Source organism: Heminiphilus faecis, from assembly GCF_008728965.1.
GTDB lineage: Bacteria > Bacteroidota > Bacteroidia > Bacteroidales > Muribaculaceae > Muribaculum > Muribaculum faecis.
The window spans coordinates 1-57671 of sequence record NZ_VSMC01000009.1 but is presented as its reverse complement, the minus strand read 5'-3'; the positions used below and the strand labels follow the sequence as shown (position 1 = coordinate 57671).

At 44.5% G+C, this 57671-nt stretch carries 49 protein-coding genes (1 of these 49 running past the window's edge); 30 read left to right on the top strand and 19 right to left on the bottom strand.

What is annotated here, in order from left to right:
• From purL to FW767_RS05415, 5 genes are all read left to right on the top strand, one after another.
• Nucleotides 1-3574, top strand: partial view of a phosphoribosylformylglycinamidine synthase gene (purL, locus tag FW767_RS05435; RefSeq protein WP_262714005.1) — the 3' portion only. Its footprint begins 149 nt before the window's first position; 3574 of the gene's 3723 nt are visible here — the last part of the coding sequence; its start codon lies off the left edge, out of view; the stop codon is at nucleotides 3572-3574.
• 18 nt (nucleotides 3575-3592) lie between these two features.
• A complete protein-coding gene (locus FW767_RS05430; protein ID WP_121698972.1) occupies nucleotides 3593-4996 on the top strand; it encodes an amidophosphoribosyltransferase in 1404 nt (467 codons plus the stop codon).
• Nucleotides 4997-5086: 90 nt separating this feature from the next.
• Nucleotides 5087-5959, top strand: coding sequence for an electron transfer flavoprotein subunit beta/FixA family protein (locus FW767_RS05425; RefSeq protein WP_121698973.1), 873 nt, complete (start codon nucleotides 5087-5089; stop codon nucleotides 5957-5959).
• Between the two features lie 22 nt (nucleotides 5960-5981).
• Complete coding sequence (locus FW767_RS05420) at nucleotides 5982-7010, top strand: electron transfer flavoprotein subunit alpha/FixB family protein (protein WP_121698974.1); 1029 nt, start codon at nucleotides 5982-5984, stop codon at nucleotides 7008-7010.
• Nucleotides 7011-7013: 3 nt separating this feature from the next.
• Complete coding sequence (locus tag FW767_RS05415) at nucleotides 7014-8720, top strand: acyl-CoA dehydrogenase family protein (RefSeq protein WP_121698975.1); 1707 nt, start codon at nucleotides 7014-7016, stop codon at nucleotides 8718-8720.
• Nucleotides 8721-8799: 79 nt separating this feature from the next.
• On the opposite strand, the gene FW767_RS05410 is transcribed toward FW767_RS05415, so the two are convergent.
• Nucleotides 8800-9396, bottom strand: coding sequence for a response regulator transcription factor (locus tag FW767_RS05410; protein WP_121698976.1), 597 nt, complete (start codon nucleotides 9394-9396; stop codon nucleotides 8800-8802).
• 9 nt (nucleotides 9397-9405) lie between these two features.
• Nucleotides 9406-10095, bottom strand: a complete 690-nt coding sequence (locus FW767_RS05405; RefSeq protein WP_121698977.1) for a hemerythrin domain-containing protein — start codon at nucleotides 10093-10095, stop codon at nucleotides 9406-9408.
• A gap of 465 nt (nucleotides 10096-10560) precedes the next feature.
• Here FW767_RS05405 and FW767_RS05400 point away from each other — a divergent pair, with 465 nt between their 5' ends.
• Nucleotides 10561-10974: a hypothetical protein gene (locus FW767_RS05400; RefSeq protein WP_121698978.1), complete on the top strand. Its 414-nt coding sequence runs from the start codon at nucleotides 10561-10563 to the stop codon at nucleotides 10972-10974.
• Between the two features lie 284 nt (nucleotides 10975-11258).
• Here FW767_RS05400 and FW767_RS05395 read toward each other — a convergent pair whose 3' ends face one another.
• Together FW767_RS05395 and clpB are read right to left on the bottom strand one after the other, a co-directional pair.
• Entirely contained in the window at nucleotides 11259-11744 is a 486-nt protein-coding gene (locus FW767_RS05395) for a hypothetical protein (protein ID WP_121698979.1), read from the bottom strand.
• Between the two features lie 56 nt (nucleotides 11745-11800).
• A complete protein-coding gene (gene clpB / locus FW767_RS05390) occupies nucleotides 11801-14389 on the bottom strand; it encodes an ATP-dependent chaperone ClpB (protein ID WP_121698980.1) in 2589 nt (862 codons plus the stop codon).
• 127 nt (nucleotides 14390-14516) lie between these two features.
• Between clpB and FW767_RS05385 the strand changes: the two genes are divergently transcribed.
• The 7 genes from FW767_RS05385 to kdsA are packed head-to-tail and all read left to right on the top strand — an operon-like array spanning nucleotide 14517 to nucleotide 20558.
• On the top strand, nucleotides 14517-15419 hold the full coding sequence (locus tag FW767_RS05385) for a DUF5106 domain-containing protein (protein ID WP_121698981.1): 903 nt from the start codon (nucleotides 14517-14519) through the stop codon (nucleotides 15417-15419).
• A gap of 14 nt (nucleotides 15420-15433) precedes the next feature.
• Nucleotides 15434-15934: a DoxX family protein gene (locus tag FW767_RS05380; protein ID WP_121698982.1), complete on the top strand. Its 501-nt coding sequence runs from the start codon at nucleotides 15434-15436 to the stop codon at nucleotides 15932-15934.
• Nucleotides 15935-15962: 28 nt separating this feature from the next.
• A complete protein-coding gene (gene mnmA, locus FW767_RS05375) occupies nucleotides 15963-17042 on the top strand; it encodes a tRNA 2-thiouridine(34) synthase MnmA (RefSeq protein ID WP_121698983.1) in 1080 nt (359 codons plus the stop codon).
• The gene (locus FW767_RS05370; protein ID WP_121698984.1) at nucleotides 17039-17641 is read left to right on the top strand and encodes a bifunctional nuclease family protein; all 603 of its coding nucleotides are present in this window, start codon (nucleotides 17039-17041) and stop codon (nucleotides 17639-17641) included. The genes mnmA and FW767_RS05370 overlap by 4 nt, the downstream gene beginning before the upstream one ends.
• Before the next feature lie 31 nt (nucleotides 17642-17672).
• Complete coding sequence (locus tag FW767_RS05365; RefSeq protein ID WP_121698985.1) at nucleotides 17673-19010, top strand: MFS transporter; 1338 nt, start codon at nucleotides 17673-17675, stop codon at nucleotides 19008-19010.
• 13 nt (nucleotides 19011-19023) lie between these two features.
• A complete protein-coding gene (locus FW767_RS05360; protein WP_121698986.1) occupies nucleotides 19024-19737 on the top strand; it encodes a 16S rRNA (uracil(1498)-N(3))-methyltransferase in 714 nt (237 codons plus the stop codon).
• Between the two features lie 11 nt (nucleotides 19738-19748).
• Nucleotides 19749-20558, top strand: coding sequence for a 3-deoxy-8-phosphooctulonate synthase (gene kdsA / locus FW767_RS05355; protein WP_121698987.1), 810 nt, complete (start codon nucleotides 19749-19751; stop codon nucleotides 20556-20558).
• Here the strand turns inward: kdsA and FW767_RS05350 are convergent.
• From FW767_RS05350 to FW767_RS05325, 6 genes are all read right to left on the bottom strand, one after another.
• Entirely contained in the window at nucleotides 20555-21457 is a 903-nt protein-coding gene (locus FW767_RS05350) for a LysR family transcriptional regulator (protein ID WP_121698988.1), read from the bottom strand. The two genes, kdsA and FW767_RS05350, sit on opposite strands and share 4 nt — an antisense overlap.
• 3 nt (nucleotides 21458-21460) lie before the next feature.
• Nucleotides 21461-22420, bottom strand: a complete 960-nt coding sequence (locus tag FW767_RS05345; protein ID WP_147438743.1) for an immunoglobulin-like domain-containing protein — start codon at nucleotides 22418-22420, stop codon at nucleotides 21461-21463.
• 129 nt (nucleotides 22421-22549) lie between these two features.
• Nucleotides 22550-23035: a threonine/serine exporter family protein gene (locus tag FW767_RS05340; RefSeq protein ID WP_121698990.1), complete on the bottom strand. Its 486-nt coding sequence runs from the start codon at nucleotides 23033-23035 to the stop codon at nucleotides 22550-22552.
• 2 nt (nucleotides 23036-23037) lie between these two features.
• A complete protein-coding gene (locus FW767_RS05335) occupies nucleotides 23038-23832 on the bottom strand; it encodes a threonine/serine exporter family protein (RefSeq protein ID WP_121698991.1) in 795 nt (264 codons plus the stop codon).
• A 233-nt stretch (nucleotides 23833-24065) separates the two neighbouring features.
• Complete coding sequence (locus FW767_RS05330) at nucleotides 24066-25490, bottom strand: tetratricopeptide repeat protein (RefSeq protein ID WP_121698992.1); 1425 nt, start codon at nucleotides 25488-25490, stop codon at nucleotides 24066-24068.
• 4 nt (nucleotides 25491-25494) lie between these two features.
• Nucleotides 25495-27198, bottom strand: coding sequence for a glutamine--tRNA ligase/YqeY domain fusion protein (locus FW767_RS05325; protein WP_121698993.1), 1704 nt, complete (start codon nucleotides 27196-27198; stop codon nucleotides 25495-25497).
• A 259-nt stretch (nucleotides 27199-27457) separates the two neighbouring features.
• Between FW767_RS05325 and FW767_RS05320 the strand changes: the two genes are divergently transcribed.
• From FW767_RS05320 to FW767_RS05270, 11 genes are all read left to right on the top strand, one after another.
• On the top strand, nucleotides 27458-27910 hold the full coding sequence (locus FW767_RS05320; protein WP_121698994.1) for a T9SS type A sorting domain-containing protein: 453 nt from the start codon (nucleotides 27458-27460) through the stop codon (nucleotides 27908-27910).
• Nucleotides 27911-28330: 420 nt separating this feature from the next.
• A complete protein-coding gene (locus FW767_RS05315) occupies nucleotides 28331-34597 on the top strand; it encodes a polymorphic toxin type 23 domain-containing protein (RefSeq protein WP_205523824.1) in 6267 nt (2088 codons plus the stop codon).
• Nucleotides 34598-34611: 14 nt separating this feature from the next.
• A complete protein-coding gene (locus FW767_RS05310) occupies nucleotides 34612-35316 on the top strand; it encodes a hypothetical protein (RefSeq protein ID WP_147438744.1) in 705 nt (234 codons plus the stop codon).
• Nucleotides 35313-36413 carry a polymorphic toxin type 23 domain-containing protein gene (locus FW767_RS05305; protein ID WP_121698997.1) on the top strand — a complete coding sequence of 367 codons (1101 nt, stop codon included), beginning with the start codon at nucleotides 35313-35315 and terminating at the stop codon, nucleotides 36411-36413. Before FW767_RS05310 ends, FW767_RS05305 begins: the two co-directional genes overlap by 4 nt.
• 39 nt (nucleotides 36414-36452) lie before the next feature.
• Nucleotides 36453-37118 (top strand): hypothetical protein, encoded by a 666-nt coding sequence (locus FW767_RS05300; protein WP_121698998.1) that lies wholly within the window; start codon nucleotides 36453-36455, stop codon nucleotides 37116-37118.
• A gap of 43 nt (nucleotides 37119-37161) precedes the next feature.
• Nucleotides 37162-37839: a hypothetical protein gene (locus FW767_RS05295; RefSeq protein WP_147438745.1), complete on the top strand. Its 678-nt coding sequence runs from the start codon at nucleotides 37162-37164 to the stop codon at nucleotides 37837-37839.
• Nucleotides 37836-38534, top strand: a complete 699-nt coding sequence (locus FW767_RS05290) for a hypothetical protein (protein WP_147438746.1) — start codon at nucleotides 37836-37838, stop codon at nucleotides 38532-38534. The genes FW767_RS05295 and FW767_RS05290 overlap by 4 nt, the downstream gene beginning before the upstream one ends.
• Complete coding sequence (locus FW767_RS05285) at nucleotides 38531-39226, top strand: hypothetical protein (protein WP_121699001.1); 696 nt, start codon at nucleotides 38531-38533, stop codon at nucleotides 39224-39226. Before FW767_RS05290 ends, FW767_RS05285 begins: the two co-directional genes overlap by 4 nt.
• 32 nt (nucleotides 39227-39258) lie before the next feature.
• A complete protein-coding gene (locus tag FW767_RS05280) occupies nucleotides 39259-40101 on the top strand; it encodes a hypothetical protein (RefSeq protein WP_147438747.1) in 843 nt (280 codons plus the stop codon).
• A gap of 45 nt (nucleotides 40102-40146) precedes the next feature.
• On the top strand, nucleotides 40147-42012 hold the full coding sequence (locus tag FW767_RS05275; protein ID WP_121699003.1) for a TrkH family potassium uptake protein: 1866 nt from the start codon (nucleotides 40147-40149) through the stop codon (nucleotides 42010-42012).
• Nucleotides 42013-42027: 15 nt separating this feature from the next.
• The gene (locus FW767_RS05270) at nucleotides 42028-42717 is read left to right on the top strand and encodes a potassium channel family protein (RefSeq protein WP_121699004.1); all 690 of its coding nucleotides are present in this window, start codon (nucleotides 42028-42030) and stop codon (nucleotides 42715-42717) included.
• Between the two features lie 2 nt (nucleotides 42718-42719).
• Here the strand turns inward: FW767_RS05270 and FW767_RS05265 are convergent, their stop codons facing one another.
• Both FW767_RS05265 and FW767_RS05260 read right to left on the bottom strand, forming a co-directional pair.
• Nucleotides 42720-43013, bottom strand: a complete 294-nt coding sequence (locus tag FW767_RS05265; protein WP_148464021.1) for a Dabb family protein — start codon at nucleotides 43011-43013, stop codon at nucleotides 42720-42722.
• Between the two features lie 13 nt (nucleotides 43014-43026).
• A complete protein-coding gene (locus FW767_RS05260) occupies nucleotides 43027-44646 on the bottom strand; it encodes an ABC-F family ATP-binding cassette domain-containing protein (RefSeq protein ID WP_121699005.1) in 1620 nt (539 codons plus the stop codon).
• 115 nt (nucleotides 44647-44761) lie between these two features.
• On the opposite strand from FW767_RS05260, the gene FW767_RS05255 reads away from it, so the two are divergent.
• The 5 genes from FW767_RS05255 to gdhA all read left to right on the top strand — a co-directional run bounded on the left by FW767_RS05255 (nucleotide 44762) and on the right by gdhA (nucleotide 48724).
• Nucleotides 44762-45178: a DUF4293 domain-containing protein gene (locus FW767_RS05255; protein ID WP_121699006.1), complete on the top strand. Its 417-nt coding sequence runs from the start codon at nucleotides 44762-44764 to the stop codon at nucleotides 45176-45178.
• A 130-nt stretch (nucleotides 45179-45308) separates the two neighbouring features.
• On the top strand, nucleotides 45309-45827 hold the full coding sequence (locus tag FW767_RS05250; RefSeq protein WP_147438748.1) for a hypothetical protein: 519 nt from the start codon (nucleotides 45309-45311) through the stop codon (nucleotides 45825-45827).
• A gap of 164 nt (nucleotides 45828-45991) precedes the next feature.
• Nucleotides 45992-46543 (top strand): SecDF P1 head subdomain-containing protein, encoded by a 552-nt coding sequence (locus FW767_RS05245; RefSeq protein WP_147438749.1) that lies wholly within the window; start codon nucleotides 45992-45994, stop codon nucleotides 46541-46543.
• 92 nt (nucleotides 46544-46635) lie between these two features.
• Nucleotides 46636-47109: a hypothetical protein gene (locus FW767_RS05240; protein WP_121699009.1), complete on the top strand. Its 474-nt coding sequence runs from the start codon at nucleotides 46636-46638 to the stop codon at nucleotides 47107-47109.
• 277 nt (nucleotides 47110-47386) lie between these two features.
• A complete protein-coding gene (gene gdhA, locus FW767_RS05235) occupies nucleotides 47387-48724 on the top strand; it encodes an NADP-specific glutamate dehydrogenase (protein WP_121699010.1) in 1338 nt (445 codons plus the stop codon).
• A gap of 86 nt (nucleotides 48725-48810) precedes the next feature.
• Here gdhA and FW767_RS05230 read toward each other — a convergent pair whose 3' ends face one another.
• From FW767_RS05230 to FW767_RS05215, 4 genes are all read right to left on the bottom strand, one after another.
• On the bottom strand, nucleotides 48811-49905 hold the full coding sequence (locus FW767_RS05230; RefSeq protein ID WP_121699011.1) for a trypsin-like peptidase domain-containing protein: 1095 nt from the start codon (nucleotides 49903-49905) through the stop codon (nucleotides 48811-48813).
• A 7-nt stretch (nucleotides 49906-49912) separates the two neighbouring features.
• Nucleotides 49913-51244 carry a YbjN domain-containing protein gene (locus FW767_RS05225; RefSeq protein WP_121699012.1) on the bottom strand — a complete coding sequence of 444 codons (1332 nt, stop codon included), beginning with the start codon at nucleotides 51242-51244 and terminating at the stop codon, nucleotides 49913-49915.
• A 139-nt stretch (nucleotides 51245-51383) separates the two neighbouring features.
• A complete protein-coding gene (locus FW767_RS05220) occupies nucleotides 51384-51887 on the bottom strand; it encodes a flavodoxin (RefSeq protein ID WP_121699013.1) in 504 nt (167 codons plus the stop codon).
• 47 nt (nucleotides 51888-51934) lie between these two features.
• A complete protein-coding gene (locus FW767_RS05215; RefSeq protein WP_394349336.1) occupies nucleotides 51935-54439 on the bottom strand; it encodes a DUF5686 and carboxypeptidase-like regulatory domain-containing protein in 2505 nt (834 codons plus the stop codon).
• 127 nt (nucleotides 54440-54566) lie between these two features.
• Here FW767_RS05215 and FW767_RS05210 point away from each other — a divergent pair, with 127 nt between their 5' ends.
• The gene (locus FW767_RS05210; protein WP_121699015.1) at nucleotides 54567-55097 is read left to right on the top strand and encodes a CYTH domain-containing protein; all 531 of its coding nucleotides are present in this window, start codon (nucleotides 54567-54569) and stop codon (nucleotides 55095-55097) included.
• Here FW767_RS05210 and FW767_RS05205 read toward each other — a convergent pair.
• Genes FW767_RS05205 through rlmD form a run of 3 tightly spaced genes read right to left on the bottom strand, consistent with a single transcriptional unit; the run spans nucleotide 55012 to nucleotide 57376 of the window.
• Complete coding sequence (locus FW767_RS05205) at nucleotides 55012-55593, bottom strand: 7-carboxy-7-deazaguanine synthase QueE (RefSeq protein ID WP_121699016.1); 582 nt, start codon at nucleotides 55591-55593, stop codon at nucleotides 55012-55014. The two genes, FW767_RS05210 and FW767_RS05205, sit on opposite strands and share 86 nt — an antisense overlap.
• Nucleotides 55581-55946, bottom strand: coding sequence for a 6-pyruvoyl trahydropterin synthase family protein (locus tag FW767_RS05200; RefSeq protein ID WP_121699017.1), 366 nt, complete (start codon nucleotides 55944-55946; stop codon nucleotides 55581-55583). Before FW767_RS05200 ends, FW767_RS05205 begins: the two co-directional genes overlap by 13 nt.
• A gap of 17 nt (nucleotides 55947-55963) precedes the next feature.
• Complete coding sequence (gene rlmD, locus FW767_RS05195; protein WP_121699018.1) at nucleotides 55964-57376, bottom strand: 23S rRNA (uracil(1939)-C(5))-methyltransferase RlmD; 1413 nt, start codon at nucleotides 57374-57376, stop codon at nucleotides 55964-55966.
• Between the last annotated feature and the right edge of the window lie 295 nt (nucleotides 57377-57671).

Here is a 57671-nt window from a genome sequence, read left to right as displayed (position 1 = left end):
GTTAAAAGGACGGTTTGTAGGTCCGCGTCGCGAAATGATTACCCCTTGGAGTACAAATGCCGTAGAGATAACCCAGAACATGGGTCTCGAAGGCATAACGCGTATTGAGGAATTTTATCGTACGACGGCAGAGCATCCCGAGTTTGACAAAATGCTCCAGCGCGTTTATGACGGCCTTAACAGCAAGATTTTCACTGTGGCCAAGACTCCTGATAAAATTGTGTACATCGACGACATATCGGAGTACAACAAGGCCGAGGGTCTCGCATTGAGCCCCGACGAAGAACAATACCTGCGCGACCTTGGCAAGAAGCTCGGACGTAAACTGACCGATAGTGAAGTATTCGGTTTTTCACAGGTAAATTCGGAGCATTGCCGCCACAAGATATTCAACGGTACATTCATCATAGACGGAGAGGAAAAACCGTCGTCGCTTTTCAAACTTATAAAGAAAACATCACAGGTCAACCCCAATAAGCTCGTCTCGGCCTACAAAGACAATGTAGCGTTTATCGACGGCCCGAAGGTTGACCAATTTTATCCTGTAAATCCTGATAAGCCTGACTATTTTGAGGTAAAAGACCTTGACACTGTCATATCGCTCAAAGCCGAGACCCACAACTTTCCTACGACGGTAGAGCCGTTCAACGGCGCTGCCACAGGTACCGGCGGCGAAATCCGTGACCGCCTCGGCGGAGGCAAGGCCAGTCTGCCCATTGCAGGAACAGCCGTATATATGACATCCTATCCTCGTATGTCGCCCGAGCATCGCTGGGAACTTATGATGGACCCGCGCGCATGGCTGTATCAGACTCCCTGCGATATCCTTATCAAAGCTTCAAACGGAGCTTCTGATTTCGGCAACAAATTCGGCCAGCCGCTCATATGCGGTTCGCTGCTTACATTCGAGCACGATGAAAACGGTAAGAAGTATGCTTACGACAAGGTTATAATGCTTGCCGGTGGTGTAGGATTCGCCGCAAAGAAAGATGCCATCAAGGGCATACCCGAAGCCGGAGAGAAAGTTGTTGTCATGGGTGGTGATAATTACAGAATCGGCATGGGCGGAGGTGCAGTATCTTCTGTTGAGACCGGACAGTACGCCAATGCTATCGAACTGAATGCCGTACAGCGTGCCAACCCTGAAATGCAGAAGCGTGTAAGCAATGTAATACGGGCTCTTGCCGAAAGCGATGACAATCCCATCGTATCGATACATGACCACGGTGCCGGCGGACATCTTAACGCGCTTTCGGAACTCGTGGAGACTACAGGCGGAAAGATTGAGATAGGCTCGCTACCTGTAGGCGACAAGACTCTCTCGGCCAAGGAAATTGTAGGAAACGAGAGTCAGGAGCGTATGGGTCTTGTAATGAAAGAAGATGATATAGAATACGTAAAACGCATCGCCGACCGTGAGCGCGCTCCATTCTATGTGGTTGGAGAGACAACCGGCGATGACCGCTTTGTATTTGAACAACCCGACGGCATCAAGCCCATAGACTTGGCAATGGCTGATATGTTTGGCAATTCACCCAAGACAATAATGACAGACAGCACCGTCATCGACACATACAAAGATATTGAGCCCGATACTACAAAAATAGAGGAATATCTGCGCGACGTATTGAGTCTTGAAGGTGTTGCCTGCAAGGACTGGCTCACCAATAAGGTTGACCGATCGGTGACAGGTAAAATAGCTCGTCAGCAATGTCAAGGTGAAATACAGCTCCCATTAAGTGATTGCGGCGTCGTATCGCTTGACTACACAGGTAAAGCCGGTATTGCCACATCTATAGGCCATGCTCCTCAAGTGGCTCTTGTTGACCCGGCAAAAGGTTCTGTAATGGCTGTGGCCGAAGCATTGACCAACATCGTTGCCGCACCGTTGGCCGACGGACTAAAGAGTGTATCGCTTAGTGCCAACTGGATGTGGCCTTGCAAAAATCCCGGCGAAGACGCGGCTCTTTACAGAGCGGTTGAAGCATGTAGCGACTTTGCATGTGCACTCGGTATAAACATACCGACAGGCAAGGACAGTCTGTCAATGACGCAGAAATACGGTGATGATAAGGTTTATGCTCCCGGTACGGTAATAATTTCGGCTGCCGGAGAGACAGGCAATGTCAGAAAGACCGTATCGCCGGTACTTCAGCAGAAAAAATCCACATTATATTATATAGACTTCTCCGGCGACACGCTTAAACTCGGAGGATCGGCCCTCGCACAGACTCTTAACCGTCTTGGAAAAGAAGTGCCTTCAGTTACCGATGCCGAAAAATTCAAAGCGACATTCAATGCAGTCCAGAAATTGGTTAAGGACAACGCTCTTATCGCAGCTCACGACGTATCGGCCGGAGGTCTTGTCACCGCTTTGCTTGAGATGACGTTTGCCAATGTCAACGGAGGTATTGATTTCGATGCGGATGCATTTGAAAAATTCGGAGAAACCGATCTCGTGAAGATTTTGTTTGCCGAAAATCCGGCACTTGTAATACAGGTTGCTGACGCTAAATGTGAGAAAGTCGAAAGCCTTCTTGATAAAGCCGGCGTGCGTTATTGTGCCATAGGTGCTCCTTCGAAAGAGCGCACTCTCGTTGTAAACCACGACGGCGCGCGTCATATGTTCTTTATCGACTATATGCGCGATGTATGGTTCAGGTCTTCGTACCTTATGGACGCCGTACAGAGCGGAGAGAAATGCGCCGCCATGCGTTTCGACAATTATAAGAAACAACCTATACGTTTCCGTTTCCCGAAAGATTTTGACGGAAAACTCGCTTCCCGCGGTCTGAAACTGCGCCGCGACGGTAAAACCGGCATCCGTGCGGCTATAATCAGGGAAAAGGGCGTCAATGGCGACCGAGAGATGGCTTATTCGCTTTATCTCGCTGGATTCGATGTGAAAGATGTCCATATGACCGACCTTATGTCAGGACGAGAGACCCTCGATGACGTGAACATGATTGTATTCTGCGGCGGCTTTTCCAATTCCGACGTGCTCGGATCGGCAAAAGGCTGGGCTGGAGGTTTCCTTTGGAACGAAAAGGCCAAAGCTGCTCTCGAGCGTTTCTATAAACGTAACGATACGCTGAGCCTCGGCATATGCAACGGCTGTCAGCTCATGATCGAATTGAACCTGATAGCTCCCGAACATTCGCGCAAAGCCCGCATGGAGCACAATATATCACATAAATTTGAATCGCAGTTCCTAGGATTGTCCATACCCGAAAACAATTCGGTCATGCTCGGCTCCTTGTCAGGCTCCAAGCTCGGTATCTGGGTAGCTCACGGTGAAGGCAAGTTCAATCTGCCCGAACCGCTTGAAAAATATAATATCGTGGCCAAGTACAATTATGCCGCCTATCCGGGAAATCCCAACGGTTCACGTGCATCGGTAGCAGGTATAGCATCAGCTGACGGACGTCATCTTGCCATGATGCCCCATCTCGAACGCGCTATCTTCCCGTGGCAGTGCGGATACTATCCGGAGACTCGCCGTAAGGATGACATAACTCCGTGGATAGATGCGTTTGTAAATGCCCGCAAATGGATTGAAAAAGTAACCAAATAAGATTAAGTACACTTACCTATGGGTGGTTTTTTTGGTGTTGCAAAACACGACGAGTGCATCAACGAACTTTTTTATGGCGTTGATTACAACTCTCATATGGGGACAAAACGGGCCGGAATAGCTACTTGCAGCGACGGCGTGTTTACACGCTCCATACATAATATTGAAAATGCTTATTTCAGGTCCAAATTTGAAGGTGACTTGAAAGACTTCAGCGGTTTGGTCGGCATCGGTGTCATAAGTGACACCGATGCTCAACCGATTATCGTCAACTGTCATCTCGGCAAGTTTGCCATAGTGACCGTAGGCCGCATCAACAATATAGTGCAGCTTGAAAAGGAGTTGCTTGCGAAAGGACATCACTTTTGCGAACACAGCTACGACATTATCAATCCTACGGAAATGATAGCTGCGCTCATAAGCGAGGGCACTGATTACGTATCGGGCATAGAGAATGTGTATAGACGCGTAAAAGGCTCATGCTCGATGTTGTTGCTCACTGAGGACAGCATTATAGCCGCTCGTGACCGATATGGCCGTACTCCCGTTATAATAGGTGAAAAAGACGGTGCGCATGCGGTTACAAGCGAGACATGTGCCTTCCCCAATTTGGGCTATAATGTATGTTACAATCTCGGTCCGGCGGAAATAGTCGAAATTAAAGCCGACTCGTTCACGCAGTTGAAAAAACCGGAGGAGCCGATGCAGATATGTGCGTTTTTGTGGACCTACTACGGATATCCCGTATGTGAATATGAAGGCAAGAATGTCGATCAGATGCGTTATGACTCCGGACTCGCCATGGGCCATAAGGATGACACTGAGGTCGACTTTGTAAGTGCGGTTCCTGACTCGGGTATAGGTATGGCCTTAGGCTATTCGCAAGGTAAGGGAGTGCCTTATCAGCGAGGTATCGTGAAGTATACTCCGACATGGCCCCGCAGTTTTACTCCGAGCACTCAGGAGCGACGTGAGCTTGTTGCCAAAATGAAGCTTATTGCCAATAAAGCGTTGTTGAAAGACAAAAGAGTCATATTTTGTGACGATTCAATCGTGCGCGGTACTCAGTTGCGCGACAACGTCAAGGATCTTTTTGACTGCGGAGCAAAAGAAGTACACATACGCATAAGCTGTCCGCCGCTTATATATCCGTGTAAATATCTTAATTTCACGGCATCAAAAAGTGACATGGAGCTTATAACACGTCGGGTTATAAAAGATCTTGAAGGCGATCCTGACAAAGATCTTGACCAATACGCCACTACCGACTCGCCGAAATACAATGCAATGGTCGAAGCCATAAGAAAGCAATTGGGCCTCACTTCGTTAAAATTCAATTCAATCGAAACGATAATAAAAGCCATCGGATTACCGAAATGCAAAGTATGTACCCATTGTTTTGACGGGTCAAGTTTTGATTAGGTATGCGAAATTTGGCGAAAATCGACGAAAACGTTATCTTTGTGATAATTTAATAGAGTATAGTAATTTAATTATCTAATATCTTTAATCATGAGTTTAAACATCATTGTGCTTGCAAAACAGGTGCCCGACACCCGTAATGTAGGCAAGGATGCGATGAAGGAAGACGGCACCATCAACCGTGCGGCGCTTCCCGCGATCTTCAACCCTGAGGACCTTAACGCCCTCGAACAAGCTCTTCGCTTAAAGGACGCCAATCCCGGCTCGACTATAACTTTGCTGACAATGGGATTGCCGCGTGCATCCGAAATAATACGCGAGGCCATCTATCGCGGTGCCGATACCGGTATCGTGCTTACCGACCGTACACTTGGTGGAGCCGACACATTGGCTACGTCCTATTCGCTCGCTCAGGCAGTGAAAAAATTTGGCAACTATGACATCATCCTTGGCGGTCGTCAGGCTATTGACGGTGACACTGCTCAGGTTGGCCCGCAGATTGCCGAAAAACTCGGACTGCCGCAGGTGACTTATGCTGAAGAAATACTTGACTTGAAAGACGGCAAGGTTACTGTTAAGCGTCGTCTCGAATCAGGAGTCGAAACTGTTGTGGCTCCCCTGCCCTGTGTCGTTACCGTAAACGGATCTGCCGCCGAATGCCGGCCGCGCAATGCCCGCCGTATACAGAAGTACAAATACGCGGTGTCGCCCAGTGAAAAAGAGAAATTGAGCGACGATCTGAAAGCAGTTGTTGAAAAACGTCCCTACCTGAACCTGCAGGAATGGAGTGCCGCTTATGTAGATGCTGATCCGCAGCAGATCGGTCTTGCCGGATCTCCGACCAAGGTTAAAGCTATCGAAAATGTCGTGTTTACCGCCAAAGAGAGCCGCACCATTGAAAACAATGACACAGAACTCGAAGATCTCGTAAAAGAGTTAATAGCAAACCATACAATCGGCTAACCGTCTAAATATTTTGACAATTATGACTGATAACAATAATTTAATCGTATATTGCGAGTACGAAGACGGCAAAGTTGCCGATGTAAGCCTTGAACTTCTCACAAAAGGCCGTGTACTTGCCGACCGTCTCGGCGTAAAACTCGAAGCGGTAGTAATAGGCGACAAACTTGACAACATAGAGGAGCAGATTTTCCCCTATGGTACGGATGTAGTATATAAGGTTGAAGACAAACGTCTTTATCCCTATACTTCCAATCCTCATGCTGCAGTGCTTATCAATCTGTTCAAGGAGATAAAACCGCAGATATGCCTCATGGGTGCTACATGCATAGGCCGTGACCTCGGTCCGCGTGTGTCTTCATGTCTGCATAGCGGTCTGACAGCCGACTGTACCGCATTGGAGATAGGCGACCATAAAGACCCCAAGACCGGCAAGGAATACACCGATCTGCTGTATCAGATACGTCCTGCATTTGGCGGTAACATCGTTGCTACCATCGTGAATCCCGACTGTCGTCCGCAGATGGCTACAGTACGAGAAGGCGTTATGAAGAAAGAGATCAAAGACCCCGCATACAAAGGTGAGGTTGTGGCTCTGGATGCCGGCAAATATGTAAAACCGGAGGATTTTGTCGTTGAGATTATAGACCGTCATATCGAAAAATCCAAAGTAAATATCAAGAACTCTCCTATTATCGTTGCCGGCGGTTATGGTATGGGCAGCAAGGAGGGTTTCGATTTGCTCTTTGACCTTGCCAATACTTTGGGCGGTGAAGTCGGAGCATCCCGTGCGGCGGTTGATGCCGGTTTTGTCGAGCACGACCGTCAGATTGGTCAGACAGGTGTGACAGTACGTCCTAAACTTTATATAGCATGCGGTATTTCCGGTCAGATCCAGCACATAGCCGGTATGCAGGAAAGCTCGATCATAATTTCAATTAATAATGATCCTAACGCGCCTATAAATACAATTGCCGATTATGTAATCACAGGTAATGTCGAGGACGTTGTACCTAAACTAATCAAGTATTACAAGAAAAATTCCAAGTAAGCCATGGCTAATTTTTATAACGATAATCCAAGTCTTAAGCATCATCTGACTCACCCTTTGATGCGTAAGATCATTGAACTGAAAGAGCGTAACTATACCGATGCAGAGAAGTATGACTATGCTCCGTTCAACTATGATGATGCGATGGACTCATACGAAAAGGTCCTTGAAATCGCAGGCGAAATCAGTGGCGACATCGTAGCGCCCAATGCCGAAAGTGTAGACCATGAAGGTCCACACGTTGTAGATGGCCGTGTGATATATGCCGAAGGAACCCAAAAAAACCTTGACGCTCTTGTAAAGGCAGGACTTATGGGTATATCTCTCCCCCGTCGTTACAACGGTCTTAACTTCTCACTTGTTCCTTACATAATGGCAGCCGATATGGTAAGCCGCGCCGACGCGGGCTTTGTTAACATATGGGGCCTTCAGGACTGTGCAGAGACTATATATGAGTTTGCCGACGAAGATCAGCGTCAGCGCTATCTTCCCCGTGTTTGTGCCGGTGAGACTATGGCTATGGATCTAACCGAGCCCGATGCCGGAAGCGACCTTCAGGCTGTAATGCTCAAGGCTACTCCCGACGAAGAAAACGGCTGCTGGCGTCTTAATGGCGTAAAACGTTTTATCACCAACGGTGACGGAAACATTGCACTTGTTCTTGCCCGCAGTGAGGATGGCACAAAAGACGGCCGCGGCTTGTCAATGTTTATTTATGACAAGAACGACGGAGGTGTAACTGTACGCCGTATCGAGAATAAAATGGGTATCAAGGGTTCTCCCACCTGCGAACTCGTATTCAAGAATGCAAAGGCCGAATTGTGCGGTTCACGCAAACTTGGACTTATAAAGTATGTCATGGCGCTTATGAACGGCGCCCGTCTCGGTATCGCTGCGCAGTCGGTAGGTGTTTCTGAAGCTGCCTATCGCGAGGCTCTTGACTATGCACGCGATCGTCGTCAGTTCGGTAAAGCCATCATTGAATTCCCGGCTGTATATGAGATGCTGTCGGTAATGAAAGCAAAGCTTGATGCTTCACGCTCATTGCTTTATGAGACCACACGCTTCGTTGACATGTACAAGACATACGAAGATATAGCACGTGAACGCTCGTTGACACCTGACGAACGCGCCGAAATGAAGAAGTATTCACGTCTTGCCGACGCTTTCACTCCGCTTGTCAAGGGCTTGGGTAGCGAATATTGTAATCAGAACGCATACGACAGCGTACAGATACACGGTGGTTCCGGCTTCATGAAGGATTATGCTTGTGAACGTATATATCGCGATGCACGCATCACTTCCATCTACGAGGGCACAACCCAGCTTCAAGTCGTTGCAGCCATCCGCCATGTCACTACAGGCACTTATCTTAACCAGATAAAAGCTTATGAGCAAGAGGCTATTGCCGACGAGTATGCACCTGTACGCGAACAGCTTGTGGCACTTACAGAGAAGTATGCCGCCGCAGTAGAGAAGGTAACATCAACCAAAGACTCCGAATATCTTGACTTTATGGCTCGCCGCCTTGTCGAAATGGCCGGAAATATAATAATGAGTTACTTGCTTCTGCTTGACGCTACGCGCAACAACGAGTTTGACGCATCGGCTCGAGTATATTTCAATATGGCTAAGGCAGAAGTTGCCAAACATGCTGAATTCATCGATAGCTTTGATCCGTCAACCATTTACCTTTACAGAAAGGCATAAAAGCAACTGACCTTACAAAAGTGAAGAGCCCGGAAAGTTATTGTTAACATCCGGGCTCTTATGATTCATGAAATATATGTTACGGCTGGCTGTACGAAGATATATCTTCTATACTCACAAGTTTGCTTACTATAGCATATATTGTAAGGCCTGCTGTAGAATGTATCTGTAGTTTTGAAGCTATGTTCCTACGGTGGGTCATGACAGTGTTGACCGACACATTCATGTTTGCGGCAATCTCTTTGTTTGACAAGCCTTTTACAATACACTTGACCACCTCTTTCTCTCGTTTGCTTATGGCTTTTGTTTCATCGTCCACCCTTTCTGACTGCAAAAGTTGCATTACCGTGTTTCTTATCGTGTCGATACTGTCATAGATAGATACGGAAGCATCATACATCTCCGTTATGCATCCCGGAATTGCCGAATAACAAATAGCGACCAAACGACATCGTCCGTCTGTCAGGTCTTTTATTTCCGATATATATTCATGCGACATAAGCATAGGTTCTACAATAAGAACCGACGGTTTTATATCACACTTTTTCTGAAATTCACAATATGAATCAAAATCGGTTACGGTAACTGAAAATTCTTTTATATTGCTAAACAAACTGCTTATCCCCGATATAAGCAATTGCGATTGCGTTATCACGCCTATATTTACATGTTTCATCGTACCGATCTATTGATGGTCATTTTTCATTTCAATCATCGTTACAAGAGGTATCAGTATCTGATTCTCTATGTCATTATGACAATCAAGATCCTCTTCGGCATTGTATAGATCCACCAATACGTCATACATACGATTGGGCTTTGACGTTGTATAAAAACGGAGTATTATGTTTTTAAGTTCGGTCAGTTTCTCCCCTATTTCATCATGATTGCGTTTAAACTCTGCTATGCTATAATCACATGATTTCTCTGACATGAGAGTGCGTATATAAGGAAATACGGTTTTCTCTTCGTAACTGAAGTGTTTTTTTACCTCTTCAATATAGCTGTCAAAAAATGATATTATAGCAGGATTTATGTCATTATGGCAGTCATCGAGTGCTGCAAGAAGATTACGCCGTATATGGGGAAATTTATATCTCAGAAAATAATCGTGACTATTATGTAGAAAGTCCACAATAGCAAGCGGAGATACAGAAGCCAACTTATCAGCATCAAGTTTGCCGCTAAGAATGAAGTTTACTATAAAAAGAAATACATCGGCATCAATATTGTTTTCACGACACACTTCATCGATGCGCTTGTTTTGGAAGCCTAAAGGCACATTAAAGCGACTCAACACCGGCAGCAGATTATAATTTTCCTCTATGAGGTCGACTAAATTGTCTTTACCCGAAAAAGCTCGAACATGTTTCATAATAGCACGAAGTTAATGAATTGTGTAAAAAAAGCCAAAAACTATCTTCAATTTTAGTTTAGGACATATTTACGCAGGCTATCAATTATTGGACCAAACTTATTTCAATAATCCTATTGATGTGTACCGCTATTTTTTGTAATTTTGCGTCGTAAAATAGAGCCGAAGAGTTGGCTCATTACATCTGAAAAGGTGTTATTTGAATTATCTTCTTTTAGTAAATTCTCGCAAAATTCGCTAATAGACAGTAAGATAAGCACAGATAATGCCTGCATCGGTAGCATATACCTACCCTCTTTAGTGGGGTATATATAGCTTCTCGGTGTGGGTTTGCTGTCTATCCACTGTCTAAGGCAATGCGAGAAGCCTACTAAAAGGGATATGCAGAGTACAATCCCACACCTTTTCTATATCTATTCGTAACCGCTTTATAGGGATTGTGAAGCACCTAAACATTGTTTTACAATGAAACACAAACTTAAACATCTACAGTCGCTGGTTGCTGTAGCTCTATGTGTCATTATGGCAATGGCTTTCACTAGCTGTAGCGATGATGACGATGAACCCTCGTCTGACAATTTGGCTGGTTCAAAATGGGAAGTCATTTCTGCTACCGATGAAGATGTCAAGGCAGGCTTGACAATTGAGTTCAAAAATGACGGCAATTGTGTACTCACTCCTAGAGATTGGTCTTACTCCAAGTGGTCTGTCTCCAACGGCAAACTGAAAATTGTATTAGGTGAGGGCGAGCCTGATGACTACATGGAAGGTCAGTTCTCCATCTCTGACAAAACTGCGACGTATACCTATTCTTGGTATGACTGTGGCGGCAAATGGGGTGGCGAAAAAACCTATTCCATGACCCTTAGAAAGAAATGAACAAGTTGTCTCCTATAAGTAATACAACGCCACTACATAGCAGACATCACAGTCACAAACCTTAAGCGACGTTCTATTTTCTTATTACGGTATCGGATTCCAAGGGTTGATCTTTGGCTCATTCGGGATATTTTCAGCGTATCGGAACAATATGCGGCTCGGAAAATTCCCTAATGAGCTAAGGAATTTCCGGATGGCGTATAAGGATTACATGTAATACATCGTTAAAAAGACGGGGAACGGTATGTAAAACCGTTCCCCGTTCATTAGATGCTAAATTATGTTCATTCGTTGGCTTTCATTTGTGGAGTTACCGTTACTATCTCTGGAGTATCGGGCTCATCAGGATTGTCAGGAGTTTCTTCTGGCTCTACAATACTTACTTTATAAGCGATATAAGCCGTTGCGGGGCTATATCCTACAGCAAGTACAGGTATCTCTATCTGAAGCAGATGATTCCCTATTGGAGCACTTGAAGTATCGAGCTCAATGCCGAATGGCTGAACAATATTGGTGCCGAGAAGCGCATAATCCCAAAAGTATGTGGCACCTCCGAGAGCTACGTCCTTCTTAACAACAGATGACTCGGCTATCGATATACCTTCGATGATAAACTTAGTGCCTTGCGGTACTACGACTACTCCATCCTCGGTGATTTCGGTCTGTCCGCTCATCTTTACGTCAAGCGACACATCGGGCAACTTGTTGTCGTCATGACATGAAGCCAGAAACAACGGTAAAGCAAACAACAAATAAATGATTTTTTTCATAATTACAGGTTTTGAAATATCTATTATATAAACAATGTTAAGGGCAATTAGTTGTGTTAGTTGCTAAATATCAGTTCTTCGCCCTCTACATCTATTATTATCGGACGTTCACGATCTACCTTCTGTGCGAGAATGTCTTTTGACAACCTGTTAAGTACCATTCTTTGGAGTACACGTTTCACCGGTCGCGCACCGAATTCAGGATTGTATCCTTCTTTGGCGAGATACTTAAGAGCTTTAGGTGTCACTTCAAGTTCAACCCCGTTTTTGGCAAGCATACGCTTGATGGCGTTTACCTGTATACCGACTATATCCTCGATTTCATTTTCGTTAAGCGGAGTAAACATTATAATCTCGTCAATACGGTTGAGAAACTCCGGACGTATTGTCTGCTTAAGCATATCAAGAACCTGCACTTTTGTCTTTTCTACAACTTCAGCATGATTATCTTCATTTATTTCGGCAAAATTCTCACGTATAACCTGCGACCCCATATTGGATGTCATTATAATTATCGTATTCTTGAAATTCACAAGACGACCTTTATTATCAGTAAGTCGTCCGTCATCAAGTACTTGCAGCAATATATTAAATACATCCGGATGAGCTTTCTCTATTTCATCGAAGAGCACTACTGAATATGGCTTGCGGCGCACTGCTTCTGTAAGCTGACCGCCTTCGTCGTAACCTACATATCCCGGAGGCGCACCTACAAGACGGCTTACGGTGTGCTTCTCCTGATACTCGCTCATATCTATACGAGTCATCATATTCTCATCATCAAAAAGGTATTCAGCCAATGCCTTTGCAAGTTCCGTCTTGCCGACACCGGTAGTACCAAGAAATATAAATGAACCTATAGGACGACGAGGGTCATTAAGTCCTGCACGGCTGCGACGTACGGCATCGGCTATAGCTGCGATAGCCTCCTCCTGACCGACTACACGTTTATGCAGTTCCGCCTCAAGATGAAGAAGTTTATCCTTTTCGCTCTGAACCATCTTGCTTACAGGTATTCCGGTCCATCTCGATACAACGTCGGCTATGTCATCGGCATCCACTTCCTCCTTGATCAGCGACTTGTCACCCTGCATCGACTTAAGTTGCTCCTGAATAGTCGTATTTTCTTTCTCTTTCTGCTGGATTCGAGAATAACGTATTTCGGCCACTTTTGCATAATCGCCTTCCCGTTCAGCTTTGTCTGCCTCAAATTTAAGTTGCTCTATATCAATTTTATTCTGCTGAATACGGTTAATCAGTTCTTTTTGCGATTCCCACTTGGCCTTGAAGTCTTTTTCTGTATCACGCAGATCGGCGAGTTCGCGTTCCAGATCTTTGATCTTTTCTTTGTCACCCTCACGTTTTATAGCTTCGCGTTCTATCTCAAGCTGTGCTATTTTTCGTGTTATCTCGTCAAGAGCCTGCGGCACACTGTCGCGTTCAAGTCTTAGCTTGGAAGCGGCTTCGTCAATAAGGTCAATAGCCTTGTCGGGAAGAAAACGGTCCGTTATATAACGTTCTGACAACTGGACTGCTGCAATGATGGCTTCGTCACGTATGCGCACCTGATGGTGGTTCTCATAACGTTCTTTAAGGCCTCTAAGTATGGATATGGCACTCATCTCATCCGGTTCGTTGACCATAACCTTCTGGAAACGACGTTCGAGAGCTTTATCTTTTTCAAAATACTTCTGATACTCGTCAAGAGTAGTGGCACCGATACTACGTAACTCACCTCGGGCAAGAGCCGGTTTTAGTATATTGGCGGCATCCATGGCTCCTTCGCCTTTTCCTGCACCTACAAGCGTGTGTATCTCGTCAATAAACAATATTATGTCACCGTCGGCTTGAGTGACTTCGTTGACTATCGCTTTGAGGCGCTCCTCAAACTCGCCTTTATATTTTGCTCCGGCAACCAGCGCCCCCATGTCAAGCGAATATATCTGTTTGTTTTTAAGGTTCTCAGGCACATCGCCGCGTACAATACGGTGTGCGAGCCCCTCAGCGATAGCTGTCTTTCCCGTACCCGGCTCTCCGATGAGCATGGGATTGTTCTTAGTACGGCGGCTAAGTATCTGTAACACTCGGCGTATCTCGTCGTCACGACCGATTACAGGATCTAATTTTCCCGAGCGCGCACGTTCATTAAGGTTTATAGCATATTTGCTCAAAGCGTTGTATGTGTCTTCGGCGCTTTGGTCGGTAGCTTTCTTGCCTTTACGCAATTCCTCGATGGCTGCGCTAAGTTCATGTTCGGTAAGACCGGCATCTTTCAGAATTTGCGATGCCGGACTTTTGACTGTATATATGGCAAGGAGTATTGCTTCCAGTGTCACATATTGGTCACCCTGTTTTTTCGCAATGTCAAGCGCTTTTTGCAGCACGTCATTGGACGTACGGCTCAGATATGGCTCGCCCCCCGATACTTTCGGCTCCGACGAAATCGCACGGTCCACTGCAGCAGTCACCATTCCGGGGCTGGCTCCGACCTTCTGAAATATGAATTGCATCAGCGAGTCTCCCTCTGTCAAGAGTCCCTTCAGCAAATGCACCGGCTCAATCGCTTGATTACCTGAACCTTTGGTGATTTCAACGGCTTTTTGTATGGCCTCCTGCGATTTAATCGTAAAATTGTTGAAATTCATAATATGATATAAATTAGGATTTACTTTATTTTTCTAACACTTTTGGGTATAATAATGTTGATTATTTATTTTGTGTTACCACTGCCATTTCTTAACTTTGTTTGTCAAAAATTATGCCAATTTCTAAATGAAGAAGACATTTATTATTGCTGTCACGGTATTGGCTAACGCTCTTTCGTTGACGGCACAAGTAAAGACCACCCCGTTTGAATACCCTGTCGTTCCTGACAGTCTACAGACATTGCAGCAGCGTACAAGTTTTCTCGTATCGCGGTTTTGGGACAATGCCGACATGAAAAAAGTGATGGGTGATACCGCACTGTTCAACAAAGCATTTGAGGACTATGTGTCATTTATACCATATGCTCATGCCGATACGGTAAAGCATGCCATAAACAAACTCACACTCCGCTTCAAAGAGGACCCCAAGAATCTGCTTAAATTGGCTTATGCGGCAGAAAAGGAGATGTTTGGGCCTGAGGCACAGTTTTGGGCCGATGAACAGTATATGCTGTTCACTCGTCCGGTATTTGCCAATAAGAAAATCAGCGCCGATGACAAAAAGCATTTTTTTGACAATGTGAAGATGCTTAACGGTTCTCAGGTAGGCTCGACAGTATCTCCCATATCATACACAACACAATACGGAGCTCAGCACAGTCTGCATGATCAAAAGGCCGAATACTATCTGTTGTATTTTTACGGTCCTGATTGTAGCGACTGCGACATGACCCATCTGCGTATGGAGACTGATGTAGCTCTTGAAAACATAACAAAATCAGGACAACTTAAAATAATAGATATATATGTCGGAGAACCCACTGAAGCATGGAAGAAGTCGATAGCGTCATTTCCGTATGAATGGGAAGCCGGATACTCCACAAATGCAGGTACGACAATCGACCTCAGAGATCTTCCGCGCATATATCTGCTGGACAAAGAATACAAAATTGTAGCTCGTGATATAAATATAAATCAGGTGCTGTCATTGGCATCGGCACTGAACCGACGCAATGATCAACAGCAATAAAAGAGTGCGTGTTTATGAAGATATTTTTTGAAAACCTGTTTTTACGCAGTACGGGATATGCCTACAGCAACCTTGCCCGCTTATTTCTGCGCCTGTTTGCCGGAGTCATGTTTATACAGTTCGGCATACGTCATTTGATTAACTTTTCCTCGCTTCGCTATACATTTCCCTCTATACTTAGTATGGATAGCGAAACTTCATTGATACTGATGATATGTATTGAGGTCATCTGTTCGCTTTTTATCATGGTCGGTTTTCTAACACGCCTTGCGGTACTGCCCCCTATTGTAGCTATGTCCATAGCGGAGTACCATATATTGCATGACATGTTGTCAGATACCGTCACATATTCGCTGTCAAGCACACAACCCGGATATCTGCCCTTGATGTTCATAGGCGTTTTTATATTTTTCATCATAGCCGGTCCGGGAAAAATATCATTGGATTATTTTATCTCTCTCTTCATAATATCGCGCCGCGGCAAGGACGAGCGCGACGAACTCGAAGAAGTATAAAGTATATAATTTAAAACAAGTCTATTCAGTGAAGATAGCCGTACTTATCTCCGGAGGCGTGGACAGCGCTGTTGTCGTACACCGATTAAAGGAAGAGGGCCACGACCTTCATTTATTTTACATACGCATCGGTCTTGACAATGGCGAAGGCGATTGTTCGGCCGAAGAGGACATTGAGATGTGTCGTTTCATAGCCAAGAAATATGGATGTCCGTTTGATGTGGTTTCACTTCATGAAGAATATTGGGATAATGTCATGGAGTATGCATTGCGCACGGTGCGTCAGGGACTGACCCCGAACCCGGATATCATGTGCAATAAAATGATAAAATTCGGATATTTCGAACAGCGATGGGGACATGAATTTGACAAGACCGCTACCGGTCATTATGCCACTACTGATACAGTAGGCAACCGCGTATATCTTGCTACAGCTGTTGACCCGGTAAAAGACCAGACTGACTTTCTGGCTCGCATAAGTTACGAACAGCTTTCACATCTCATATTTCCCATAGGCGACATGCCGAAGGCCAAAGTCCGTGAAACGGCAATTGCCGTAAAGATGCCCAATGCTTTTAGAAAAGACAGTCAAGGCATATGTTTCCTCGGAAAGATAAATTACAACGATTTTATAAAACGTCATCTCGGAATAAAGAAAGGACCGGTTATTCAGCTCGAGACCGGGCGTAAGCTCGGTGAACACAATGGCTTCTGGTTCCATACCATAGGACAGCGCAAAGGTCTTGGCCTTAGCGGTGGACCGTGGTATGTGGTAAAGAAAAACATACATGACAACGTAGTGTATGTAAGTCAGGGCTATGATACGGAAAAACAATATGGCAAGACACTTCATCTTGCTGAAATGCATTTTATATCGGGCAATCCGTGGGCCGATGGCTGTGACCGTGTCAATATAACATTTAAAAACCGCCATATGCCTGAATTTCTGCCTGCTACACTTTCACATGTGTCTGATGACGAATATGTCATTGAATCACAGAATCGTGTACAGGGAATCGCTCCGGGGCAGTTTGCCGTTATCTACGATGCGGCATCTCATCTATGTTACGGAAGCGGCATAATTACCGGACAAAATATAATATTATGAGCGACAACCAACGTATAAGATTAAAGGTACTGGGCATTTCATACAGTCAGATACAATCAGGCGCGTATGCCCTTATTCTCGCACAAGTAGACGGACCTTATCGTATTCCGGTTGTCATCGGAGCGTCGGAAGCACAGTCGATTGCCATCAGACTTGAAAGCATAATCCCCCCAAGGCCTATGACTCATGACCTATTTGTCAGCTTTGCCCATGCATTTGGAGTAAAACTGAAGGAAGTGTTCATATATAAGTTTGAAGACGGCATATTCTCATCTGAGCTTACTTTTACCGACGGTGACCGCACTATAGTGCTTGATTCACGTACATCAGACGCTATCGGCATTGCACTTCGTACCAAGTCACCGATATATACGACAAAGGATATTCTTGATGAAACCGGATTTATTCTGGAAGAAACTGAAACAGACGACAGCCATAATCCGGAAGATGAAGAGAACATGACAGAAAATCCGAAACTTGAGAATTATGCCGTAGAAGAACTTGAACGTACGTTGGAGAAGCTTATCGCACAGGAGAATTATGAAGAAGCGGCGAAAGTAAGTGAAATTCTTAACCGTAAACGCAACGACCGGCATTAAACCGTCAGGCCAAACTATATCATAAAAACATATGAAGACGATAAAAATCAAATTAGCGCTTCTGACATTTATCGAGTTCGCCGTATGGGGCGCCTATCTTACTTCGCTCGGAAGCTATCTTTTTAACGTAGGACTAAAAAGCGATATCGGCATTTTTTATGCGGTGCAAGGCATTGTGTCCATATTCATGCCCGCATTGACAGGTATAATAGCCGACCGTTGGATACAGGCACAGAAAACATTGTCATTAAGCCATCTGTTGGCCGGCATATTCATGCTTGCGGCAGGCTTTTACGGCATGACGGCAGGCGATGCTCCGGAATTCGGCATACTTTTCACTCTATATTCGCTCTCGGTGGCATTTTTCATGCCTACTATCGGCCTTCATAATTCGGTGGCATACACGGCCCTTGAAAAAGCCGGGCTTGATGCCATCAAACACTTTCCCCCGATAAGGGTATTCGGCACAGTGGGATTCATTGTTGCCATGCTGTTTGTCAACTTTACCGGCTATCAGAATACTTATGCACAGCTTATCACCTCCGGTGTCCTTAGTTTTGTCATGGTATTTTATGCATTGCTTATGCCTGCGTGTCCAGTCAACCGAGCAAAAAGAGGCGGTGGTTTTGTTGAAGCATTCGGGCTGAAGGCTTTCTCGCTTTTCCGTCAGAAACAAATGGCCATATTCTTCGTCTTCTCGATGCTTCTCGGTGTCGCCCTTCAGATAACCAACGGGTTTGCCAATCCATTCATACAGGCTTTCGGCTCCATACCGGAGTATGCCGATGACTGGGGAGTGCACAACGCCAACGCGCTGATATCCCTATCGCAGATGAGCGAGACTCTGTGTATACTGCTCATACCGTTTTTCCTGCGGCGCTTCGGTATTAAAATCGTCATGCTGATGTCAATGGTGGCATGGGCCTTGCGTTTTGGTTTTTTCGGCATCGGTAACCCCGGGTCAGGCGTGTGGTTGTTCATACTGTCAATGATTGTCTACGGTATAGCATTTGATTTTTTCAATATATCGGGGTCGTTGTATGTCAACAGCAAGACACATGCGTCTTTACGCTCAAGCGCACAAGGTCTGTTCATGCTTATGACCAACGGCGTTGGTGCCACGATAGGTACATTGTGTGCTCAGGCCGTAATTGACCATTATGTATACTCACAGACCGAGAATGAAGCCATAATATCGGGATGGCATACGTCATGGCTCATATTCGCCGCATACGCGCTTGTCATTGCCGTACTGTTCATGCTCATTTTCCGTGACAATGACAAACATCCGTCCATATCCGGTGACGAAGCGGCTGACATTGACGGCAATGAACCTGACGGCATGACCTCGATAACTGACAAAAACTAATCTCTTGCTATACATGATACAGTTTTATGCTCCTGATATAGAATCCGAATTGACGCTTCCGGAAGAAGAGGCACGACATTGCATCAAGGTATTGCGAACACGATCCGGTGACGTAATCGAGGTAATTGACGGGAAAGGATATCGTTTTTCATGTCGTCTTACAGATGACAATCCTCGCCACGCCACTGTTGAAATAGAGACTAAAACAGCGGTACCACTGTCATGGTCAACAAAGATAACCGTTGCTGTGGCTCCGACAAAAAATATGGACCGCATGGAGTGGATGGTAGAAAAACTGACCGAAATCGGCATAAACCGCATAATACCGCTGCATTGCCGCTACTCCGAGCGTAAGGAAATCAAGATTGACCGTCTGCAACGCATTGCTGTATCGGCAATGAAACAGTCGTTAAAGACCGTTTTGCCGGAAATAACTCCCATGCGCTCTTTTAACGAAGTTATACAATCATCCGATGCTGAACAAAAGTTTATTGCATACTGTGATCCGTCCATACCACGTAAGCTTCTTTCCTGCGAATACCGTCCTGTAGCTGACAGCGTGCTCATACTCATCGGCCCTGAAGGTGATTTTTCAAAAGAGGAAATATCTTCAGCCATTACTGCAGGATATATGCCTATATCGCTCGGCGAAAACAGGCTCAGGACCGAGACCGCCGCGTTTAACGCATGCGACACAATACATATAATAAACCAACTGAAACAATAAAAACAACCGATATGCTACGTTATCTTAATTCATCATCGACCTGTAACTTTTTTCTACTCGCAGGCCCTTGCGTAATAGAAGGAGAAGAAATGGCTCTTGACATAGCCGAATATATATGCAATGTCACCTCCAAGCTCAATATTCCTTACGTGTTCAAAGGTTCTTACCGCAAGGCCAATCGCTCGCGCATAGACTCTTTTACCGGTATAGGAGACGAGAAAGCGTTAAAGATACTCCGCAAGGTGCGTGAGACCTTCAATATTCCTGTCGTTACAGATATTCATACCGAAGAAGAAGCTGCAATCGCGGCCGAATATGTCGACATACTACAGATACCCGCCTTCCTTTGTCGCCAGACAGAACTGCTTATTGCTGCCGCCCGTACTGGAAAAATGGTCAACATAAAGAAAGGACAATTTCTGTCACCGGAGGCTATGGAGCATGCAGTGCGTAAAGTGATGGATGCCGGCAACACTCAAGTAGCCATAACCGAACGCGGCACAACTTTCGGTTATCAGGATCTTATCGTGGATTATCGCGGTATTCCAACCATGCAGAAGTTCGGTGTTCCGGTTATCCTTGATGCCACGCACTCGCTTCAGCAACCCAATCAGCTTGCCGGAGTGACAGGCGGACGTCCCGACCTTATCGAGACGATTGCCCGTGCAGGTATAGCCACAGGAGTCGACGGACTGTTTATCGAGACTCACCGTGAGCCGTCAAAAGCTAAAAGCGACGGAGCCAATATGCTGCCGCTGGAGCAACTTCCCGAACTGTTGAAACATCTTTCGGCGATACGCATGACCATAAACAACTTTTAAAGCCATTCACTGACTCGCTGACGCACGGCATTGGATTCGCTGAGAAGTTTAAGAAATTCGCTTGCCGAATGTTTTCGGTAACTATTTTTCAATACATGTACACATCCCGCCATATCACTGCCGGTGATATTGAGCGGGATGGCTTTTATCCCTGTATGTCCATGAAGTGTGGCTTCTGTAAGTATCGTGACAATATCGGTCGAACGTACAAGATGCAGAAGTATGTTCACTTCATTCAGTTCGGCTTTCACTCTGAGGTTTGCAATACGCTCCCCTATTATTGCCGACAGTTTATTGCGGGCTTGCATACCTCGCATAGGCAGTGCGAAATCACAATCCTTTATATCGTCAAGACCGAGCTCCTTACGGGAACTTAATGCATGCCCTTCCCTGACTATTACAGACAGACGGCTGTCAAAGAGTGTATGAAACGTCACGTCTGCACCGACTTCCATTGGCTTGAAGGCAAGAACGAAATCAACCTGACGTTTACGCAACATATCCATCAGTTCGTCAACAGTCTTGTAGTATATATTGAGTTTCACATGAGGATAAAGTTTCATAAATGAGATAAGCGGATCGGTTATCATAGGGCTGAATGAATAGGTGACCCCGATATTAAGTGTACCGGTGAGCAGACGTCGCAGGTCAAGTATCTTTTCCATGCATGTATCGGCTTCGTCTATTGTGGTTATAGCCTGCGGTAAAAGATGCTCGCCCGCTTCGGTCAAAGCTACGGCATGGCTGTTCCGCTCAAAAAGAGCGACACCCATTTCTGTTTCAAGCTGCCTTATCTGTTGCGATAGAGTGCTCTGGGTTATACACAGCACCTTTGCCGCTTCTGAAAAATTAAGTGTCTCGGCCACTTTTGCAAAATACCTAAGTTGTCTCAGTTCCATTACTTATTTTATTGTAAAACGTGCTGAAATATTCCATGCATTGTCTTTGTCTCCGTCAAAATACACATTCTTATAAATGATATACTCGCCCGGAGTTATATCATTAATCAACCGATGCAGATTCGCTTTCATAAACTCGCTGCTTGCTCCGGCATTAAGTCCGTATAACGGCATATTCCAGACTCCGCCCTGATACAACTCCTCCCAACGTCCGTCAGTTTTACGGGCAACGGTATAAGGAGTACCGTAACAAAGAGTCATTTCGCTCTTATTATGAATAAAGAACGTAACTTCCGATACTGTGTCCGGATATACTTTAGCGTCGGTAGTCATACTTACACCCAAAGTATCGGTAATTATCGGCCCGCTATAAATATTAGGTCTGGACCGACCGTTAAATCTCAATGCAGAGTAACTCAATACTTTTTTATAGAAACGCTCATGAAACTCGGGTGTGTCATGTCGTAAATAAACGTCAATAGTATCTTTGGCTGCTACGCCCCAAGAATATATATTGGCGCATATCGTATCATCCTTTTCCACATTGTCGGCACTAAAATAATCCATTATAATACCGTTACTCAAGCGTTTGACGACATCCTTGCCACTCAACACCTCAAAAAGGACGGCTGCCGTATCTGACTTTTCTCCTATACGTATTGCTCTATAAACGCCGGGAATTAACGGTTCCGAAGACCTAAGCATGACATTTTGTATCTGACAATTAACGTCATCGGTTACAATCTTATCATACGACACACCTGTCAGCGAGTCAAGGGCAACATTAATCCATAAAGAATCACGAAAAATCTCCAATCGATAAGTTTCAGAGGTATTAAAACCGTTTTGACCGACCGCATTGACAGAAATAACTTCGGTAAATGCCGGATAATAATCCCATACCGACTCTATGGCAATAGGCTTGGCAACGGTTACCGTCATAGTGTCGCTAACTTCAGTCATGTCAATGGCAGTCGTAACATTTTTCCGACACCCTGTACAGGATATAATAAATAAAAACGCACTCAATATAATATAGCTCTTCATAACCGGTGATGATGTATATATACAAAAATAGTTATTACAAACATATTAACCGCGTGTTGCCATAAAAGATTTGCGTTTAAACAGGAAGATAGGTATCATCTGGCCAAGCACCATTGCGAAAACTACAAACGCACATGTCACTGCATTAAATTCAAGCAGATAGGCATAATGTGTGAAGTCAGTCTCACTTGTCTGCCCGAGCATCATCAGAAATGCCTGTAGCGCCTTGTAGGCGTATATACCCGGTATCATAGGTAAAAGCGAAGGATATGCAAATGTCTCCGGAGGGCATTTTACTCTTGGTGCAAACCATATGGCAAGACATCCGATAACGAATGCGCTTATAAAACTACCCCATACGAGATGTATCCCCCACAACGATACCAAGCAATATCGCAACGCATGTCCTACAGCAGCTATAAGAGCACAATACTTAAAGGCCACTTTGGGCGGATTGCTTATTGCGGCAAAACCGATAGCGGCTATCGCGGCAAACACGGCATCTTCAATTATTGCAATCAGAATATCCATTATCAGAAAACATCCATGTTCATTGTAAGAAAACCTAAAGTAAGCCCGGCTGCTATGCATCCGGTAAGTATAACGGCCTGCATAATACGACTGAAAAAGCACAGATAATGCCCGTCAAGCATGTCGCTTACAGAATTTATGTAAGGTATGCCCGGAATAAGATACAACACACTTGTACCGATGGCTATGTCAGGGGTGCCGGTGCAGTCAAATAGATATCCGGCCGTGCCTATGACTGCGGAAAGATATGACGCTATTATAACGGTTATACGCAAGTCGACACCATTGGTAAGGCAGATATTTTTGACTGTGTAGCCCAACAATGTGGCAAAAGCCACTATACCCATAGCCATAATGTCGCCGCCAAACAGACGACAGAATGAGGCATTGGCAAGCACTACGAGCAACATAACCGTCCAAATGCTCATTTTTGGCATATGTTTTATTTTATCCATCGCTGACATGGCATCATGCAATGACAACTTTCCGTCGGCCACTTTCCAGCTAAGTCTGCTCATCAGCGAATTAGCGTTGTAGCTTACCGATACAGAATCTATGGCCGAGGTATACAACGCATAATCGTCATTGTCCAATCCGGTAACAGCCACCGACACATGTTTGGGAAATATTGTCATGTCAACCTTATAGCCGAAATGCAGAGCCATGCGGCTGACATTTTTAGTGATCCTTATACATGTAGCGCCGTAGCTCCACAGGCAAGAAGAATAATCTGCCAGAAAACGGCTCGTTTCCTCGGCTTCAGTCCTCGCAGTCATCATCGTCGCAGTAGATATCATAATGATCAATATCTATATAATGGAAATGCCTGCCCCGATGTTTATCGGCATTATAAATAAAGTAACCTGCTATAGCTATAATAGCTATGCCGACGATAATAAACCAGAATAACATTTGAGTTGACATAATCTTTATTTTTTATAATCGGCAAAATAACAGATAAGTCAACTTACATAAAGGCTACCGGCAGAGGATTTTTTCGATAATTCCGTTCGGTTATTTCGATAGCCGGCTAACTAAACGGATCCGATGACGCCATATCGAAGTCGGTCCCGTAGGCCGACAGATTTTCGGCTATTCTTGCCGTCACATGTTTAATGCCTTCGTATCGCATGCGCTTATCATAGTTATGTATATGTGTTATGTCGGTGTCAAGAATAGAACGTGCCATAAGTGATGCCGGCTCGGTCTTTCCGCATCTTATATGGGCCAACATCAACAAAAGCCGGTCCATCATTGTAATCAAGACATTGTTATCAGACACCATATATATGTCATGCAACCTGCATATTAAACGATAGTCACCAAGTCTGTATAATGCCTCAAGCAAAGCCGTCCATTCGGGTAAAGAACCGGAATTTGTCAGATACGACATCAGTATATCACGACATACCTCATATGACCCGAGTTCGAGATATTCCTTGGCCCATTCCATCCACACGCTCTCTGATGCATCATATCTGAAGTATTGGTCAAGAGCCCTGCGGTTAAGGTCTTCAAACCCTATTTCAAGCAAATGATCTATCAGATCTTTATTGTCAGGAAACCGGTGAATATACTCCGACATCAATTCAGCCGCATCACGTTTATGCTCACTAATCGATGAGAGCATGAATACATACTGATACAACAGGTCGAAATCAAAAGTGACATCTTTAATAATATCGGCACCTATGCGTATAGCCTCGTCGACACCGCCTTTCATATTGAAAAGCACAATCATCTTTTGTGTAAGGGCACTTGTCGATTTGGCATCTATGGCAAGTGCGTAATCGACAGCTGACAAAGCATTAACCTTATCATCCAGATCAAAATAGCATTGTGACAGCAATACCCAATATGAGGCATTGAACGGCACCATACGTGTCAACTCCTCAAGCAGTTCCACGGCATAGCTGTTGTCGCCCCGTATATGAGCCTCCTCGCTTAGCTCATAGAGAAATGTATCAGGATACAGACAGCGTTTCTGTATATCGTTTTTCCGTTTTTTGAGCCAACCGTAAAGGTTAGTATAACAGCATGCGCCTACAAGCTGTATTATGGTCTCGTCATCATAGTCGGAATATCGGTTTAAAATAGCATCAAACGCCTCCTCCGGGTCATATTGACGTTGTGGCATTTGCACAAGCTCCCATAATATGGCCCACAATGCGGAATCCGTTTTATGCACCGCAGCCATATCTAAAGCTCCCTGACCGAGCGAAACACGGTCATAGAAGTAATAACCGCGACGTTGCGAAAGTTCCTCACTTTCAGGATATATGCGAGCAGCGCTCAGAAGGACCGACAACTGGATATATTCATCGCCGTTATCAGAGGCGAAGTCATAAATCTCGATTAAATCGTTTTCGTCATAATCGGAGGGTATCTCCCCTTTTGTCAGGTCCCGTCTGAACTGTTGGTATAATTTTTTTACACGGCGCTGTTCGCTATCCATTCATTTACTTTTTTTGCAGTTTCTCCCAAGTATCTTTCAATTGCATAGTGCGATTGAATATGATATTGTCCTGTGTCGAGTCTGGGTCAAGTGTGAAATATCCGATACGCTGAAACTGGAAGTGTCCTCCCACCTTGGCATTCTCGGCCAAGAACGGCTCGATTTTTATACCGGTTACGACTTTCAGCGACTCTGGATTAAGCATCTCACGGAAGTCTTTGTCTTTCTCTTCCGCGGGATTCTCCACCGAGAACAGACGGTCATATAACCGTGCGGTAGCATCGGTGGCGTGAGCAGCCGATACCCAATGGAGCGTGCCTTTGACTTTGCGCATGCTTCCGGGAAGACCGCTACGTGTATCGGGGTCGTATGTACAGTAAATCTCTTCAATATTGCCGTCGGCATCTTTCTTACATCCTGTACATTTTATTATGTAGCCGCCTTTCAGCCTTACTTCACCGTCAGGAGCAAGACGGAAGAATTTCTTCGGCGGGTTCTCCATAAAGTCATCACGCTCTATATATATTTCACGAGAGAAAGTCATCTTGTGAGTACCTGCCGCAGGATCCTCAGGATTATTTTCCATTTCAAGAATCTCCTCCTGTCCTTCGGGATAGTTCGTTATTATGACCTTAACCGGATTTATGACCGCCATCACACGTGTGGCTACCTTGTTAAGGTCCTCTCTTACCGCATGTTCAAGCAATGATATGCTGTTAAGAGCTTCAACCTTGGTATAACCGATCATGTTTATGAAGTTCTTGATGGAAGCGGGAGTGAAACCGCGACGACGCATTCCCGATATGGTAGGCATACGCGGGTCATCCCACCCGGCCACAAGACCTTCTTTAACGAGCTGAAGCAACTTACGCTTGCTCATTACTGTATATGTGAGGTTCAATCGGTTAAACTCTATCTGTCGCGGGCAATAGCTCTCATCGGCAAGTTCTTTTACAAAGTATTCATACAACGGACGGTGAGGAACAAACTCCAATGTGCATATGGAGTGAGTGACCCCCTCGAAGTAATCGCTTTGGCCATGTGCAAAGTCATACATGGGATATACCTTCCACGTAGTTCCGGTGCGATGATGCGGGTATTTTATGATACGGTACATTATTGGGTCACGGAAGTGCATGTTGGGCGAAGCCATGTCTATCTTGGCGCGCAATACATATGTGCCTTCATCAAACTCGCCTGCGTTCATGCGAGTGAACAGGTCAAGATTCTCCTCTACCGGACGATCACGGTAAGGCGAATTTACTCCGGGTTGCGTAGGCGTACCCTTCTGTTCGGCAATCTGCTCCGATGTCTGATGATCGACATAAGCTTTACCCTCCTTTATCATACGCACGGCAAGGTCATAAAGCTGTGGGAAATAATCGCTGGCATAATACTCTCGGTCACCCCAGTCAAAACCGAGCCAATGAATGTCTTCCCTTATCGAGTCGACATATTCGACATCTTCCTTTGTCGGATTTGTATCATCGAAGCGCAAATTGCATGTTCCGCCGAATTTTTCTGCAATACCGAAATCCATGCAGATAGCCTTGGCATGACCTATGTGCAGGTATCCGTTAGGCTCCGGCGGGAAACGAGTGTTTAGCCGTCCTCCGTTTTTACCGGCTTCAAGATCGTCATGTACTATTTGCTCTACAAAGTTCAAGCCGCCTTTCTCTTCATTGATTTCTTCTGATATTTCAGCCATAGTGATTAATGAGTTGAATTATTATATTACAAAATTAGTCATTATCTTTTTATCATTGCAATTTTATTTGAAAAAACATGATGTCATCCTGAAGGTCAATCAAGACATAAAAGCAAGTAATATTGACAAAAGCACTAATCCATAATTATTTTAATGCAATTAATTGCAAATTACAATTTAATCGCCTATATTTGCGATAATAACCAATACATGGCATGAAATTTCTATAATATACCTAATCCGCCTAACCTCCCCTCTCATGAACACATGGCCACACATCGGTTTCAGCTTCTTTTTACATAAGCTCGTTATCGGACTTATTACGATGATGTCGTATCAAACAGTGTCATCACAGACAATTGCCTTCAATTACGATGCCATAGGCAATCGCATACTTCGCGATAAAGCGACAAATGCAGTCATGCAGTCGCGGAGTTATGAGCCTGTTAGCACTATTACAAAACTTCCGGATATAACCGTATCGGTTTACCCCAATCCGGTATCTGACATTATGAACGTCACTATAAGCAATTATGATATACTATCAGACGCAGAATTGCTTATATACAATTCTTATGGTGTATTATTAAACAAATCCCGCATATATGATTCTGCCACGCAACTGAATATAGCACATATGCCTACCGGACTTTATTTTATTAAAGTGAGAATCAGTGATAAGGTCGACACATTCAAAATCATCAAATACTGAATCATGTTTTTCTTTACTAATATGATTAATAATTTTAGCCTTGAAATGACTCGTGGCCTACTCTGCTTTTCACTCTGTTTATTCCCGGGAATGTATGCCATGTCAGACGATTATAATACTGATATTTCAGATGAACTACTTCGTCTATATCCGGAAAATTCATATGATTTTTCGTTACGGCACTATATAACAGACAATGAATCGGCAACCACAACTCACCCTTCACGTGAATTAGAGGCAGCTGACACTATTTTGGCCACATTTACGTGCCAATCCTTTTCTTTAACAATTGACTATCCTCCAATTAAAGAACCACAAAACGCGGTGGTCACAATAAGACTTTACAAAATAGTTGATGGAGTACGACGGGCCTGCCACACTCAGTCATGGAGCTTCTCAAAAAATTCCGACAATCGATACATGGCTTCAGAACCAATCGAAGATGAGAGTGTTATCTTATTCCCCGGAAATTATATTGTAGAATATACAGGCTTCACTGATGATGATGGCGGTGCGGTGGAATATCCCGATACAAATATAAAGGACGAGGAACTGGGCATAAAGCCCTTTACATCAATCGGCATATGCACACATTCCGATATTACGTTATTAGTTGAATGTTCATCACCTAATCGCGGCTCGATAATTCCGGCACCTGAAAGTATATCATCGTCATATGCGTCGGGCGCACCATCAGGTGGATTTCAAGTCAGCGAAGGGGCAGCCACATACACATTGCCAATTAATATGCCCAAGCATATTCTCACCCCCGATATAGGATTGACCTATAATAGTTTTACAACAGGATACGGACTTGCGGGATATGGAGTTAACATTAAAGGCCTGTCATCGATATCACGTACAGGCAAAGACCTGTATCATGATGGAGAAAGCCGTGGGGTAAGTTATACTGACACAGATAACCTATTGCTTGACGGGAAGAGGCTTGTTCTTGTTTCGGGTAATCACGGACAGGATGGTGCGGTATATAGTCCGGAAAACGATCCGTTTACAGTAATCACGCTTAATGGTTCAGGACAGTCTGTATGGTTTGAGGTCACCACTTCCGATGGAATGACTTATGAATATGGCCGCAGCGCTACTTCTCGAAACAATTATGTCAATAGCAAAGGTTTAGGACGTACTGCATCATGGCATCTTTCCCTTATCAAAGACCACAACGGAAATTATGCGACATTTGATTATGACCGGGAAAATCTCACACTGTATCCCACACTTATATCATACGGCATGAACAATAGCGTTGCAAATAGCAATGTCGTCAGCACCGTAGCATTTGAATATCAGTCTCTTGGCGATAACAGCCGCAAATTTATGATTGAAGATTGTGCCGGAAGCATAAACCGCTGTATAAAATCGGTAACCACATCAACAGCCGGCAACGTTTACCGTAAATATCTGTTGACCTATGATTCCACCTCCGATAATAGTACTGGACGTTTCACCCGTCTTACCTCAATAGATGTCCAGAACGGTTCGGGGAGCAAACTTGCTCCTGTCATTTTCAGGTGGAATCCTACTCCGGCTCCAAGTACGTCAGCCTATATCTTAAATGCGGCCACAGAAAACAACACAAGCTATATAAAAGAAATAAACCGTAATTTTATGTCATCAGACCTTAACGGTGACGGAGTGAGCGATATAATAAGAGTATCTTTTGTAAAAGTTATAACAGACGTTACTCCCGGCGGTTCTTCGTTTACACACAGAACTTATGTGTACATTTCATTGAGTGAGGTAAGTCCCTCCGGTGCGATATCATATAATGAGGCAGCTCCGATCGTGTTGCCCGAATCAGGAGACCATGCCAATATAAGCAGCATGCTCTGTGGCTCGACGGTAGCCGATTTTGACGGTGACGGTTATAATGACATTTTTGTACCTTATTTACACAACATACAATCGTTACACTACATTACATATCACATAATTTCCAGTAAAAAGATTGATAACTCATTTGTAAAAAAGGACATACCGTACTCTATAGCGCTTAAATCCAATGAAGCTCCGCTTTACTGTATCAATGATATCGACGGAGACGGAAAGGACGAAATCATCTATCTTGACTATTACAACGACGCAACCGGATATTCCGGCGGCATTGTGAATCATACCGATAATACAGATGCGAGCAACAATACGGTCAAATGGAAACTTCCGTCATGGCCTAAAAAAATGTTCTGTTTCGACTGCAATAATGACGGACTTCCAGATATAATTTTTTTACATGAATCGGGATATAAGATATACTATAATAGCGGAGGCAACGACGCTGACGCTCATTTTTCCGAGACCAAGTGTGCTGTCGGAACTGCATTCTCAAACCATGTATGTATAGCGCCGGGAGACTTCAATGGCGACGGACTCACCGATTTTGTATATGCTACCGGAAAGGACCAATATCTTTATACTGCGTTAAATAAAGGTAATGGAACATTTTCAATCATAAAATCCGATATAACAGGTGTCACTTTGTCCGATAAAGCAGAGTCGTGCTCAATGACGGTATGCGATATTGATCATGACGGTTTATCGGATGTACTTGTGGCAGTAGCGGGAAGCTCCGATACAAAAACTCGTTGGCTATATTCCGACGGTACCAAGCTAAAGCTCATTAGCGAATATTCATGCAGTAATGTTTCCTCCGCTTCGCGGAGTCACATTTTTACCGGCGATTTTGATGGCGACGGAGCTTTCGAAATCATCAACTGCGGGTCACAGCTTAATACCAATCAGAAAATAGCACCGGTTTCAGGCTTCAATGTCTACCGGACATCATCAACATTTTTCTCCGAAAGCAAAATTCGGTTTATCAATGACGGATCTGGGGCTGGCATCAGCATAACATTCGCTCCGATGTCAAAGCCAAGCATATATACCGGTGAGAAGTCAAGCAGCTATCCTGTAAACAGCTACACGATACCGCTTTCATTAGTGTCAAGCACATCAAGAAACATAGGTAATTCCCGACGCATAAAACATGATTATACTTATTCCGATCTTAAGATTCACGTGACTGGACGAGGTCTTTTAGGATTTTCTTCCGTCACCGATGAATGTCCCACCCTTAACACCGCCGTCATATCGAAGACCACATCACGCGATAACGTGCATTATGTACCTCTTACAACAGAGCATAAAGAGGTAGCCGGCAACGATACCATGACCGTGACTACAACTTTCGCAATAAACGCTGTCGGCAATAACTTCTATTCACACCCGTCCTCTTCGGTTACAGTGGACTATGACGGCAACGTCACCTCGACCGCCTATACTTTCGACTCGACAAAAGGAGTCATGACCGAACAGACAACCAATTATGACAATACTTCGATGTATGAAACCACCGTTTATGCCGGATATGCCCGACACGGCGGAAAATGGTTACCGTCCTCTGTGACAAAACGTCGCAAACATAAAGACGACAACAATGTGTTCTCTGCCAAAACTCTCTATGAATATGACAGTCACGGCAACGTTACGTCTATGACAGAACATGCAGGTACTCCACAGGCACTAAAGTCGTCATTTACCCATGACACGTACGGCAACATAACATCTACCCGTAGTACCGGCACAGGTGTCGCGCCTGTCACTATATACGAAGTCTACGATGCGGCAGGACGCAATAAGATAAAGCAATATACATCGCCCGCATCATCCGTTACCCAATATACCTACGACCATTTCGGCAATATGCTTACCGAGACCGACATAACTATACAGTCACGTCCAATTACACGAAAGTTCACTTATGACGGATGGAACAGACCGTTGTCTGTCACCAAGCCAGACGGCACCGCCATAAATTACATCAGAGGCTGGGGCGCTGTCGATGAGTACCGGTATTTCGTAAAAAGTGTGGAATCCGACGGAACTACAACCGTCACTTGGTATGATATCCTCGGACGAGAAACTCTTGTCCGCTCGTCAGCTCCCGGCGATATTACGGTAGCAAAGGCGTCAAGACACGGCATCAACGGGCTTGTATCGCTTATCGAAAACCACACAGGAAGCCTGTATACAACAACTTCATATGCCTATGACCGACGCGGGCGCATAGTATCGGAGTCATTCAGCAACGGCAAGAGCCGTAATTACTCGTACGGCAATCGCTCAGTGACAACCGACAAAAACGGGCGCTTACGCACCGTCGTCAACGATGCTTGGGGCAATGTCAAGTCATCCACCGATCCGGTATCGTCAGTCACGTACACTTATAATTCCAACGGTTATCCGTCAAAGGCTTCAAGCAGCGGCTCTACAGTAACAATGGCCTATGATGGAGCAGCCAACCGTATAAGCATGAACGATCCCGACGCCGGCACGACCACCTACACTTATGCCGCCGACGGCAGCGTGCTGTCACAGACCGACGCTCGGGGAGTAACACTGACCAACACCTATGACAATCTCGGACGCCTGTCGCAACGAATGACCGGCGACATCACTACAGACTATACCTACGGCACCGAGGGCAACTCGCTCAATCGACTTGTCAGAGAGTCGGTGACAGGAGCAGCCATAGCCTACACCTACGATGCTTACGGCAGAGTGCTTACCACATCGCATGAGCTGGCTGCAAAAGGCACATTCACCGTCACAAACGAGTACAACACCGACGGACAACTTTCCAAAGCCACTTATCCCGGCGGATTGATAGTAGAGTATGAGTATGACATAAACGGGTTCATGTGTGCCATAAAAGCCAATAATTCAGAAGTGTGGCGTCTTGACTCAAACGACGGCATAACGGCCCGGAGTGTGGCCCTCGGCACTTTAATCACTACGCGCACCCTTGACAGTAACGGCTATCCGTCATCGCTCGATGTCGAGCGTGACCCGTTTGTCAAAGGCCGGCGTTACTCCGAAAGCATAGCCCTCGGATATGACGGCGCCACGGGCAATATAATCTCCTCGTCCATGAGCGGACGCGAATCGTACGGTTTCGGCTATGACGAGCTTGACCGTCTTGTATCGGTAAGCACTGGCAAAGAGGTCATGACCGATATAGCTTATGCCGATAACGGCAACATCATTTACAAGACCGGCATAGGCGAATACCGCTACGATTCGTCGAAGCCCCATGCCGTCACCGAGGTCGACAACACTGACGGCATCATACCCTCGGCATCTATTTCGACCGACTTCAACGATGCCGGCATGGTGTCACGTATAGCCTCAGGCCGGCTGGAGATGACGTTCTTATACGGACCCGACGGCCGGCGCTGCATATCGACCCTTACAAACGGCGGTACCACAGTGCGCGAGACCATCTACGCCGGCAATTATGAAAAGATAACCGAGCAGGGTGCGACACGCGAGTTTTACTATCTCGAAGGCAATATCATCATTGTCAAGAGCGACGGCGTATTCACCCCCTACTACTCTTTTGTCGACGCACAGGGCAGCATAGTATCGGTTGTTGATGCCGAGGGTAATAAGGTCTTCTCGGCAGAATATGATGTATGGGGAGTGCCCCACATCGGACTCAACTCCATTGGACTGCAGCGAGGTTATTCGGGCCACGAACATCATCATGAGTTTGGAATAATCAACATGAACGGTCGACTTTATGACCCGGTATTGGGCCGTTTTTTCTCAATCGACAATTATGTGCAGGCGCCAACGGAGAGCCAGAGCTTCAACCGCTACAGCTACTGCCTTAACAATCCGCTGAAGTATCGCGATGCCTCGGGCGAATGGTTCGGCATCGATGACCTGCTGGTATCGGCCATATCAGCCGTGACAGGCTATCTGCAAAGCGGCTTCACCACGGGCCACTGGGGCATGTCGTCAATCAAGCGGGGTATTTCGGCGGGTCTCTCTGGCTGGATTGGCTACAATACCTGCGGTGCCGGAGCAGGTCTTTTAGGTGGGTCGGTGGGCAGTTACCTGAAGTATTCTGTAGCCAACTGCATAGCCAATCACCCGATGCTCTCCATACCCATACCTATAAACGACAATGTGAATCTGTCGCTGTCGCCGGCATTTTCGCTCGGAGCCAATGGACTCACGGCCGGAGTCTCGGCCATGGCGTCGATGCAGTTCGGCGACTGGGGCTTCTCGCTCTCAGCCGGAGCGGGCAACAAGTATGTCGGAGGCGACTTCGCTTTCTCTTACGACGGCTGGGGCGCCGGCTACGGCCTCACCCACTACTACTCCGAAACCGTTCAAGGCAACCGTCTCGGCTCGCAGAACGTAGGCACAATCTCGCTCCTGCTTAGAGGTGTCTCAATCCGCGTCTCAAACGACCTTTTTGGCAATAAAAAGCACGACCGTTGGCGCAGCAGTGCCGTTGAAATCGGGTTCAAAGACTTCACTATAGGCACATATGTAACGACAAATAACGGGAAAAAAGAATCAAATAACAACGTAAATTCTAAAGCCGAAGCCCCGATATGGGGCGAAAACAATGATGACAAAAATGGAGATAGTCTTGGCGCATGGGAAAAGGGCGAAGTCTTTTCTGCACCGTTTTGGATAGGCTTCAAGTCAGGCAATCAGATACAAAGGATAGGCTTCAGTCATAAAGTGGTTCAGAACATAACACAGAATGGTGTCCATAAAGGATTTGCACATACGCCATATTTCCTTGGTTATAATTATTTTAATAAGGGTATTTTTTATCAATCCGGATATAATTCACCAATAAGCATTTGGTAATAACGTTCACTTATATGAAACATATACTCATAATAAAGTCTCTCATTCGGGATAAATTTCGTTTAATAAGTACAATTTGCTGCATTGTATTAACGACAGGATGTTGTAAGATTTTTTACTCGGGAAATCTATTTACTCGAGCAAATCAAAATGTCCTATTTGGCAAAAATTATCAACCACCAATAAAAAATTTAAATATCCAAGGTTATTTTTATCGAGATGAAATTGATAATCTTAGATGGGAAAGTGTGCTCGTTTTTTATAAAAATGGGATTGCAATAGATTATAAGATTGAAAAATCACATGAAAACATAAAAAGGGAACAGCTTAAGGATTTAAGACCATTAATTGGAGGGATATACACTCATTACATTTATACGATACGAAATGACACATTGATTTTAGATGATTATTTAAATACATGCTATTATTGCATGTTAAGGAGCCGATTTTATGTTATTGAAGATAATAATACGCTTCATTATGTAAAATATGCATCTTATGATGAGAAAGGTGGAAGTACAGTAATTAATGAGAACGAGATATTGCATTTTGTACCGGTTGACACAATGCCTGATATCCCAGAGCTTAAGCTAAAGGAAGAAAAGTGGATGTGGGAAAACGAGGATGAATGGAAGGCTTACAAGCGCGAGCTGAAAGCCCGCAAGGACAGCATCAAACGTGCCCGCAAACTAAACTCCAAACTCATGAAGAGATGAAATTTACAAATAAAATAATAATCGCGGTTGTCTATGCCGGGAGTGACAGCGCATTCTCCTACGTGCAGGCGCCAACGGAGAGCCAGAGCTTCAACCGCTACAGCTACTGCCTTAACAATCCGCTGAAGTATCGCGACGCCTCGGGCGAATGGTTCGGCATCGATGATCTGCTGGTATCGGCCATATCCGCCGTGACGGGCTATCTGCAAAGCGGCTTCACCACGGGCCATTGGGGCATGTCGTCAATCAAGCGTGGCATTTCGGCCGGTCTGTCGGGCTGGATTGGCTATAACACCTGCGGTGCCGGAGCAGGTCTTTTAGGTGGGTCGGTGGGCAGTTACCTGAAGTATTCGGTAGCCAACTGCATAGCCAATCACCCGATGCTCTCCATACCCATACCGATAAACAACAATGTGAATCTGTCGCTGTCGCCGGCATTTTCGCTCGGAGCCAATGGACTCACGGCCGGAGTCTCGGCCATGGCGTCGATGCAGTTCGGCGATTGGGGCTTCTCACTCTCAGCCGGAGCGGGCAACAAGTATGTCGGAGGCGACTTCGCTTTCTCTTACGATGGCTGGGGCGCCGGCTACGGCCTCACCCACTACTACTCCGAAACCGTTCAAGGCAACCGTCTCGGCTCGCAGAACGTAGGCACAATATCGCTCCTATTGAGAGGCGTCTCTATCCGCGTCTCAAACGACCTTTTTGGAAATAAAGATCATGACCGGTGGCGCAGCAGCGCCGTTGAAATCGGCTTCAAAGATTTCACTATCGGCACATACGTAACCACAAATGACGGAAAGTTAGAGTCGGAGTATAATAATTCACAAAAAATAGATCATAATCAAATTTTAGAATCAGGACAAGAAAAGCCAGACGTATGGAGTAATGGGGCCGTTTATAGTGCTCCATTTTGGATTGGTTTTAAATCAGGCAATCAGATACAACGTATCGGTTTTAGCGATAAATGCATCCAAAACATTACACAAAATGCAGTTCATAAAAAAATTGGGACCCCCCAATTTACAAACTATAAAAATATGACAACAGGAATTTTTTATCAAAATGGATATAACTCTCCTATAAGTATCTGGTAAGGACTATGTTTGTCGTCAACATTTAATATTAAAATCAAGATGAATAAATTTATTATAAATCATTGCAAAAACAAAGTAATCATATTAGTTATGACCCCCTTGTTGATAAGTTGCGGCCTTTTTTATACGAGAAAGGATTTTAATGATAAAAGTCCGTCAGTGCTATTTGCGACAGACACCGATACCAAAATTGAAGAAAAGCTAAATATTAACGGATACTATTATTCGGAAGAGTCCAATAGCATATTTATTTTATATAAAGATCAGGCTTGTATATCATATTATTTTAAAAACGAGCTAAGTGATCTTAGAGGAATACCAGTTGAAAACCTCGGTTTGCTTGTCTCAAAAAAACCGGGTAATATAGCTCTATGGAATAAATATAATGGCATATATACGATATCAGGTGATACATTGACAATCGATTTTTATGAAAAAAACAATATAATATATATTCATACATGGCTGGAATTTTATACTGATAAATTTAAAATTATAGACCGAAACACTTTAAGGCTTTTTCAGCGTATAAATGAAGACGGTGAGATATTAAACGGTGACTTTGAATATAAATTTGTTCCTCTGGAATATCTTCCTGACCCATATAATAATGACCTGAAAAAGAAAAAATGGATGTGGAGATATAAAGAAGACTGGAAAGCATATAAAAACGAGCTTAAAAGACTAAGTCGAAAAAATAATTAAGATTTAAACATATATGATTTTGAACCGAAATATATTGTTCTCTGTGATATTATTGATCATTACAGGATGTTCATTATATGACTCAGGACGTGGATATAAGTCAAAAAATGAGAGAGTATTATTATATACCGGTTATAATACACATATATCTGATAGTATTGATATAAACGGTTATTATTGCCGCAGCGATAAACCGAATCGGGGGTATATATTTTATGACAATGGGACATGCGTGTCTTTTGACTTCTTGGATGAATTTAGAGATACGATCGGGTACCCTTTGACACAATTGATGACATATATCTATACTATGCCGGATGTGGCATATTACAAGACATACGATACTTTTGCTTCCACCGGAGGAACTTATAAAGTGGAGAATAACACCATTATAGCAGATTTCTATATAGAACGTATAAATGGTCTTTTTCATTGGCCATATTGGGAAATATATAGTCAATACTTTAATCTGATAGATAAGCATATGCTGCGACTATGCAAAACCATAATTTATGATAAAGAAGGAACCGATACTATATATACTAACATGCAGTATAATTTTGTACATGTAGATACGATACCATCTTATTTTCATGTAGATGCTCGTAAAAAGAAATGGCTATGGAATAATAAGAATGATTGGAAAGGCTATAAGCGTGAATTAAAGGCCTACAAAGACAGTATCAAACGTGCTCGCAAACTAAAAACGGAGAACCAATGAAAGGATTAGCTCTAAAAGAATTATTGTTAGGGAATAGCCTTCGCTTGACCGGTGTGATCTGCTGTATATTACTTATGTCAGGATGCTGCAAAATATTTAATTATGGGAATCAGTTTACTCGCGAAAACCAAAATGTAGTATTTGGCAAAAACTATCAGCCGCAAATCAAAGGATTAAATACGCAAGGTTATTTTTATCGTAAAGGTGAGGATAAACTTGGCTGGTACAGTCTTCTTGTACTGTATAGCGACGGAAGATATTTTGAATATATCCCCGTAGATTCATATATAGAATTACGTTGTACTCCTGTCGGGAATTTATCTCCGTTAATACGGGGGTGTCACAATAATGGCTTTTATAATATAATAAATGACACATTAGTTTTAGATGAGTATCTGCTTCTATGTGGTTCCCGAAGCTTAATTAGCCGTCAATACGTTATTGAAGATAGTAATACGCTTCATTTGGTAAAACGGATATTACATGATAAAAAAGGGAAAAGAAAGATATCGGAAGAAGATGACACGCTGCATTTTGTTCCTGTAGACACATTGCCTGATACACCTGAATCTTGGCTAAAGAAGCAGAAGTGGATGTGGGAAAACAAAGATGAATGGAAAGACTACAAGCGCGAGCTGAAAGCCCGCAAGGACAGCATCAAGAGAGCCCGCAAACTAAAAACGGATAACCAATGAAAAAATCAGCTATAACAGAATTATTGTTCGGAAATAGCCTTCGCTTGACCGGTGTGGTCTGCTGTATATTATTTATGTCAGGATGCTGCAAAATATTTGACGGAGGAAATCGGTTTACAAAGGAAAATCAAACAGCCTTATACGGCAAAGACTATATCCCAAAAATCAAGGGGCTAAATACACAGGGCTATTTTTACGGGAACAATGATCATGGTTGGTATGAGGCCCTTGTATTGTATCCTGATGGAACTGCTATAGACTATACTGGTAGTAAATTATATGATAGTCTGAAAGGGAAATATCTCCCTACTTTAGATGCATTAATTAATGATACCCATTTTTCTCGTTTCATTTATTCGCAACGAAATGATACTTTAATCTTAGATAATTATTTGCATTTATGTAATGGTAGGTATCTGACCAGCCGCTATTATTTTATTGAGGATAAAAATACGCTCCGATTTTTTAAATATATATATTATCCTGAAAAGGGAAAGACAGGCTCTGTAATAAATAAAAATGAAGTATTACATTTTGTCCCTGTGGACACATTACCTAATATGCCAGAACCTTGGCTAAAGAAGCAAAAGTGGATGTGGGAAAACGAGGATGAATGGAAAGACTACAAGCGCGAACTGAAAGCACGCAAAGACAGCATCAAACGTGCCCGCAAACTAAAAACCAATCATTAAAACGACTATTAACCAAACTAATTTTTATAAATATGAGACATCGCAAAATGGATGTATACCGCAACTGTATGTCAGTTATAGCTACGGTGTTTATTACCATTGCTTCGGTAAGTTGTATGAGCACCAAGCCGTCGAAGATTTTCGGCGACACAAAACCTGTAGGCCAATACAAATGGGACACGGTAACCAATATCGACAGTCTGATAAATATACAAGGCTATTATTATAACATACTGCCTCGACAGCATTATGTGGACGGAGTAGACTCAACGTACATAGCATGGGAAGACATCGACTTGGTATTTTATAAGGACGGTACTTGTGTGTCATTTAAATTTGATAATGAATCCCGAAAATATGAAGGGCTGTATGTGCCCGACCTGACCGGAATGATATCAAAAAGGTATGGCAAGGTACCGGTGTGGACTTGCGGTGGAATATACAAGATAGACGGCGACACATTGATCGTAGACATATTTGAGCGTACGAAACAGACTAAATTCGGCGGTGTGACACCGGCTGTCTATTTACCCTCTCCGGGATTAAATCTTATGTTCTATATCAATAAAGACAATTGGGTGGCTCTTGAAAGACGCAAGTTTGTCATAGAGGACAAGACCACGCTGCATCTTATAGAATTTTCCAACGCCAATTATCACAACGAGCCCATAGAAATCGATGCACTCTACAAGTTTGTGCCCACCGACGTCGTGCCGTCAAGGTGCGAGGCCGACATCAGAAAAGAAAAATGGATGTGGGCCTACAAGGAGGACTGGGAAGCGCACAAACAGGAATTAAAGGCTTACAAACGTGAGTTGAAAGCACGCAAGGACAGCATAAAGCGTGCGGCCGAGCCTGCAACCGACAGCTTGTAGCGAAACAGACGGCAACTTTAAGGCCGTCTATTTCGTTTTATTGACATGAGCGGAGTAAAACATCTGTTTCAACGGATAAAGCGCCGCATTCTCGGCGCCATTTTATTTTGGGAAAGAGCACTGCGTCACTCCATGAATGCGGTGAGAGACGTATGTGGCGTACTGCGTGTAGTCACTTTTTTCGCGTCGGTGGCGTGCATACTGCTGGCCATGGCTTATGTCGGTTATGACCATGAGCCAGACCGATTGAGGCACATCATGCACTACTTCCGCATAATACAAAGTGTATTTGTCGTAAACATACTTTTCAATCTGCTCTTCAATATGAAAGCGACATTGCGAAACACCCGCGCCGTGAAATGGATAGTGGACCTGTCAATGCTGCTTACTCTGCTGCCGATACTGTATCCGCGCCCCGCCAACCCGTGGATACCGTGGCTTGAAACCATCCTGTACTCCAACAAGTTTTTTCTCGGCATACTCATAGCCTATGCCATAGTAGACATAAGCTACGGTATAATGATAATAATGGGCAAGCGCACCAATCCCTCGCTCATACTGTCGCTAAGCTTCATATTCTTCATATTGCTTGGCTCGTTCATGCTGATGATGCCCAAGTGCACTTACCACGGCATAGAATATCTCGACTCGTTATTTCTGGCTACAAGCGCGGTGTGCATAACCGGACTGACATCGATCGACATACCATCGACATTTACCCCGCTCGGAGTGCTTGTTCTCGCATTTCTCATACAGACCGGGGCACTCGGAGTCATGACTTTTACAAGCTTTTTCGCACTGTTTTACAGCGGCAATAACTCGGTATACAGTCAACTGATTGTAAAGGACATGATATACACCAAATCTATCAACGCACTTATACCGACATTGCTGTACATATTTCTGTTTACGATAGCTATCGAAGCAGCAGGTGCTATGTTCATATGGTGGTCCATACGCGATGTGCTTGACATGTCGACTGAAGACCAATTGATATTCTCGGCATTTCACTCCTTGTCTGCGTTTTGCAATGCGGGCTTCTCGAATTTACCCGGAGGAATGTCCAATCCTCTTCTGATGAACTCGAATCAATCCATATACCTCGTAATAAGCGTAATAACGCTTGCCGGAGCAATAGGCTTCCCTATTCTGGTCAATTTCCGCGATGTATTTTTTGAATACACACGTCGGTTGTGGAGCAAGATAAAAGGGCGCAAACGCATAGGCCATCCGGTACATATCTATAGCCTGAATACAAAAGTGGCCTTATATACAACACTTATCATATTTGCGGTCAGCGTCATATTGTTTTTTACATTTGAGTATGACAACTCCCTTGCCGGCTTCAGCCTATACGATAAAATCGTACAGGCGATATTCAATTCGACCACCCCGCGCAGCTCAGGCTTTGTATCGGTAAGTCCGGCTGAGTTTCTTAACGTGACACTCGTATTTGTGTTGTTGCTGATGTGGATCGGCGGAGCCTCTCAGTCCACGGCCGGAGGTATAAAAGTAAACACCTTTGCCGCCATTTTGATAAATCTTAAGGCCATAATACTCGGACATAACAAAGTCACGGCTTTCAACCGCACAATATCGACAGGCTCCATACGCAGAGCCAATGCAGTAGTGACATTATCGATACTGTCTTATTTTCTTATAGTCGTATTGCTTATGATATTTGAGCCCGGACTGTCAGCACGCAGCCTTGTTTTCGAAGCCTCGTCAGCCCTGTTTACAGTGGGATCTTCATTCGGTATAACTCCCCTGCTTTGCGGTGCCTCAAAAACACTTCTCATAACAGCCATGTTCTTGGGACGTGTAGGCATAATATCGCTGCTTATAGGCGTTACGGGCAATCAGCATGACAAACCCGTGGCATTCCCGACCGACAATCTGATTATAAATTAATTACAATTTTACTATATGAGATATCTTATAATAGGTCTTGGAATATACGGTGCAAATCTCGCCACCGATCTTACGGCTATGGGCCATGAGGTCATCGGAGCTGACCACAATTCTACATTGGTCGAAGCCGTAAAAGACAAAATATCAACCGCATACATCATCGACTCCACCGATGAAGCCGCACTGTCAGTACTTCCGCTTAAAACGGTGGACCTCGTGATTGTAGCCATAGGAGAAAACTTCGGAGCAAGTGTGAAGACAGTGGCTCTTCTTAGAAAACTCGGAGTGGATCGCATATACGCACGAGCTGTCGACGAGATACACGAAACCATACTTCACGGCTTTAACGTAGACCGTATACTTACCCCCGAACAGCGCGCGGCAAGAGAACTTACCCGCGAACTCGAACTCGGCTGCAAAGTAGACTCAATGCGTATTGACAACGACCGGTATATAATAAAATTTGCGGTGCCAGACTATTACGTAGGCACCGCAATAAACGATTTGGATTTTGACAAGGATTTTCACATAAAACTGGTAGCAATATCGCGACCGACACCTCGCCGAAACTTTTTAGGCATCACCGACAACGTGCTTCAGGCTGTCGACACAACTATAGCCGACACACGTCTTGAAAAAGGCGACGTAATGACAGTAATAGGTACACAGCACGGTTTCCGCGAGCTGTTTCACCACATATCCTGATGTCAGAATTCATAATCGACACAGGCGCGTGCCGATTTATGCCCTGCAAGCAATGAGGCCGCAGCCACATGAGCCGGATGATTGGCGTATACCGCTACATCAGCCATTGTCGGCACAATAGCAGTCAGAACCACATCCCAGTCTTCTGCTTCATTGTCATTAATACCGACTTCCATTGACTGCAAAACGTCAATAGACGAAGGGAGTGCGAGCAATGCGCTCTTGAATGACTCCGCCACTTTACGGCGCTCTTCGGAAGTGCCTTCAAGTTTGAACGTAACTATATGCTTTACCATATATAAATGTCGTTTATGCGTTATTATACAAGCGTTCTTTAGCGGCAGCCACACGCTCATCGGTTATATAATCGTCATAATCCATCATCTTGTCGATTATGCCGTTAGGTGTCAGCTCGATAATGCGGTTGGCCACTGTCTGGATAAATTCATGGTCATGAGAAGCAAATATGACATTTCCCTTGAAGCCCTGAAGAGTATTGTTGAAAGCCTGTATAGACTCAAGATCAAGATGATTGGTAGGCGAATCGAGTATGAGCGTATTGGCGTCTTTCATCATCATACGGGCTATCATGCAACGCATCTTTTCGCCACCCGACAATACCGACGCTTTCTTAAGCACCTCTTCGCCGGAGAAAAGCATCTTGCCGAGGAAGCCCTTAAGATATATCTCGCTCGAATCATCGCTCCACTGACACAGCCAGTCGACAAGATTCATGTCGGTATTGAAAAATGCCGAGTTGTCAAGCGGCAGATATGCCGTGGTTATTGTCTGGCCCCAGTCATAGCTTCCGGCATCGGGCTTGCGATTGCCAGTTATTATCTCGAAGAGTGCGGTCATGGCACGCGGGTCATGGCTTAAAAACGCCACCTTGTCACCCTTCTCTATAGAGAAGTTTACATCCTTGAAGAGTACTTCACCGTCTACCGAAGCAGTAAGTCCGTGCACTTCAAGTATCTTATTGCCCGGTTCGCGCGATGGAGTGAAGATTATGCCCGGATATCGGCGTGATGACGGCTGAATCTCCTCGACATTGAGCTTTTCAAGCATCTTCTTTCGTGAAGTAGTCTGCTTGGACTTGGCTACATTGGCCGAGAAACGCTGTATGAATTCCAATAACTCCTTGCGTTTTTCCTCCGCTTTCTTATTCTGTTGCTGTTGCTGACGCAGCGCAAGTTGCGACGACTCGTACCAGAAACTATAGTTCCCGGCAAAAAGTGTCATCTTGTTATAGTCGATATCAAGAGTATGGGTACATACAGAGTCAAGGAAGTGACGGTCGTGCGACACGACGAGAACCGTATTTTCGCACTTTGACAGGTAATCCTCGAGCCAAGCCACAGTATCAAGATCAAGATCATTGGTAGGCTCGTCGAGCAGCAGGTTGTCAGGATTGCCGAATAAAGCTTTGGCAAGAAGCACACGCACCTTCTCATTACCGCTGAGGTCCTTCATAAGCATGTAGTGCTTGTCTTCCTTTATACCGAGACCGCTCAACAAGGCGGCGGCATCGCTCTCGGCATTCCAGCCTTCAAGTTCGGCAAATTTCTCCTCAAGCTCGGCGGCTCTTACGCCGTCCTCATCGGAAAAATCGGCTTTGGCGTAGATAGCGTCTTTCTCCTGCATTATATCCCATAATACCGTATGGCCCTGCAGGACGGTATTGAGTACCGTACACTCGTCAAACTTAAAGTGATCCTGTTCAAGAACCGACATTCTTTCTCCCGGACCCTGCGACACGTTGCCATGGGTCGGTGAGAGCTGATTGCTCAATATACGCATCAGAGTGGACTTGCCGGCACCGTTGGCTCCGATTATACCGTAACAGTTGCCCGGAGTGAACTTTAGATTGACATCCTGAAACAAAACCCTCTTACCGAATTGCTGAGTTAAATTACTGACCGCTATCATCTTATTACCTTAAAATATACCTGTTATCAAAATTTACGGCTGCAAAGTTACGAAATATTTGCCGAAGTGTTGTAATTTTGTCGTACAATCGTTTAATTCTAAATTTATTATAACTATGGTTATTCAACGTTGGCAATCGGTATTGCTGTTTTTGGCCGGACTTAGCATGTGCCTTTTTGCGTTTCTGCCCCTCTGTGATATTATAGACAAGGACATGCTGACAATCGTGAAACCGATAAATGTGCTGCCTGTATTTATAGTATCGCTGCTTACTGGGCTGTTACTGTTTATAGCTGTGTTTCTGTTTCGTGTTACGCATCTGCAAAAACAGCTATCGCTCGCAGGCATAATACTGAACATATGTGTGTGCGCCGCCACTGTATTATATATCTGTAATATTGACGCCCAATTGGGCATTATATGGAATTGGTCACTATGTCTGCCCCCGGTAGCATTGGTCCTGACTATATGGGCGATAGCCCGTATACGGCATGACGAAAATATCCTTAAGAGCTACGACCGCATACGGTAGCTGATCATATATGAATGAAACTATAAAATTGTTAAATGACAGTTAATCACGGGCGTCCTTTTAAACGCCCGTTTGTTATTTATGTCAAATGAACAAACAAAAACAATTAACTTAATCATTTAACAGAATTATGAAGAAGATTTTTTTAGCGACAGTCGTTATGGCCGCATCAATGTTTTCATTCAATGCATCAGCACAGAAATCCAAGAATTGTCCGGCAACATGTCCTGACAGTGCAGCATGCCCAGCATTGAAGTGTGACCGCCCTGATCCGTTTATCGGCATAACCCTGACTCCCGAACAGCAGACCAAACTCCAGACATTAAAAGCCGAAACAAAAGCAAAACGTCAGGCTATGGCCAAAGACCGCAAGACCAAAGTTAAAACAGACCGCACTAAACGCGCAGAGGCCATGAAGGCTTCCAAGAAAGAGTATCTTGAAAACGTGAAAGAGATACTCGGGCCTGACCAGTACGTGGTTTTTCTTGAAAATATAGTTCTCAATCAGCCAAGTCCCAAAGCAGGCATGCATCATGACAAACGAGGTGCCACCTGCAAGAACAAGGACATGAAACGTCCCGGTCACAAGCATCACTCAGACCGTAAGGCGGCACCGGCTGCAAAATCGCAGAATAACGCCGGCAACTGATAAACTTAAATAGATGTCCGTCTAAAAGCCTGACTCATACTAGTCAGGCTTTTTTATTACCATGTGCCATATGTTAAAATACACAAAAACGCACTCGGCTTAACTTTGTTTTATCATAAAGACGAAATTTATCCCTTATTTTGATGCATCTTATTGCCCATAACATGAAAACCTTTACCCGATATATTGCAATAGCACTTGCCTTAACAAGTTTGTCAGGCTATTGCTCCGAAAAAGTAAACGTTTCGATATATAGCGTTTGCTCCAATGAATATGTATGCGATTCGCTCGGCGTAGATTTTGAGATTTGCGATATTGCGCCGGGCGACACCGCCATTGTATCTGAAAAAATAAACGAGATTGCATTTCCTGAGAACATATCATGGACATGGGAGCCGAGAATTGACAGCATATCGACGTACAATGCCCTGTTTTATTTCGTTCAGCCGCTGTTGACTGAACGTGTAGCAATCAATACTATCACCGCAGAACCTTATTGGGGTGAAGATGTTGTCAACATTTCGTTCAGCTTTCATGACGCATCAATCTTTGAGAAACTGACACGCGATAATATAGGTAAAAGGCTTGCTGTAGCCATTGACGGAGCCATATATAACTCACCTCGTGTAAACTGCCCCATCGAATCCGGCCGATGTATGGTTACGACAAGAGTATGCAATATTCCCCGCTCCTTGACAGGATTGTATAAAAAATAAGTCGCGGTTAAAGAGTGTTAAACAAGCTGCTCGTATGCATTATTTTGATTTCTACGGGATTGTATAATAAAAACGATTAAATCAATCACATTATGAAAACTTTATCATTCAAAACACTGGTACCGGCAATTATTATTGTTTTTTCACTCATATCCTGTAATGATGACAAAGATGAATACGATAGCAATTGGCCTCCGATGAAATGGGAAGTAACAAACCGGAGCAAAGAAGATATAAATATATCCGATAACTATTTTGGCATCTCGGGATATGTAATTGACGTAAATTATAAAGGCGGAGAGTTATTGCTGGAGTGTGTTAACTATAAAGAATTCCGGATTTTATCGGTTGACGACTATATACCTGACAATGACGAAAACCGTGCAACGTATATTAACGACTGGTGTCGATTATCAATTGAAGACAACATACTGCATTGTATTTTCAGAACGGATATGTCGAACAAACCTCAAGAACAAATCAATCTGACATTGAGTGCCGGCGATGTGTTTCAGAAGATACGCATCAACCGCACTTTTGGTGAGCCTGCCACAATAGGCTTATAGGTAGCTTCCGCATGTCATGGTTGCAAGACAACGATTATAGTACACATTCGTATGAATGCACAGCTTTTTCCGGCAAATTGTCACGATTGGCATGCGCTTTTGTGCGCTATACAACCGTCACAATTGCAAATTGCAAGCTGTTGCTATATTGAATGATAGCTCAAACATGCTTTTAAACATTAAATAAAGGATGGAAAAATCATGATTTTTCCATCCTTTATTTAAAATTAAATGTTTACATTTGCGTATATCATTCAATATTTAATCTCTATTAGATATGGATATCAATAGTATCATGAATGCCCTTGAGGTAAAACACCCCGGAGAGAAAGAATATCTTCAGGCTGTAAGAGAGGTGCTCCTGTCGGTAGGCGACGTTTACAACAAGCACCCCGAGTTTGAAAAAGCCCGCATAATCGAGCGTATGGTCGAGCCGGACAGGATTGTCACTTTTCGTGTGACATGGATTGACGACAAAGGCGAAGTTCAGACTAATATCGGTTACCGAGTACAGTTTAACAACGCCATTGGTCCGTATAAAGGCGGCATACGTTTTCACGCATCAGTCAATTTATCAATACTTAAATTCCTCGGTTTCGAGCAGACATTTAAAAACGCACTGACCACCTTGCCTATGGGCGGAGCAAAAGGCGGTTCAGACTTCTCACCACGTGGAAAGAGTGATAGGGAAATAATGCGTTTCTGTCAAGCCTTCATACTCGGATTGTGGAAAAATCTCGGTCCTGACCGTGATGTTCCGGCCGGCGATATAGGAGTAGGCGGCCGTGAAGTCGGATACATGTACGGTATGTATAAAAAACTTGTGGACGAACATACAGGCACTTTCACCGGTAAAGGTCTTGACTTCGGCGGTTCACGCATACGTCCTGAAGCTACCGGCTACGGCGCCATCTATTTTGTCAATGACATGCTTGCCCGACGCGGTGAGTCGATAAAAGGCAAAACCGTAGCCATATCAGGCTTCGGCAACGTGGCTTGGGGTGCCGCCCTTAAAGCTACCGAGCTTGGAGCAAAGGTTGTGACGATATCGGGTCCGGACGGATATGTGTATGATCCCGACGGCATATCGGGCGATAAAATCGACTATATGCTCGAACTCCGCGCTTCGGGCAACGACATCGTGGAGCCTTATGTCGAAAAATATCCCAATGCCACTTTCTTCCCGGGACACAAACCGTGGGAGCAGAAAGTGGATATCGCCCTCCCCTGCGCCACTCAGAACGAACTTGACGGTGACGATGCCAAGCGTCTTGTAGACAATCACGTACAGCTCGTGGCTGAAGTTTCAAACATGGGATGTACTCCGGAGGCTATCGACCACTTCATCGAGACACGCACGGTATATGCTCCCGGAAAGGCTGTCAATGCCGGCGGTGTGGCTACATCAGGTCTTGAAATGAGCCAGAATGCCATGCATCTTACATGGAGTGCCGAAGAAGTGGATGCCAAGTTGCATGGTATAATGGATGATATACATACTCAGTGTGTCAAGTATGGCACCGAACCTGACGGATACATCAACTACATGAAAGGAGCCAATATTGCCGGCTTCATGAAAGTAGCCAATGCCATGATGGAACAAGGTATCGTATAACCCTACTTATTCATACATAAAAAAGGCCGCTTTTGAAAAGCGGTCTTTTTTATGTAGCTAATGCATTAATTGGCCCTTGATATCGATTATGAATTTAGCTTAGAATAATTGCTGTGTCTGCAACCGTACTCGTTTATGAGAGTGGCCGATATATTTTTCACTTCATTGCAATAACGCACGATGTTGCCACACAGCTCCTCAAACGTATCATCCTTTATATTGCGTGCAGGCACACGATAGCAAAAATACAGTATCTGGTCATCGTTGTCTACGCCGATCTTGAACGGTCCGAAATCAGTCGCCAGCACATAACGCAACACGGCTTCAACGTTATTTTTAGGCAGCATAGCCACCGGACTTGCAAGAGCAAGATAAGGGTCGTCAAGCGTAAATATGCGCACCTCGGTATCCTCCATATGAAAACGCCATTCATCTTCTCCTTCACGAGTTATGACAGGATTTATACCGAGGCGTTTCAGGGCTGTCTCGCAAAGTACGGCAAGCGGACCGAGCGGTATTTCATCAAATATTCCGTCAGGAAGTTTGCTACCGCAATTGGGACAATATTTTGTATTTTCTTTTTCAGAAATAAGGCAATCACATCCGCGGCACATGACTTTAAAGGTTTCGCGGTCAATTTCATCACCGATGTTAACCAGCATCTCGCGAAGACGGTTTACCGGAATCGCAAAGCCCATGTTGTCGGCATCGGTAAATTTGCTCACCGTAATACCGACCACTTCCCCCTCTCCATTAAACACCGGACCGCCCGAGTTACCGGGATTAACGGCTGCATCAGTCTGAACAAAATACTGTCCGTCCATCAGCTGCTTAGGCGAAGACACAGTACCTTCGGTAAGAGTAAACGGCATACCATAAGGATAGCCGGCCACATGCACTTTGTCGGATATCTGTAGGGAATCATCGGCAGCAAGGCTTAATAAGGGCAGATGCTTAAAATCATCATCGGTGGCCAGCAAAGCTATATCCACATCAGGATTCACAAGTACCACACGGGCATAATGCTGTGTGCGGTTATTGTCAAGCAACGCTACCTCATGGTGGCCGTCCACAACATGATTGTTTGTAACAAACAGGTTCAGGTCACGAAGATAAAAACAAGACCCCGAACCTCCTGAATGGTTAACTTTATATACGGTATCAAATATATCTTTATTCATAACTGTATCAGCTTAAAAGATGTGTCATAATACATTGCTGCAACCGGGTGGCATATAATGCATAAGCAGCAAAATCCTCCTCCTGCAGAGCCTCGGTAAGTCTTGACTGAAGTTGACGCAACTCCTCTTTTATGTCGTCGTGCCGTACATCACACGACGTATTTTCACATCTTTCATATTCCGCGTCATCTTCAACTGTCGCCTCGTCCTCTTCATCAGACTCAACTCTGACGGCAAGGAACTGATCAAGTCCAGAAATCAAGGGCCTACCCGCATCCTCGAACGGTCTGTCAGCCGATGCTTTAAGCAAATCCACAAAAAACTCATTAAGCGAATCATCCATATCGCAATAATGATACGCCTCGTAAATCTTTCTTATAAGTCCGACGGCTGCCTGCGAATAATCACCACCCTGATAGTGGTCGAGAAGATTTCGATATATCTCTTTGAAATTTTTCTGCATATTGGCGATTGTCGACCTGCGTTTGGGCGACTCTATCATATGCGTCTCGTACAAATCGACTGCAATATCCTCTTTGCTCTTGGCGAGTATCTTTTCAAGAGCTCCGGATGCTTTCTTCACAAGGACAGACTCCGGCGTATGTTCATCATTATTCAGGTCACGTATGGCGTCATTCAGTTCATCTTTAAGATTTCCTTGAGGATTGGCCACATAATCTATCTGGCAAAATGACGACATAAGAGCATTCCATGCAATACCGAAACGCCTCTCCTTTGTAAAATCGGCAACTGCCTCAAGCGTTATCCGTCCTATTGATTGTATGGCATCATATAATCGGTCTATTGTATTCTCGTCATAACGCGTCACAATAGGCTCACATAATCTTTCCGCTCCGAAATTAGCGACAAATTCATCATCAAAATCATCGGCCACGCGACACATATTGTTTATCTGCCAGTCAAAAGTCGACGGATGAGCTTCCGACAACGGACACGACCACCTTACAGACAGCATTTCATCTTCCAGATAAAAACGTGCCAGCATAAGGCGTCCGGTGTTCAAGGACGCTACGGCACGCAACATGGCTACAGCGTTTTCTTTCGGTACACGCATAAAAGGCACTTCGGCATTCAACATTCCGTCAGGAGTTATAGAAATATTGATTATAACCGAACCATGAGGTATATGATACTCCGTACCGTCCTCATTACCGAATTGTTCCGAGATGTCGGGGTTATTTGAATCAAGGACCATACGTATGGCCTCAACATACTTCCCTTCTTCAAACAAGTCAAATGATCCGAAATACAAGTCGGGCGAGTCGGTAGCCTGCGTTGACTTGACCACAGGCTCAAAATATGGTAACGTTTTCTTCATAGCAAATACTTCGATATGCAAATATAGTCATAATGGAGAATATATATATGACCTAAGCGGATAAAATTGTGCCAAACCGCACAATTTCATCCGCAATCAACCCGGAGCCCCGTCCACTCCAACGTTACCGAGTGAACGTTTATTTTACCTCCGATTTTATCTTGTCAGTCCACCCTTTCAGACGCGAAAGAGTAAGTTCTTCCTTATTTACTTGATCAAGCAGCAAACCTACATATACTCCATCAATAAAAGCAGGCGATTCATCAAACTCATAGCCGTCGGCATCAAATGAGCCTATAAACCGTGCTCCGGTCTTTTGCAGACTTGTATAAATGATGCCCACCGCCCCGCAGAAAGTATCGCTCATAGACTCGTCACCGCAGCCGAAAATAGCTATCTGCTTATCTCTGAGGTTAAGTGCCTCAAGACCGTCAAGAAAATCGTACCAATCATTCTGAAGGTCACCTGCACCCCATGTCGACGAACCCAACACCAGCAGGTCATAAGGCTCGACATCAGACGGAGCCGACTTAGCCACATCGTGAATATCTGCAGCAGGCACATTAAGTAACTTTGCAATATCTTCAGCCACTTCAGCAGTAACACCTGTGCTGGAACCGTAAAAAATACCCGTTTTTTTCATTGTCGTGTCAATATTTTACAATTAAAACATCAACACTGCTTTATTGTTCAGAATGTCACATGAAAACCGGCCCGTATGCCCCAGTTAGGCGCATCAAAAGCATTGCGGTAACTTAATCGCCAAACCGCATCAAGACGAAATATACTAAATATATTGTCAACTCCCACACTGGCTTCCATATAAGGAACATTTGACATAAGCGTGGTGTGCACTTCAGAAGGAATCACAAACAGATCCTTATTGAAATCAGGGTTGTTTTTCGGGCTCAGATGTCCCCATAAGGCTTTAAACGACATGACCTCACGGAGCCTAAGTTTCTTCAACAAAGGTATGCGGTTAAATATCATACCATCCATCCAGTACGTAAAATCAACCATAGCGTAAGAGTCGTTGACAAATTCAAGAGGATTCATCAACGCAAAACTTTCGGCTTGTATAAGATATGATAAGTTGGCGCTTGGTAAAAACAAGTTCATGTATGGTGACGCCTCCCAAGCATGGCCGCCTTTGACAATGGCATCGACATGCCCGAAAGCCGACAGCCAGAAGCGTTTGGAAAAACGCAGTTCGGTACGGTTGATTGGGAACATTGTTCCGCCAAGTCCTTTGGGAGCATATGTATGTATCAGCTCAAATACAGGCGCGTCACGGTTTATAGATCTGCGGTCTGATTTTCCCTGAATAAATTTCTCACCGGGAGCATATCTTAATTTCAAGGTAAATGTCAGCTCATTATAGTGTGGAAAATTGTTTCCGTGTCCGTCAATAAATTGTATCCACTGCGACTCTTCCTGTCGTTCAAAACGCGACATTAATCCAAGTGAGAAATTATTATACAGTTCCATATTATACTCGAGGACCTGTGAGCGTTTATAAGTCACTCGGGTATCGGGCAATCTTTTAACCGACAGAAATACATTATCACCGTAAGTGGTAAGATAGTTCTGGCCCAACTGGTCTATGTCATATGACGAAGTGGCACGTATGGAATGAACCGGAAACTCACGCGAATGATACTTCTTGTCATTGAACGAGTACTCGACTTCGCCTTCATACTTCCATCGGTGGTCACGAAAACCGTAAGAAAGATAACCGCGAGTAAACCATCTTTTAGACAGATTGGCAGTTGTCATACCTCCGACCCTGAGCCTAAGACCTTCCGCCGTATTATACGAAATGGTTGACATTATAGGCCCATAATCAAATTTACTCGGATTTCCGGTAGCCACATAACCGTTGGCCATGAGTTTAAGCACACGCTCCGTCCAATAATATACAGGCACCTCGCGCATGCTGCTCAACAGTTCCCCTACACTGCTTTCACCCTGCTCCATAGGCACAGGACGTTTCTCCTCCCAGAATTTATTGTCATGTTCCGATGCGTCATCGCTGATAATCTCACGTTGGGCCAAATTGAAAACCTCTGCATTTTCAGGCTCATCAAAATTAAAACCGCTATAGATGGTATTGCGGCGTACATACAGCTGGGGCAATCCCGGAAGCACCGACAACTCGACCGTCATGTCGTCACGTGTTTTAAGGCGTGAACCATCGGCTGACTTTTCGTATGTCTGTGTCACTGACATTGCATCCATAAAGTTTACATTGATTGTGTGAGGCAAGTGCATCTCAATCTTCTTTATGAACATGGTCGAGTCGTTTTTGGGCACATATATCTTACCGATGAAACCCCAAGTCTCGGAAGTGTGAGGGACAAAACTCAATACGACACATGAGTCACTCTCCACAACCACAGTATCATTAAGATAAAACTTATAAAAATCGGTGGCGATACGCGATAACGGACTTACAAAACGCTTTTGAAGCAAATTGACATCATTGCCGTATATGTCAATCTCCCTGAACACATCTTCAAGGAACTGTCGTGAGCTTTCCTGATTGGACAATATGTCATCGATGCCTTCCTGACGCATGCCGTTGACATGTTCTTTCTGTGAATGAGGCGATTTTCGGTAATTAACGTCCGACACTTTTTCCTTTACAATAAAATTAAGTATCGGTTTACCTGATATCTCCGATATATCCACATGATCTTTGAGAAACTTGAATTTTTTTCCCATCCAAGCATAATTGGTCTCCGGATCAAAATCGTTCAATGCCATAGTCAGGCGCTCGTACTTTTCGTAATTATAAAAGTCATTGCGCTTGGGGTCATTTTTACCCATTGCCGCACGTATGCGATTCAGAAATATTACAGCCGGGTTGTTTTTCTTGCTGTACTTCTCTTTCTTTGGCTTCACCACGACTTCACTGAGCGCTACACCGACAGGCGCCAATTGTACATTCATGCGCCGGTTTACAGTGGTTTTCAAAGGAATAGATTTTGTACGATAACCCATTACCGACAGTTTAAGGCTATCGGCACGTGATGAGGAGCGAAGTTGAAAACGGCCATTGTCATCAGTCAGCCCACCGCTGTTTGTCCCCGTAAGAAAAAGAGCCACATAAGGTATCGGCTCGTGTGTTATCGAGTCGGTAACAGTACCGGCAAGGAACGTTGTCTGCGCTCCTGTTGTTTGTGCCACTGCCATAAGCAGTACAGGCAACAAGCTAACAACTGTAAATCTTATAAATTTCAATCTTTGACTAGCTAAATTTCCGATTCTCATTCAAAACGATATAACTTTGCAAAGTTAATATAATTTTCCATTTTATAAAATGGCACAAGAGATAGAACGAAAATACATAGTCACAAATGACAGTTTCAAAGCCATGAGCATACGCTCATATCATATAATTCAGGGCTATATCCACACCGATCCCCGCGCTGTGGTAAGAGTGCGCATACGCGATGACAAAGCATTTCTTACGATAAAAAGTGAAAACAAAGGAGCCGTGCGTAATGAGTGGGAATACGGTATACCAGTCAATGACGCGCGTATGATGGTTGACAAATTATGTCAGGCATCAATAATCGAAAAAACACGATATATCATTGATTATGACTCCCATATATGGGAGGTCGATTGTTTCGACAAGCCTTGCGGCGGCCTTGTTATAGCTGAAATAGAACTACAGTCTGAGGATGAAAATTTCACACTGCCACCATTTGTCGGACGCGAAGTAACAGGAGACCCCGCATATTATAATTCGGCCATTGCGTCTACCTCACATCAAGAAGTTTGTGCAACTGTAGCGAAAGTCGCCACATCGGATATTTCAGACAATAATCAAGTGCGGCAGCCGTAAGTTCGGCATTGCGTATCGCATCACCCGTATCACACGGCTGAAGCACTCTTACACGGGCTTTTATGCCATCATATCGTGAGGGGTCGTTACTTCCGCAATACACCACTTTAAGCTCGTCACAACTGTCTATGACAGGTTGTGCCCCGTCACAGAACGCATCTTTCGGAGAAAGCGTCACATGGTCTATGCCGGAGGGCAATCTACAGGTACCGTTGGTCTCGATAGCGATAATGCAACCGATAGCGTGGAGTGCATCAACAAGCCTGTCGTCAATAAACAGCGACGGCTCTCCTCCGGTCACGACCGCCAGTCGTGCCGGATACTTCTTAACTTCAGCAACGATATCGTCGGCTGTCATCATATTACCTTCGCCATGCTCGGTATCACAGAAGGGACATGAAAGATTACAACCGCTGAAACGTATGAATACAGCAGGCACACCGGCATTTATCCCCTCGCCCTGTATGCTGTAGAATATTTCGTTTATTTTATACATTCGACAGCCATACTATCATATTTGTCAAGCACGTACACAGCCTCATTTCCCTCCGACTCCTTGACCCGGGCCATAAAACATTGTGGAGTATGCTCGACTATCCACCGGGCTATGTTTTCAGCGGTAGGATTAAACGGCAGCAACTCATTGAGATTGCCATGATCAAGATAGCCGTGTATGCTCTCCTTGATATGTGAAAAATCACATACCATTCCGTCACTGTTAAGCTCCCGGGCTTTACAATAGACTGTTATAATCCAGTTATGGCCATGCAATCCGGAACATTTGCTCTCATAGCTCAACGAAAGGCTGTGAGACGCCGATATTTCCAATCTCTTTATTACGTAGTACATCTGATACTTCTTTTGCGCTATCTCCTAAGCGTTAGTTTAACTACATTCTCTACATGAGCCGTATGAGGAAACATATCGACAGGCTGTATGGCCTCCACTCTGTACTTTACATCAAGCAACGCGAGATCACGGGCCTGAGTCGCCGGATTGCAGCTCACATAAACTATACGTTCGGGGGCGGCGTTAAGTATGACATTTACCACATCTTCATGCATTCCGGCTCGTGGAGGATCGACAATCATAACATCCGGTCTACCGTGAAGTTCAATAAACTCGTCGGTAAGCACATCCTTCATGTCGCCGGCAAAAAACAGTGTATTGTCAATGCCGTTTGCCAAGGAGTTTACACGTGCGTCGTCGATTGCTTCTGATACATACTCAATACCTATGACCTTCGCCGCTCTCGAAGCCACAAAATTGGCAATAGTACCTGTACCGGTATAAAGGTCATACACAAGCTCACCACTTTTTATATCGGCGAAATCACGTGCCACTTTATATAATGTATAGGCCTGACGGGAATTCGTCTGGTAAAATGACTTCGGACCCACTCTGAAACGCAGACCTTCCATCTCCTCTTCTATCCATTCCCGTCCGTCATATCTGACAACCTGCTGGTCACCGATGGTATCGTTGACTTTAGTGTTTATGACATACAGTAATGACGTTATTTCGGGGAAACGGCTGCGTACCGCACTCATAAGAGTTTCTATCCTGTCGGCATCATCCTCGCCAAATACCATAAGGGCCATAATCTCGCCCGTAGAAGCTATTCTTATCATGAGCGTGCGGAGCAACCCTTGCTGTTGGCGCAGATCATAGAACGAATAACCGTGCTCCTTTCCAAACTCTTTTATAAACAGACGTAACCGATTGCCGAAATCATCCTGAAGAAAACAGCATTCAATGTCAAGCACCTTGTCAAATGCTCCGGGAATGTGAAAACCGGCGCCATCTCTGTCGGAAAATTCTTCATCCGATGCAAGTTGCTCATAAGTAAGCCACTTTTTATTGGAAAAAGTGTACTCCATCTTGTTTCGGTATTCCCATATATTTTCCGAACCGAGAATAGGACTTATTTCCGGTATCTTGATTTTAGCGATACGCTCCATGGCGTCTTTGACCTGCTTCTGCTTGCAGTCTAACTGATATTCATAAGGCAGATGCTGCCATCGGCATCCTCCGCAAAGCGTGAAGTGACTGCATCGAGGAGCCACCCTTATCGCTCCCGGTTTCTGCAAGGCTATCACACGCCCCTCGGCATAGTTTTTTTTCTTTTTGACAAGCTTTACATCAACAATGTCGCCCGGTGCACAATACGGTACAAAAACCACCATATCGTTCACTCTGGCCAGCGCATTGCCTTCAGCAGCCACATCGGTTATCTCAACATGTTCCAGTACAGGAAGCTCCTTACGTTTTCGTGACAAAATTCAAGAATTTAATTATAGCTGCAAATTTAGACAAAAAACGGGACAAATCGATGTCACCACTACAAAAAGGTACTGATTTCAAAGACAATCATCTTGGCATTTCTGAAATAAATTTGGCAATGAATTCAACTTATCCGTATCTTTGACTGCGTCTTAGATACTTTCTGAAGATTCAAAATCGAAGTGCAAAAACTTTGCTTAGATAAGCAGACCAACCTCACTCCTCTCGGAGGGGGATGCCCAAGCGGCGGGGGCGGCCGAGTCCGCCCCCAAGAGTGAATCGGTAGAAAAA

Bases quoted from the DNA above. Each gene is read 5' to 3' on its own strand.
- FW767_RS05430 (WP_121698972.1), top strand. From the start codon at position 3,593: ATGGGTGGTTTTTTTGGTGTTGCAAAACACGACGAGTGCATCAACGAA.
- FW767_RS05425 (WP_121698973.1), top strand. From the start codon at position 5,087: ATGAGTTTAAACATCATTGTGCTTGCAAAACAGGTGCCCGACACCCGT.
- FW767_RS05420 (WP_121698974.1), top strand. From the start codon at position 5,982: ATGACTGATAACAATAATTTAATCGTATATTGCGAGTACGAAGACGGC.
- FW767_RS05415 (WP_121698975.1), top strand. From the start codon at position 7,014: ATGGCTAATTTTTATAACGATAATCCAAGTCTTAAGCATCATCTGACT.
- FW767_RS05410 (WP_121698976.1), bottom strand. From the start codon at position 9,396: ATGAAACATGTAAATATAGGCGTGATAACGCAATCGCAATTGCTTATA.
- FW767_RS05405 (WP_121698977.1), bottom strand. From the start codon at position 10,095: ATGAAACATGTTCGAGCTTTTTCGGGTAAAGACAATTTAGTCGACCTC.
- FW767_RS05400 (WP_121698978.1), top strand. From the start codon at position 10,561: ATGAAACACAAACTTAAACATCTACAGTCGCTGGTTGCTGTAGCTCTA.
- FW767_RS05395 (WP_121698979.1), bottom strand. From the start codon at position 11,744: ATGAAAAAAATCATTTATTTGTTGTTTGCTTTACCGTTGTTTCTGGCT.
- clpB (WP_121698980.1), bottom strand. From the start codon at position 14,389: ATGAATTTCAACAATTTTACGATTAAATCGCAGGAGGCCATACAAAAA.
- FW767_RS05385 (WP_121698981.1), top strand. From the start codon at position 14,517: ATGAAGAAGACATTTATTATTGCTGTCACGGTATTGGCTAACGCTCTT.
- FW767_RS05380 (WP_121698982.1), top strand. From the start codon at position 15,434: ATGAAGATATTTTTTGAAAACCTGTTTTTACGCAGTACGGGATATGCC.
- FW767_RS05370 (WP_121698984.1), top strand. From the start codon at position 17,039: ATGAGCGACAACCAACGTATAAGATTAAAGGTACTGGGCATTTCATAC.
- FW767_RS05365 (WP_121698985.1), top strand. From the start codon at position 17,673: ATGAAGACGATAAAAATCAAATTAGCGCTTCTGACATTTATCGAGTTC.
- FW767_RS05360 (WP_121698986.1), top strand. From the start codon at position 19,024: ATGATACAGTTTTATGCTCCTGATATAGAATCCGAATTGACGCTTCCG.
- kdsA (WP_121698987.1), top strand. From the start codon at position 19,749: ATGCTACGTTATCTTAATTCATCATCGACCTGTAACTTTTTTCTACTC.
- FW767_RS05350 (WP_121698988.1), bottom strand. From the start codon at position 21,457: ATGGAACTGAGACAACTTAGGTATTTTGCAAAAGTGGCCGAGACACTT.
- FW767_RS05345 (WP_147438743.1), bottom strand. From the start codon at position 22,420: ATGACTGAAGTTAGCGACACTATGACGGTAACCGTTGCCAAGCCTATT.
- FW767_RS05340 (WP_121698990.1), bottom strand. From the start codon at position 23,035: ATGGATATTCTGATTGCAATAATTGAAGATGCCGTGTTTGCCGCGATA.
- FW767_RS05335 (WP_121698991.1), bottom strand. From the start codon at position 23,832: ATGATATCTACTGCGACGATGATGACTGCGAGGACTGAAGCCGAGGAA.
- FW767_RS05330 (WP_121698992.1), bottom strand. From the start codon at position 25,490: ATGGATAGCGAACAGCGCCGTGTAAAAAAATTATACCAACAGTTCAGA.
- FW767_RS05325 (WP_121698993.1), bottom strand. From the start codon at position 27,198: ATGGCTGAAATATCAGAAGAAATCAATGAAGAGAAAGGCGGCTTGAAC.
- FW767_RS05320 (WP_121698994.1), top strand. From the start codon at position 27,458: ATGAACACATGGCCACACATCGGTTTCAGCTTCTTTTTACATAAGCTC.
- FW767_RS05315 (WP_205523824.1), top strand. From the start codon at position 28,331: ATGGCTTCAGAACCAATCGAAGATGAGAGTGTTATCTTATTCCCCGGA.
- FW767_RS05310 (WP_147438744.1), top strand. From the start codon at position 34,612: ATGAAACATATACTCATAATAAAGTCTCTCATTCGGGATAAATTTCGT.
- FW767_RS05305 (WP_121698997.1), top strand. From the start codon at position 35,313: ATGAAATTTACAAATAAAATAATAATCGCGGTTGTCTATGCCGGGAGT.
- FW767_RS05300 (WP_121698998.1), top strand. From the start codon at position 36,453: ATGAATAAATTTATTATAAATCATTGCAAAAACAAAGTAATCATATTA.
- FW767_RS05290 (WP_147438746.1), top strand. From the start codon at position 37,836: ATGAAAGGATTAGCTCTAAAAGAATTATTGTTAGGGAATAGCCTTCGC.
- FW767_RS05285 (WP_121699001.1), top strand. From the start codon at position 38,531: ATGAAAAAATCAGCTATAACAGAATTATTGTTCGGAAATAGCCTTCGC.
- FW767_RS05280 (WP_147438747.1), top strand. From the start codon at position 39,259: ATGAGACATCGCAAAATGGATGTATACCGCAACTGTATGTCAGTTATA.
- FW767_RS05275 (WP_121699003.1), top strand. From the start codon at position 40,147: ATGAGCGGAGTAAAACATCTGTTTCAACGGATAAAGCGCCGCATTCTC.
- FW767_RS05270 (WP_121699004.1), top strand. From the start codon at position 42,028: ATGAGATATCTTATAATAGGTCTTGGAATATACGGTGCAAATCTCGCC.
- FW767_RS05265 (WP_148464021.1), bottom strand. From the start codon at position 43,013: ATGGTAAAGCATATAGTTACGTTCAAACTTGAAGGCACTTCCGAAGAG.
- FW767_RS05260 (WP_121699005.1), bottom strand. From the start codon at position 44,646: ATGATAGCGGTCAGTAATTTAACTCAGCAATTCGGTAAGAGGGTTTTG.
- FW767_RS05255 (WP_121699006.1), top strand. From the start codon at position 44,762: ATGGTTATTCAACGTTGGCAATCGGTATTGCTGTTTTTGGCCGGACTT.
- FW767_RS05250 (WP_147438748.1), top strand. From the start codon at position 45,309: ATGAAGAAGATTTTTTTAGCGACAGTCGTTATGGCCGCATCAATGTTT.
- FW767_RS05245 (WP_147438749.1), top strand. From the start codon at position 45,992: ATGAAAACCTTTACCCGATATATTGCAATAGCACTTGCCTTAACAAGT.
- FW767_RS05240 (WP_121699009.1), top strand. From the start codon at position 46,636: ATGAAAACTTTATCATTCAAAACACTGGTACCGGCAATTATTATTGTT.
- gdhA (WP_121699010.1), top strand. From the start codon at position 47,387: ATGGATATCAATAGTATCATGAATGCCCTTGAGGTAAAACACCCCGGA.
- FW767_RS05230 (WP_121699011.1), bottom strand. From the start codon at position 49,905: ATGAATAAAGATATATTTGATACCGTATATAAAGTTAACCATTCAGGA.
- FW767_RS05225 (WP_121699012.1), bottom strand. From the start codon at position 51,244: ATGAAGAAAACGTTACCATATTTTGAGCCTGTGGTCAAGTCAACGCAG.
- FW767_RS05220 (WP_121699013.1), bottom strand. From the start codon at position 51,887: ATGAAAAAAACGGGTATTTTTTACGGTTCCAGCACAGGTGTTACTGCT.
- FW767_RS05215 (WP_394349336.1), bottom strand. From the start codon at position 54,439: ATGGCAGTGGCACAAACAACAGGAGCGCAGACAACGTTCCTTGCCGGT.
- FW767_RS05210 (WP_121699015.1), top strand. From the start codon at position 54,567: ATGGCACAAGAGATAGAACGAAAATACATAGTCACAAATGACAGTTTC.
- FW767_RS05205 (WP_121699016.1), bottom strand. From the start codon at position 55,593: ATGTATAAAATAAACGAAATATTCTACAGCATACAGGGCGAGGGGATA.
- FW767_RS05200 (WP_121699017.1), bottom strand. From the start codon at position 55,946: ATGTACTACGTAATAAAGAGATTGGAAATATCGGCGTCTCACAGCCTT.